This window comes from Bacillus benzoevorans (genome assembly GCF_014207535.1).
GTDB lineage: Bacteria > Bacillota > Bacilli > Bacillales > Cytobacillaceae > Bacillus_BD > Bacillus_BD benzoevorans.
The window spans coordinates 1-57,671 of the sequence record NZ_JACHGK010000002.1 but is presented as its reverse complement, the minus strand read 5'-3'; the positions used below and the strand labels follow the sequence as shown (position 1 = coordinate 57,671).

Genomic DNA, 57,671 nt, shown 5'->3' with positions numbered 1-57,671 from the left:
ATGTAACGATGAAGCTTCCTGAATTTGAGAAGGAAGAATTCATTCTCATGCTGCCCTATACACCAAAAAATCGACAGAATATGATTGGCTGGATTGGCGTGCGGAATGACGGCGAACATTATGGTGAAAAGCTTGTCTATCGTTTTCCAAAGCAGGAAAATGTCTATGGCCCGCAGCAAATCGAAAACCGAATCAATCAGGACAGTTACATTTCTCAGGAGTTAAATCTTTGGTCACAGGGTGGTTCACAAGTTATCCGTGGAAACCTGCTGTCCATCCCGCTTGAAGATACGATGCTTTATGTTGAGCCTATTTATATTGAATCTGCGAATGAAACATCGTTACCGGAAGTCAAGCAAGTAATTGTGGCTTATCAAGACCAAATCGTCATGGAGTCAACATTTGAAAAAGCGTTGGAACGGATACTCGAACTCACTGGCGGTAACATGGTTGAGCCTGAAAAGCCGCAAGAAGGGACAGAAGGAGAAACAGGTGGAGAAAATACACCGGCACCGGGAACCCCAATTGATTCAAACCAATTATTGAAGCAATTCTCTGAGCTATTTAGTTCTTATCAAGAAGCTCTTGCGAAGGGAAATTGGGAAGAAGCAGGAAAAATAATGGCTGAAATCGAAGCACAATTACAACAGGTAAATCAATAATGTTTTTTTACGAGACGAGCACTGGGTTTGATAGTGCTTGTCTTTTTTATGTCACTTGCTGGAAATCTAATCTGTCAATAAAAAAGCAGGAACGATAATGGGAGGGGTACGTGCCATCTTAAACATTGAGATGATTTGTATAATTGCGAATTATGAGACCTCACTAGAGCGCTTTTTTTCACCATGGTTGTTCTGATGCACTTTGTGATATAGTAAAAATAAGAATTTGAAAGGAGATGTTGTTATGCTAAACAATTTAAACTCTGAGATTGTAGCAAATGGGGAGGTATGTGCAAAATAAATCAGGCATAGGACCTCCCAAAGGATACAATCTAAACTTTCGGAGGAAACAAAATTGAACCAAATTAATATGAAGAATTTAGGACTTACTGATCCATTCATTCAGGAGTCTAAACAATATAAAGATCTTTTTATAGGACGGGTTTCATCACAGTCTAAAAACTTATATAAGGTTCTGACGAAAAATGGTGAGATACTTGCTGAGATATCTGGCAAATTTCACTATAGTGTAAGAGACACTTCTGGATTTCCAACTGTTGGTGACTTTGTGATGGTTGATCGAATGGATAATCTACATGGAAATGGGATTATTCATCAAGTATTAACACGAAAAAGTGTTTTTGCCCGAAAAGCAGCAGGTTCAAGGGAAGATTCACAAGTTGTTGCAGCAAATATTGACACTGTATTTATCTGTATGTCATTGAATAATGATTTTAATCTTCGCAGATTAGAACGTTATCTTTCTATCGCTTGGGATAGTGGTGCGACTCCGGTTATTGTTTTTACAGAACTTCCCGAACGAGAAAGCCCACTGCTTCAGCTGTGGGATGATAGTGAGGTCAAATCAGGCGTGTCTTCAGACACGTTAATGATTTGATTTTTTTTATTATTGAAAAAACGCCATTGTCATAGGAACATATATTCTGTTATAATCAAAATATAGTAAAAATACGAAAGGAGGTGCGAAATGTTTGTCACTCATTCTTTTCAAATCCCTTATGAGAAACATTTATACGACGGATTAAGGAACATGCAAAGAGAAGCTGCATCTGTTTGGAATGATATTGTTCGAGAGGCGAATTCCTTTTATTTCACCACTAAAAAGTGGCTCAGCAAAACAGAGATTCAGGCAGTCCGAAAACAAACATATAACCTCCATTCTCAAACCGTCCAAGCAATTGCGGATAAATATGCAGCCAATCGGGAGACCATCCGCAAACTACGTCTAACAGATAAAAAAGCTAAGTATCCGTGGAGAAGAAAGTACTATTATTGCATTCCATTGAAAAAAGCGTCTATGGAAATATCCGATGGAATCATCAAAGTCAAAAAGGCAGAGTACGGTTTTGCTTTGGTTAATTTATTGGCTAAAAAGAAAAAGAAGGGCTGGAATGAAAAGTTCCCCAAGAAAAATGATTATATCCCAGTCCCGAATTTTTCAACCGAGGATTTGACGAAATGCAACTATGCAGAAATCGTTTGGAGAAATGGTTCATATTGGTTCATATATTCTGTAGAAGTTCCTGAAAAAGATATATCTTCCTATGAATTTAAAGCAGCTGGTTGTGACCTAGGTGAAATCCATTCCGTTTCAGTCGCGACAGAAGACAAATCTCTATTAATCTCAGGACGTTCTATGAGAGGTATATCTCAATACCGAGCTAAAACATTAGCCGAATTGAGTAAATTGATGTCTCGTTGTAAAAAGGGTTCCCGTCAATGGAGAAAATATAATAAAGCTAGGGGACGTATTCGTCAAAAGAGCAAAAACCAACTCGAAGAGTTGGAACACAAAACAACAAAAGAGGCAGTCTTATTTTTAGAAGAAGAGAAAGTCACTCACTTTGTGATTGGCAATGTGTCAGGCATTGAAAAGAACACAAAGAAGGATGAGAAAAAGAAAAAGAAGAACAATAAAGTAAGAAGACAACAATTGTCACTTTGGAACCAGGGGAAAATTAAAGAAAAGTTAATTTATAAAGCTAAGTTGAGAGGAATTGAAGTAGAAGAAACAGAGGAAAGCTATACTTCTCAAGATTGTCCATTTTGCGGTGGGAGACACCAAGCTAATGGGCGAAATTTTGTATGTTCTGTTCACAAAACAGAAATCCATCGAGATGTAAATGGGGCTCAAAATATTGCTAGGAAACTCTATCCGATGGAAGTAAAACTGATGGAATCGATTGTTTATAAACAGCCTGTTTGGTATAAACATCATCTGACGGATGAGAGAAGACAAGAAACCAAGCATCCGAAGGATAAGTCTAAAAAGATAAAAAGTATCGCCGAAAGGACGGCGTAGTTGGCAGAGACCTTGCCCTCTTGAAAGACTGTTTTTCTCTCAAGAGTTGTTCGCCCAAGTCTCGCCTCTGCATCTTTCTCTTGAAAGTATGTAAGTGGGATGTTTGCGAAAAAGAACCCCACTGCTTCAGCTGTGGGAGTGGTCAGAAAATCAGATCTATGTTTTGAAATAGAGAACAGACTTAACGAAGTATCATCAATAGCTTTAGGTGTAGATGTGCACGTAACAACAAGTACTTTTGATGGCGGGCATCAATCATTAAAAAAATATCTAACAAACGGACAGACGGTTGCCTTTATCGGTTCATCTGGTGTTGGTAAATCAACCTTAATTAATCGTCTTCTTGGTGAAAATGTATTAGACACGAGTGAAATAAGAAACGACGATAAAGGAAGACATACCACAACAAGACGTGATTTAATCATGTTACCTGAATCTGGGGCTGTGATTGACACTCCAGGGATGCGTGAACTGGGTGTCATGAGTGCCGATTTTTCAAAATCCTTTGCAGATATTGAAGAACTAGCAACAGAATGTAAATTTAACGATTGCACTCACAGGAATGTGCCTAATTGTGCTGTGCAAAAGGCCGTTCAGGATGGAAACTTGACCGTTGAAAGATTAGCAAACTATCGAAAACTAATCAAAGAAACAAAGTATGAAGGTTTGAACTCTAAAATGATAGAAAAAGAAAAACTAAATGACATGTTTAGTGAACTGGGCGGCATGAAAAATGCTCGGAAGTTCTTAAAAGAACAACAGAAGAAAAAACGCAGATAAACTGTATAATAATTGGATAAAAGAGCAAAAAGACCATCATCCTCAAGGTTGATGGTCTTTTGTATAGAGGACAAACCTGTCCCCCTTCAATTATGCAATCATTGGGGTAGAACCTGATCATGAGGCAAATATTCGAAGAAGAAAAAATGATAATTGTGATATAAATAATTATTTAGGAAAAAAATAAAAATTGGACGTCTCCCACCACGCAAAGTATGGGCGTCGACCACCAAAGACAATAAAACAAAAGGGGAGATATAAATGCTCTATAAAACAGCACAAGTTGAAATGGGTAAGGAAGCAGAAGTTCAGAATTATTTAAACAGCCTCGGTCTAAAAAATGAACCATATACATTGTCTGACGGAACTACTTTTTTTGAAATTGAAGCTCCAACTGATTCCATAGTAGGGGAAATTGAAAAATTAGAAGGGGTAAAAGAAGTAAAGGATACTGGTTTCTATTCGGGAAGTTAAAAAAGAGAATAAAAACACTGCTGCCTCATATGACGCATATCTATAACGATATAAGAGATCCGATAATATTAGGTTCTCTTTAGCTGTTCCTTTCCATTTGAAGAACAAAGGGTCAATCCCCAACCGCTTTGACGCAGCCGGGGATTGAATTACCTTTTTAACTTTATTCAGCAGAAGTCCCCACTTCTATAAGTGGGGGGATAAATGCAATGACTTTACCGATTCAGTGGGGTTCAAACCCTGGCTGAATAAGAGTTAAGCCTCCGGCGTATGCGTCGATTTTTCAAAGAAAATTTTTCGAGCAGGCGCGCTAGTATAGGGCGCATATACGCCAAGGCGCATTTGATCAAATATGAATTGCCTTAAAAAGACCTTGATTTACCAAAATTTGAAACCAAAAAGTGCATCTAGTGATAGGGAACCGGGACCTGTTAGTACGATTCCCAATGCGATAACAATTAGGATAACATTATACTCGATTCCACCTGTATCTGAAAACATTCCATTTTTATGTGTTACTGTTTTAATGGCCACAATCATTGGGACAATGATTAATAAAGCAGCCAATGGAGTTAGTAATCCAAAAGCGAATAAAATGCCGCCAATACATTCACCTATCCCGGCAAATAGTGCCATCGTTTTACCAGGTTTGATGCCAATTTTTTCAAAAAAGTCGCCTGTTTTCTCAGGACCATTTCCTCCAAACCATCCAAATGCTTTACGTGCCCCGTGTGCAGAATAATAAAAACCGACTATAATTCGAATAATTAAAAGGCCGAGTGCTTCCATTTAGTAATACCCCCAAAATGTTTTCTCTTAGTTGCTATAGCAACTATAATATTAAAGAAAATTAGTTGTCTATGCAACTAATTTTTTCGATCAATTATTGCCCAACATTTTGGCGGATTTTCATTAAAACCTTTTCAGCTGTTTCTAATTCTTCCTGCGTAATTCCAGAACGCACAGTCCGATTAAACTCTTCGATAATGGGATATACCATTTTACTGAGTTGTTTTCCATTTTCCGTAAGAAATATATGAATAGATCGAGCATCAGTTTTACTGCATTGTCTCCTGATAAATCCTTTTTTTTCAAGACTATTTATCATACGGGCAATATTTGTCTTATCTTTATTCAATCCTTTTGCAATTTCATTTTGACTTAGCCCATCCTGTTCCCAAAGTAGCATCAAAATTAAATTTTGTTCGGGTGCCAAATTCAGAGGTGATAACTTAGTCTTGATGCCATTTGTAAGGGTTAGGTCCGTTTGATGAATCAAAATGCTAATATAATCTGAAAAAGAAAATTTCATTTGTACGCCCAATCCTCTTCCATAAACTAATTTCAGTAATTTGTTCCTATACAATTTTTGTAATTCAAAAGGGAACGTATTATTAAATAAGGCTTCTCTTTTCATAATCAGATGGATTTCCGTCAAAGTCCGGTTGTTGATCTCTTCCTACTTTCATTATATCATCTAAAAAATTGTTAAAATAGACTGTTTATAGTCATTTAATGCTGATAAAATCAAATAACCTTACAGGTTAGGAGAGTTGTGGATGAATTCTTTTGTTCTGAGTTTCAAGGAAATGGAAAAAATACAGTTATTGCAGGTCGGCGGAAAAGGCTTGAAGTTAGGCGAATTATCAAAAATTCAATGCCTACAGGTTCCCGAAGGATTTTGTGTGACCACAGTGGGATATCAAAAAGCCATTCCTCAAAACGAAACATTTCAGGCTTTATTGGAGCAGCTAGCAAAGCTGCAAGCGAAGGATCGAGAGCAAGTTGCAGAAATCAGCAGAAAGATTCGCCAAACCATCATGGGAACTGAAATTCCTTCCGAAGTTGTGAAAGCAGTAGCTCATCATCTCTCTCAGCTCGGCGATGAACATGCGTATGCCGTACGTTCAAGTGCGACAGCTGAAGATTTACCACATGCCTCTTTTGCCGGGCAGCATGATACCTATCTAAATATCATTGGAATAGAAGCCATCCAGCAGCATATCCGTAAATGCTGGGCATCCCTCTATACCGAACGTGCGGTTACTTATAGAATGCAAAACGGATTTGACCACAGTCAAGTCTACTTAGCCGTTATCGTTCAAAGAATGGTTTTCCCACAAGCTTCAGGCATTTTATTTACCGCTGATCCGATTACTTCTAATCGAAAGCTCCTATCCATCGATGCCAGTTTTGGACTTGGGGAAGCGCTCGTCTCCGGTTTGGTCTCGGCTGATTGCTATAAAGTTCGGGAAGAGCAAATCGTTGAGAAGGAGATAGCGGCAAAGAAATTGGCTATTTATGGACGAAAAGAAGGCGGGACAGAGACACAACCGATTGATTCAAAGCGGCAAAAGACACAAACTCTAACGGATGAACAGATCATACAGTTAGCAAGCATCGGTAGACAAATCGAAGCTTATTTTGGCTGCCCGCAAGATATCGAATGGTGTTTTGCTGCTAATACTTTTGATATCGTCCAAAGCCGCCCCATCACCACTTTATATCCTATTCCTAAAGAAAATGATCAAGAAAATCACGTCTATCTATCTGTCGGTCATCAACAAATGATGACCGATGTCATGAAACCACTTGGATTGTCTTTTTACCTCTTAACAACTCCAGCACCGATGCGCACAGCTGGTGGAAGGCTGTTTGTTGATGTTACCCATCATCTAGCTTCGCCTGTTGGAAGAGAAGTTTTATTAAAATTAGGAGAATCGGATCCGCTCATAAAAGACGCATTGACGACCATCATGGAGAGAGAGGATTTTATAAAAACAATACCAATGGATCAAAATGCACAAAGTCACAGAAGAAACTATTTGGATGTGCCGGAAATCGAAAATGACCCAACAATTGTTTCTGATTTGATGAAGCGCACTCAAACCTCAATAGAAGAGTTAAAACAAAATATCAAAACGAAATCAGGTCCTGAGCTATTTGATTTTATTCTTGAGGATCTGCAGCAATTAAAGAAAATATTATTTGATCCGCAAAGTTCGAAGGTGATTATGGCCGCCTTGAATGCTCCTAAATGGATCAATGAAAAAATGTTTGAGTGGTTAGGTGAAAAAAACGCAGCGGATACGCTTTCTCAATCTGTACCAAACAATATTACTTCAGAAATGGGCCTCGCCCTGTTGGATGTCGCCGATGTGATTCGCCATTACCCGGAAGTCATTGCCTGCTTAGAGCGCGCAAAGGATAATCACTTTATGGAGAAAATGATTCAGTTTGCAGGCGGGCGGGAAACTAGAGAAGCGATTACTGATTTTCTTACCAAATACGGAATGCGGTGCAGCGGAGAAATCGATCTGACTAGAACGCGTTGGAGTGAAAATCCACTCACACTTGTTCCAATGATTCTTAGTAATATCCATCACTTCGAGCCGAATGAAAGTGAACGGATATTTGAACAAGGGAAGAAAGCTGCTTTGAAAAAAGAACAGGAATTATTAGAACGATTGGAGAAATTTCCAGGTGGGGAACAAAAAGCAAAGGAAACAAAACGAATGATCGACCTCATCCGGAATTTCAGCGGTTACCGTGAGTATCCAAAATACGGCATGATAAATCGCTACTTCATTTATAAGCAAGCCTTACTGAGAGAAGCAGACCAACTAGTGCAAGAAGGCGTCATCCACGAAAAGGTAGATATCTATTATCTCTCCTTTGAAGAACTCCATGAAGTTGAAATCACAAAGAAACTGGATAATAAGATGATCAACAAACGTAAAGACGAGTACAAATTCTATGAAAAACTAACTCCGCCGCGTGTCATCACATCGGATGGTGAAATCATTTCAGGTCAGTACAATCGAGAAAATCTCCCAGCTGAAGCGATTGTAGGGCTGCCTGTTTCTTCTGGAACGATAGAGGGAAGAGCACGTGTCATCTTAAATATGGAAGAGGCTAACTTAGAAGATGGAGATATATTAGTTACCGCCTTTACCGATCCTAGCTGGACTCCATTATTTGTATCAATAAAAGGCCTCGTCACCGAAGTTGGCGGACTCATGACCCACGGTTCCGTCATTGCGCGTGAATATGGCTTACCTGCAGTGGTCGGAGTAGAAAATGCAACGAAATTGATAAAAGATGGGCAGCGAATTCGGGTGAATGGGACGCAAGGATGTATTGAAATATTGTAATCACTCGATAAGTCAGATGGATTTAAACTTTATTATGTTAATAGGGCATTATCAGCATGTGAAAAATTAAGATTTTGCCGGATCAGGAATGGGGAAGGTACCTAAATACACATAAGCCTTAAGACCTAATTCTATAAATCATCAAGTAACTTGCATTTTTCCTAACGACTTATAGCACGCTAAACAATAATTCTTCAACCTTGTAGTTTCGTCTTCTTCATCTTAAAAATGGAAGAAGCTGGCCTAGAAGAAGAAGAGGGGTTAAACATTATTTAATAAGGATGGTTGATAAAATGAAAACAGTTCAAGACATTATGACCAAAAATGTAAAAGTGTGCGCACCCCATGATTCAGTCGCTGCAGCGGCAAAAATTATGCGTGACATTAATTGCGGTACCGTTCCCGTTTGTGAGGGAAAGAAAGTCGTTGGTATGATTACCGATCGTGATATCGTATTAAATGTTGTTGCAGATGGCAAGGATAGCAATAGTGTCCATTGTCATGATTGTATGACGAAGGATGTAATCACCTGTTCTCCAAATACAGATATACATGAGTGTTCCAGGATGATGTCTGATCACCAAATCCGACGCATTCCTGTTGTGGAAAATGGAGAAATAGTGGGGATTTGTGCGATAGGGGATCTTGCAAAGGTGAATATTTTTATCAATGAAGCAGGTGACGCTTTAAGTCAAATTTCCGAACCTACTCATTTACAGCATTAATGATCTGATTTGGTCATTCGATTAAAATGATTCATAAAAAGCCAGGGAACTTTCCCCGGCTTTTTGTTTTGGCTTGTTAGAACAGATTTATCAAATTCTAGCAGCCCATATTTCAACTTATTTGTAATGTCACAAATATACGATAAAATTAACATAGAAATTCAATTGATTGATCAACGGGACATGCTGGAATGGACGCTTTATTATTGGTCGAAATGGTTTTCCGTTTCGTGAGGAGCGGACAGGATTATTCTGAACAATAAATTACAATCTATTTGGAAATTTAAAGAATGATAATAATGGGTAAACCCATTATTTTGAACAAAAAATGGAAAAATAATTGAAGAATGGATACCGATAACCATTATATTTAAAGGTAAAATAGTTTAAGATGAATGATGGTGAACCGGATCACAGCAAATGAGGTCTTTCATAAGAATTGCTAGTTGATCTACTTTTGTAGTAGAATATTTTTTTAAAAGAAAAGAGGGAACGTATGAATAAAAAATCCATTTATGGTTTGACATTTAATCAATTAATGGAGTGGCTTATAGAACATGGTCAAAAGAAGTCTAGGGCATCACGGGTCTGGGAGTGGCTTTACAGGAAGCGTGTAACAGATTTCTCTTCCATGATAGATGTGAATCAAGAATGTTTGAAATTACTTGCAGACAATTTTGTCATTCAAACCTTAAACCAGCATGTTAAGCAGGAATCCGAAGATGGAACGATTAAGTTCTTGTTCAAATTACAGGATGGAAATTTGATTGAAACGGTTATGATGCGGCATAAATATGGCATATCAGTTTGTGTCACAACACAAGTCGGCTGTAACATCGGCTGCAGTTTTTGTGCGAGTGGATTATTAGCAAAAACCCGGGATTTATCTAGTGGGGAAATTGTAGAACAGATCATGAATGTGCAACTGCACCTGGATAAAATGGGGCAGGGAGATATGGTGAGCCATGTGGTTGTGATGGGGATTGGCGAGCCATTCGATAATTTTGATAATCTGCTAGACTTCTTAACAGTAATTATGGAGCATAAAGGTCTTGCCATAGCAGGCAGACGAATCACAGTATCGACCAGCGGGCTTGCTCATAAGATTTATGAGTTTACTGATACTCAAATCCCTGTTAACCTTGCTATTTCTTTGCATGCACCAAATGATGAGCTGCGAACTCGTATTATGAAAATAAACAGAGTCATTCCAATTGAAAAATTAATGGAGTCGCTGAGGTATTATCTAGCTAAAACAAACCGCAGGCTGACGATCGAATATATTTTGTTAAAAGATGTAAATGATCATAAGGAACACGCAGAACAACTTGCGGAGCTGTTAAATGATATAAAAGATCGATTATACGTCAATGTAATTCCGTATAATCCTGTTGATGAACATAGTCAATATCAAAGAAGTGAGATGGAATCAGTTCTATCATTTTATGATACGTTAAAAAAGAAAGGCGTAAACTGTAAAATTCGCCAAGAGCATGGGACAGATATTGATGCGGCTTGTGGACAATTAAGAAGTAAACAAATGAAAAAATCTGAAGTTTAACTCCAGGCGTTTTGTTCATATGAACAATTTAGCTGAACGTGTCTTCGCATAAGTGGATGGTGCCTGGTACTTTTTACTTTTTCAAATGACTGCCACAATGACAGTTTACGGCTGTCAAAATTCAATCGTTACTAGATCGTTCTTTTTTATTTACCAAGAATTTCTTTTGCTAACACCTAATTATTCGGGTGCGTTAATAGGAAGCCTTTGCAAAATACTTGAAAAGAAAAGGTATGAGAAAGATTAACTTCAATCTGCTATGGAATCTTTAAATGTTCATTTAGTTCTCCATATGGTAATATATCGGAAATATCCTTTTTATGGAGGTAATATATGAACGTTGAGGAGATTTTGGAGAGACTTTCAGAGCTTGGGTCAGCGCAAACGAAGAGAATATTTATGAATCATGGGGCGAGTGGGAATCTTTTTGGTGTTAAAGTTGGGGATTTAAAAAAGCTCGTTAAATATGTTAAAAAGGACCAGGAGTTGGCCTTGGCATTATATGATACTGGAAATTCTGATGCGATGTATTTAGCAGGTTTGTCTGTTAATCCGAAATTGATGGAAAAGGAAACCCTTCAGAAATGGGTAAAAAAGGCAAATTGGTATATACTTGCAGAATATACGGTTGCAGGTGTGGCGGCAGAAAGTCCATATGCGTTGGAACTTGCATGTGAATGGATGGAGTCAGATGAAGAAATGACAGCAGTTGCTGGCTGGAGCACCTATGCCAATTATCTATCTATTACTCCTGATGAAAAGTTGGACTTAGAGGAAATTAGGGACCTGCTGCATAGGGCTGAAAAAACAATTCATCAAGAAAAAAACCGCGTTCGTTACTCGATGAACGGCTTCGTGATCAGTGTTGGAGCCTATGTAAAGGCCTTACACGATGAAGCGATTATAGTTGCCGGGACAATCGGTAAGGTTCAGGTCAATATGGGCAATACCGCATGTAAAGTTCCCCATGCTGTTTCTTATATAAAAAAAGTAGAAGAGCGGAATAAAATTGGTGTGAAACGAAAGACTTGTATTTGTTAATTAATGGATGGAGGGACAGTCCATTGTCTTGCCAAAGGAAAATATTTTGACATGTTACAGATATGGAGTCTAAGATTTCATCTAATTTTTTATGATTACATGATATAATGGGAATAAATGGGATAGATTTGAAAGGATGTAGGAACGATGATTATTATCCATGCCACATTTCATGTAAACCCTGCAAAGCAGGACGTGTTTTTGCAAGAAATTCAGCCGTTAATTGCTGCTTCAAGGGAAGAAGATGGTAATATTTCTTACTGTCTGCAAAAAGATTTAGAAAATGAAAATGTTTATACAATGGTGGAGATTTGGCAGGATATGCAAGCAGTAACCTATCATAATTCAACCGAGCATTTTAACCAGTTTGTAGGCAAAGTAAATGACTTATTGACTGAACCGTTAGATATTAAAGCTTACGAGGGACAACAGCTAGATTTATAGTGGGAGAGGCATGACGCCAGGTCCGCTATATTAGGTTCGCCATCAATAGAACTTATATTTTAGATTTTTTTCGAGGGACTCCAGTTAATGGGGTTTCTTTTGCTTTTTCTCCATTTTAGAAACGTATTGTACTGACAAAGTATTTCGTCCAGAAATTGACGGTTAGTTGTCCAGGGGGTCACATCAGTCCCTTGACCCATTTAAGAGCTAAAAGGTTGCTTGGGACAAGGGACCTGTCCCTCATTATGATTCCTATTATGAATTACCCGCTATTCCCACATGAAAGCGACAGCTTACACAATGTTTTTCATCTAACAGAAGACAAAGAACATTTCATCTGGAGTCCTCATCTAGAAATCCACGCCTTTGATTTATCCCGCCTGAACGGGCATTAAGACTCCCATCTTGAGATTTCGAGCAAACAAGGAAGATAGGTGGGAGATCAACTGCCCGTAAAGGTCCGATTGGTTCAACTAACCATCAGTGGGGGATGAAGGAACCCCCCGCTGACGGAAGGTTCACCTTATCCCAATGCATAGTAAAATGGAAGAAGTATCGTAGGGAAATGAAGAATAATCCGTCTCCAGAACTACCATGGCTAATGATGTTATCAGCTGCCGACCAGATGTTGCCTATAAATATGGCTATCAATCGATTGAAGGATTTTCAAGAGCTTTTCGTGAATGGAGCGGTTTTTTACCTTCAGAAGTAGCGAAAAACAAATTTCAAAAATCATTTCCCAAATTTGCATTTTACATCGATATACGGGGAGGAAAATCAATGGAGTTCAAAATTGAGAAAAAGGAAAAGTTTTATATAGTAGGTGTATCGAAAAGGGTACCGATTCAATTCAAAGGTGAAAATAATGCGATCATCGAACTAGCACAGTCTATTTCCGAACAACAAAGAACGAAAATGCATCAATTAGCTGATTTATATCCACATCAAGTCTTGAACGTGTCCTATGATTTTGATGAAGGCTACTTAGAAGAGAAAGGTTCCTTAACCCATATGATCGGTTTTGCCACGACACAAGAAAATGCATTCGCTGATTTAGAGCAAATCTCGATTGAAGAAAGCTTATGGGCGATTTTTCCTAATCAAGGTCCATTCCCTGAAACACTGCAAGAAACCACTGCCAATATATATGCGGAATGGCTGCCTTCTTCAGAATATGAAGCAATCGATCTGCCTGGCATTTCTTTTACAAAATACAACGGTACATCGGAAAATGTATACAGTGAAGTCTGGCTGTCAGTAAAGAAAAAAGAAAGCAATAAACGAGGCTGATGATTGCATTTAATCCTCAATACACTACTTGAAGCCAGTCAGGAGATTCTGACTGGTTCTTTTGGGATCCAATAAAGTCAATGTTGGTTTGAAATTGTGGCTTCAACATAGTGTTATAATTGACCGTGTTGAAGATGTTTTTAAAAGTAAGCAGCTTTGGAAATTTAATGATAAATAAAAAATACACCAATGGAACTTGAATTAGGAGTGAGGTAGATGAAACGTATATCGATATTAATTGCTGATGATGAGGAGGAAATTGCGGATTTAATTACTATCCATTTGGAAAAGGAAGGATACTATTGTGTTAAAGTAACGGATGGGCAAAAGGCTGTGAGTGTTGTCGAGACTCAGGTCATTGATTTGCTGATTTTGGATATTATGATGCCAAAAATGGATGGATTTGAAGTAATCCGCCGCATTCGTGAAAAACATAATATGCCCATCATATTTTTGAGTGCTAAAACATCTGATTTCGATAAAGTACAGGGACTGGTCATAGGAGCGGATGATTACATGACTAAACCATTTATACCCATTGAATTGGTAGCACGGGTAAATGCACAGCTGCGTCGCTTTATGAAGTTTAATCAACCTATGACCCAACAGAACTCAAACTTGGAATTTGGGGGATTAACGATTTCTCCTGAACAACGTACAGTAACGCTATATGGTAGGAATATTGAGTTAACACCGAAGGAATTTGAAATTTTATATTTATTAGCCAGTAATCCAAATAAAGTTTATAGTGCTGAAGATATTTTTCAAAAGGTATGGGGGGATGCATACTATGAAGGTGGGAATACCGTTATGGTTCATATTCGTACTTTGCGGAAAAAACTTGAAGAGGATAAACGGAAAAATAAATTGATAAAAACTGTATGGGGGGTAGGTTATAAACTCAATGGTTAAAATACTGCGGGGCTTTCGTTCAAAAATGATCATAATGTTGGGTTTAAGCATGTTGTTCTCCAGCATCATAACATACCTACTCTTTAAAGTACTTCAATTGTATTATTATACAAATGTTAGTCATGGAGATACACTAGCTTATGTTCGCAAAATCATAGGAAATTTTGGAGACATTAACTTCTTTTTACTGTTATTTATCTTGCTTTCGATATTATTATTCTTTTTCCTTACAAAACCCTATACTGCCTATTTAAATGAGATTTCAAAAGGAATTCATTATCTCGCTCAAGGGGACTTTAAGCATCGAGTGCAAATATTGTCAAATGATGAATTTAGCGATATTGCACAAAGTATCAATTTGGCAAGTGAAAAATTAGAAGAAGCGATTCTGCGAGGAGACTTTTCAGAAAGCAGTAAGGATCAATTGGTCGTCAATTTAGCTCATGATTTGCGGACTCCACTTACCTCTGTTTTAGGATATTTGGATTTAATCATGAAGGATGAAAGCTTGAATAAAGAACAAGTCCGGCATTATTTAACGATTGCCTTTACTAAATCTCAGCGTTTAGAAAGACTAATTGATGAATTATTCGAGATAACTAAGATGAATTATGGCATGTTACCAATTGAGAAGAAACCAATCGATTTAAGTGAGCTGCTTATTCAATTGAAAGAAGAGTTGTATCCTGTCTTTGAGCAAAACGATTTGATAGCAAGGATGAATATGACTTCCCCTTTATCTATTATGGGTGATGGAGAGTTATTGGCACGGGTGTTTGAAAATCTTCTCATTAATGCAAATCGCTATGGGTATGAGGGGCAGTATGTAGACATCAACGGTTTTATTGATGCAGAGGAAGTAGTTATTCAAGTTATCAATTACGGAGATATCATTCCTCCAGATGAACTGCCGCATATTTTTGATATGCTTTATACTGGTGACAAAGCACGAACTCATCAAGAAAATAGTACAGGCCTCGGTTTATTCATTGCGAAGAATATTGTAGAGCAGCACAATGGGACAATAACTGCCGAAAGTGACTTAATACGCATGATATTTGCAGTCCGATTACCAATGGAGGATTCCCAAGAAGTAAAAAATTTAAGGGAAATTTAATATTTACCCCACTTTTTATTTTAGAAGTTTTTCCTATGCTATTAACAAGTTCCATCAAGGAGGAGACTAAAATGAAAAAGTGGGGATTTTTATTATTATTGTGCTTGTGTTTAACCTTCATATATAATGAGCCGTTTTTTGAATCAAAAGAAGAAATACAAAGTGTTGAACAATATGAAAATGGTAAAGCAGCGGATAGGAGAATTTCTGAAATTCTCCAAAAGAAAGAGATTACAAAAGAACAAATTTATCAAGGAAATCTGCTTTTGGTCAACAGTGAATATCCGGTTCACCCAAAAAGTATTAAATCGGATGTCATCCATCTATCACAGCACAATGAAGTGACAAAGGGGTATGGATTGTTAAATAGTGAAATTTATTTGTCAGAGGATATAGCACGTAGATTTTCAGAGATGATTACTGCCGCCGAAAAAGAAGGAGTTCGTCATTTCTCCATTACCAGCGGCTATCGAGATTTTGATGAGCAAAATGTACTTTATCAGGAAATGGGTTCTGACTATGCGCTGCCAGCCGGCTATAGCGAACATAATTTGGGATTATCGCTTGATGTAGGATCTACGCAAATGAAGATGGCTAATGCATCAGAAGGAAAGTGGATAGAAGAAAACGCTTGGAGATACGGGTTCATTTTACGTTATCCAAAGGACAAAACGGCCATCACAGGCATTCAGTATGAACCTTGGCATATTCGCTATGTTGGAATTCCGCACAGTGTGATTATGGAGGAAAACAATTTTTCTTTAGAGGAATATTTGGCTTTCTTAAAAGAACAAAAGTCCATTTCAACTACTATACATGGTGAAAAATATGAAATCACATATTACCCTGTAACCCAAGATACCATTATTCATGTGCCTTTTAATCATCGTTGGGAGATATCAGGCAACAATACGGACGGTGTAATTGTGACAGTGTTTCCAATATCATTACATACTAATCTCAAGGAGGGGGGGATGACAGAATGAAAAAAGTAAAATTAGTGAACAGAATGATTGTACTAGCACTATTTGGCTTTTATATGTATGCATTACTTAGAGTCATTTTATTTAAGTTTCGCTGGAGAGATATGACCTTTCTTATGTATCAACTTCAGAGGAATCTTGAGAACCAGGATCATCTCATGTACCAATTGCAAACAGGTAATTTTATCCCGTTTCAAACAATATTCATTAATATTCAGAGTCTATCGGGCTGGCATGATTTCAGTAATTTGGTTGGGAATATTGCAGCGTTTATCCCATTTGGAATGTTTCTTGTATTATTATCTAAAAATAAAGGGAAGACATTCATAGGCGTATTAACTCTATCTTTGAGTTTAAGTTTATGCTTGGAATGCCTACAGGTTCTTTCTTCTCTCGGAATTTTTGATGTGGATGATTTAATACTAAACACTTCCGGGGGATTGCTGGGCTATGGTGCTATCAAGCTTTATGACAAGGTTTATCGTAAATTCATCAAACGTTGTCCAAGATAGAGATTTTTGAAAAATAAAAATTTTTATCTCTTCCTGCCCAAGGATTTCAAATCCTTTGTATTGCGGGCGGTGTCTCGCTGTTGAATGGGGGATTATACTTTTCTACCTTTTTGTTTTGGACCTTTTTAGCCATCCTTCTTCATGTGTTATTCGATATCTGTAATATTTATGGAACACAAGCGTTACGACCATGGAACCAGAAATGGATTGCGTTAAATATCCTGCCCATTTTTGATCCGTTTATCATGTCCCTGCTTGTACTTGGTACGGTTCTTTGGATTTTAGGATTTTCACCGGGAATGGTCTTTTCTTTTGTCTATATTCTTATCTTGCTCTATATTTTGCTCCGCTATGTCATACAGCAAAAGATCAAAAGGCAGCTGCTTTCCGAAAGTTATTCTGAAGGACCTATACACTAATCCCCATGATGTGCATCAATCAATGGGGGGGATTGCCAGTTATCAAGATCAATATAAGCTGGGAAAATATGAAAATTTCCGGGTCCTTTGATCAAAAGTCATAATGAAGGCAGACAAAAAAAACAAGATCATCCTTGCCTCGAAGCAACATACCTTTGTTCACTTTTTAAAAAAATATTCCAATTGTTTACATGCTAAAGTCTTCGAAAAAATGGATGGTTTCGAGGTACATTGGTATGATCTGCGGTATCAATCGAAAATCAAATTGAAACCGTTGGCCAACTGCCAAAGGAGCTTGTCATTTTGGCAAAGTATGACCAGGTGGGAATTGGAACTGTGGAGAAGTTGTTTAATCAATTGAAAGAGAAACAGCAAGAACGCTTTACTAAAGAATAAGTTAACATATAATAGTGCCTTTTGTGAACGATTATTCTCGCTTTGAGCAGCTGTTGAGAATTATTATGGAAGAAATGCGACCAAGGATAGACATTCCTTATCATACTTAATCTAAATAGATGAGAGTGATTAAATGGCCACTTACAAAGAAATACAAGCGTTTGTAAAAGAGAATTTTGGTTACACACCTAAGACATGTTGGATAGCTCACACAAAAGAAATATGTGGTCTGTCTCCGAAAGTTGCTCATAATAGAAACAAAGTTAATGAGAGAGTGTTTCCTAGTCCGGAAGAAAAACAAGAGGATATTAAAAGTGCATTTCGATACTTTGGAATGATTTAGCATACTATCAATTGCATGGAGAAATGATTAAAGTATTCGAGTAAATAATTTAAATCCCTTTCTGAAGGAAAGAAATTCAAGAAAAAGCCACCGCACATGCAATTAGAACACAAGGAATTTCCAGTGTTTTTGTTTTATCGCGGGAATATGTTCGGTAAAACCTTGTTTCCCAAGAGCGTTTTCACGTGGGAGCTTGGGAATAGTCTTTTGGTATTTGAAGACCTGCATTAAGAAAACAGGAGAGTTAATCAGTTGAGTGAATGATCGGTTCTCCTGTTTGGATTTTTATAGGTTTTTCAAAATAATTGGCTGTAATGAATGCCGGTAATATATACAAGTTATATAATCTTTTGGTCTTCATTCTTTTTTTCACGAATAACAATCTGTTTATCTCGTGACCAATCTAGAAAAAGATCATATGCTTCTTTTGATTTAAATTCAACAATTGTTGAAAGGAATGATTGTTGTACTACATTTCCTTGCTCTAGATCGATAGTGAACTGGCGATTCGCTACTTTGTCCAGGTGCCACCACCATTCTTCAAATGGTTTATCAATTTGAAAGTCATAAATTTGTTTCAAGTGTTCATATATACTTTCAGCCATTTCTAAAAGGAATTGATCCTTTTCCTTCAGTAATGTCTTTTCTTCAGGTGTTAACTCATGATAATGCTGGTGCAAGACAGTTCTCTTATGGAATGCTTCAATCGTCTCAAAGGGACTCATTTCAAAATCTTGAAGGTCTTCACCATAGAATTCAATTTCTTGTTTAAAGCCCATCACTGCGCACCTCCTGAACAGTTCCTAAAAAAATATAGCCCTCATCTTTAGATAAATACTTTGAATAGTTATTCGGGGGAAATGCTGTTTCCATGATTCCGTCTTCTCCAATTATGTCAATCCAATATTTGTCACCAATTACGTAATAACGCTGCTTAAATATTTCTTTAAAATAAAGATTGGTTTCACTATCTAATTCTTTTACTATGTTGACGATGAGTTGGTTGTAGTCTTCTAAACTCCAGTCTAATGGTAAATGACCGCGCCTTTTTCTCTTGTTAAAATGGTGGATATCCATGCCATGTTTCCACTGCGGTCCATCTTCAATCAAATTATCAAGTATTTTTATTACCAGTTTACGGATTTCTGTATTTAACATGATTTCCATCCACATTTAAACTATATACTTAAATTTTAACATACTAATGTAAAATTAGAAATTTCAAAAGAGCTTGATTTTGGTGCAGTTAGGGACTTGCGGGAAAGTTTCATTATCCCAGTTCTCTTCTTAATTGTTATTTGATGGAAAAGAAGTGGTCTTATCAAGTGACCGGGCGGATATCTTACGGCATATGCTTCTGATGTGTTCGAAAGATTCCCCCGGAACGAGAGTGACCTTTCGAAATTATTTTGGCAGTTATGGCAAGGACGGAGAAGTAACCAACGAAAATTTTAGACAAAGAATTTCACGGTTAAGATCGAAGATGGATCAAATCGGACTAAAAGATCATATCATTCAAACAAGACATTTAGATGAAACAGCTTATTACTTTGATGAAAACCTCTCCTATATGGTTTTATACAGAGTGGATGATGTCGTAGCGAACGAATACATCTCCCTTCATTCCAGTAATTGAAAGGGATAAAACTCCAGAAAATGTAATCCTGTGACAGGGGTGTCATAGCCTTTTTGTGATAATAAAGCTACATTCACGAAAGGGAGAGGATTAGATGAAAAACTGGAATGCATTATTTGTTCGCCACGGGTGGTTATTAAAGAAGGAAAAAGAAAATGTATTTGATTGCCGTCATGAAACAGAAATGAACAAACAATTTCTACTACAAAGCTTAGACCAAGCAAATCTATCCTATGATTATGATGGAGAAACGCTTGTGATGCATAGTGGACCAATACAAGAAGAAGAATGGATTTCCATCCTTGATTTTCAGGACCGTGGACATGGAGGATTTCTTTGGTTCAGACCGGGGCTGGAAGAGCCAAAGATACAGGAGCTTGATACGTATATATGCGGGATTGTTCGTCAACTGAATCGGCTTGGATTTTATACAAATGGATCTTGTGATGGTCATGGCCGGAATTCTGCCTCAGTCTCGATTGTCAAAAATGACAAGGACATTGAGCAGCTGGAACAATTGCTTTTAGCGCTAGGGATGAGACGAGTCAACTACCGCGAGAATGCGCGTAGCTTTGTTATTTACTTCTCATTAAGAAGTACGGAACTTCTCCATGTAGCGGAAAAGTTAAGTATGGTGGAAGAAGAGTGGCTAGAAAACGGAATTGACTATATCAAGGAACAGCTCTTTTATGTTCAACTGGAAGAACTCCTTTCTATCCCGGGGGAAAGCTGCAGTGAGGCGCTAATCAGAGAGGTAGTAAAAGAAAAATTAACTCCATTCGTCGACTATATGACGGTCGATCGCTATGGTAATTTACTCGCAGAGAAAACATATAAATCTGACCACGGTCCAACGATTTTACTAAGTGCTCATTTGGATATGTTTGAAGAAATTACAGCGAATCGAAGTATTGTGAAGGAGAACGGGATTTGGTCGAGCAGTGAAGGCATTTTAGGGGCAGATGACCGTGCGGGAGTTGCGGTATTATTGAATATTGCTGAAGCCCTGTATATATCGCCTAGTTTTTCTGGAAAAATAAAATTTATTTTTACCGTAGAGGAAGAAGTTGGCCTTGTCGGGGCAAGAAACGTAGATGAGTACTTTTTATGGGGAACAGATGCTGCGATTGTGGTGGACCGCCGTGGAACCGGGGATATTGTTACATCATGTGGAGGGTATATCCCATTTTGCGAGGAAGCATATGGCAGATTTATTGAACAAGCTGCAACAGAAGCGGGATTAAGTGGTTGGAAATGCATCCAAGGCGGCAGCAGCGATACAAGAATTTGGGCTGGGCATGGAATTCAAAGTGTCAACCTTTCAGTTGGATACAACTATGAACATACGGATGCGGAATATTTGGATATACAAGCTTGTTACGGAACGGTGCAATTAATTCAGTCTTTTCTAGGAAAAGGTCAGGAACTGCGACGGGTGTTGCATGACATAAAAAGAAAAAAGAAAAGTTCATATGAATTAATACTTTATGGTTCTCCTGTTTGCTTTAGTTAAAGCAATGGGAGAACCTATTACTTTTTCATCTAACCTAAGACAAAGAACATTTCATCTGGAGTCCTCATCTAGAAATCCACGCATTTGATTTATTCCAATTCATTCATGGTAAAATGGAAGAAGTATTGAAGAGAATTGAAAAATACTCATACTTCAGAACTTCCATGGCTAATGATGCTGTCAGAAGCTGATATTAAAAAGATAACTGTTGATACCGAAATATTTCGTGAATGTGAGTGAATAGTGTATATACTCGAAGTAACATAGACAGAAAGGAGATGGAATTATGACTCAATCATTGGAACTGGCGACTTTTGCTGGGGGATGTTTTTGGTGTATGGTATCACCTTTTGATGAGTTGCCAGGAGTGAAACAAGTGGTTTCTGGATATACAGGCGGCCATACATCCAATCCAACCTATGAGGTAGTATGTACAGATACAACGGGGCACTATGAAGCAGTTCAAATTACATTTGATTCTACTATTATGTCTTATCAAAAGTTACTGGAACTTTTCTGGCAGCAAATTGATCCGACAGATAACGAAGGCCAGTTTAACGATCGCGGTTTATCCTATCGGACAGTCATTTTCTATCATAGTGAGGAACAAAGAAAAATAGCAGAGGCCTCCAAGAGCAAACTTGCTGAGAGCGGGAAATTCAAGAAACCAATTGTTACAGCGATTTTGCCGGCTGGACCTTTTTATAATGCAGAAGAAAAACATCAGGATTACTATAAAAAGATCCCGTTTCACTATAATCTATATATAGAAAGCTCTGGCCGCGCGAAATATATTCGCGAGCATTGGAAAAAACGAAAAAGCGATGAGGAATTAAGGAAAGACCTTACCTCTATTCAATATGAGGTAACAAGAAATAATGCAACCGAGCCTCCTTTTCAAAATGAGTATTGGGATCATGAAGAAGAAGGGATCTATGTGGATGTTATCTCAGGCGAGCCATTATTTAGTTCAGCTGATAAGTATGATGCGGGCTGTGGCTGGCCGAGCTTTACAAAACCATTACGACGTTCAGAGCTAGAAGAGAAATTTGATACCTCTCATGGATTGAGAAGGATTGAAGTTCGGACAAAAACATCTGATGCCCATCTTGGTCATGTTTTCGATGATGGTCCTGGTCCTGATCGGGCACGCTACTGCATAAATTCCGCAGCTCTTCGGTTTGTTCCCAAAAATAAATTAAAGGAAGAGGGATATGAAGAGTTTCTGAGTCTTTTTAAAAATTAATATAATCAATCCGGGAATATAAAAAACATTTCCGGTTACTTTTTTAATGAACATTCCCTTATGAATTTATCAATGAATTTATTCCAATTCATTGGAGAATGGAAGAAATATCGCAGGGACATGAAGGATAATTCTTCATCAGAACTACCATGGCTAATGATGTTCACTGCGGCAGATAGTAAAACAACAAGTAACTAATTGGAGCAGAGTAGGGAAGTAAGAAGCAGGAGAATCTCGCATAGAGACTCCTGCTTTTATATGCATCTGATTTATTTAAGAAAACATGAGGGGATTTCCTCCAGGTGTAATGATAAAAGTCGAGTTTATCGAAATATCTCGATTATCTATATATAATGATTTGTATGGGTAATTTTCATATGAAAAATAGATTGGTGGGGATGAGATTGAAAAAGATTGAAAAGGTATCAATGATTGGTCTTGGTGCCGTTGGGGCAGCATATGGAAGTAAATTGCATGATTTATTGGGAGATTCATTCCAAGTGGTGGCCAATGAAGGGCGGATTCAAAAATTTGAACAGGACGGAGTAAAGGTGAATGGGCGTAAGTATCATTTCAATTACATTACGCCGGAAACAGAAACCACTCCGGCCGACTTGGTCATTTTTGCCGTAAAAAATGCTGATTTAGCCCAAGCGATGGAGGATATGAAACAACACATTGGACCGGATACGATTCTTCTATCGTTATTAAATGGCATTTCGAGTGAAGATGAAATCAGAGCGGTCTATCCAAAGCAGCACATTCTTTACAGTGTCTGTATTCAAATTGATGCGGTTCGCAACGGCAATGAAACGAATTTCAGCTCGCTTGGCTGGATTGAATATGGTGAAAAGAATAATGCTATAACCGATGAAGTGCGCGCCGTTCAAGAACTGTTGGAGAAAGCGGGAATTAGTTACAAAATCTCGGAAAACATTTTACATACGATGTGGTGGAAATTTATGGTGAATGTCGGTATTAATCAGACATCATCTGTACTGAGAGCTCCATATGGTGTTTTTCAATCGGTTCCAAGTGCGAATGAATGGTCTGAGGCAACGATGCGTGAAGTCGTGCTTCTGTCACAAAAAGCTGGTGCCAATTTAACGGAGGACGATGTGATAAGTTTTCGCCCTGTATTACATAGCATGTCTCCGAATGGAAAAACCTCGATGCTGCAAGATATGGAGGCAGGAAGAAAAACAGAAGTCGAATATTTAGCAGGAAAAGTATGTGAGTTAGGGGAAAAATACGGGGTACCCACACCTATTAATGATCAGCTGTTTAAAATCATTCGTATAATGGAAGAAATGTAAACTTGAGAATGAGGTACAGTTGATTAATTATACAGAAGCTAACGCCTATATTATTACCGCAAAATAAAATTATGAAGTAAAATCTAGAGCCCTCCGACAGTGGAGGGCTCTGGGTTTTGCGCAAATATATTTATCTGCTAGGCTATTCTTTCAATTTAATCGTTATTTCAAATTCCTCCAGATAATTTGGTGCATCCATCGATACTGTTGTAATATATAAATCATCAGCAGGAGGTGTTTTTGAAAAGGATTTCTGGTATTGATTCACCGTACCATCAACCCGTAATGCTGGCCCATCAGATTCATAACGCGTACCGGCTGCATCTTCGAGCCAAAAGGCAATTGCTTGACGATACAAATCTTCGCCTTCTACTTTATAGGTAAATGTGGTTACGCCATTTTCCTTTGTTTTTGATAAAACAGTTAAGTTACCGATGGCTCCTTGAGAAAAGAGAATTTCCTTTCCTTCCCATTTTTCTTTTTCTAATGCAGGTGGATTTTCATTGATCCCGTATGAAATTGGTTTAATGGTGATGGACTCTGGAATGGTTTGCAATGGTTCGAAATAGTACTTATAACTGCCAAAAACTGTCCCATTTTCAGGTCCGCCCCCGCCGCCTCCACCACTTAATGGCTGTAAGAAACGCCCTTTGTCATCGATTACTCGATAGTCAATAAATTCATATTTGTTAGAATGAAAGACCTTCTCATCCATTATTAGACGAAGTGATATCTCTGTTGATGTAGGAAAGAAAGTAATTTTATCATAGTGAATGGTAAGATCCTCTTGCTTCTTTACCTGATTGATCCAAAAGGCTTGATAATTTCCTTTCTTTGTCACTGGTAAGTCCACTGACCATGCATTTCCTTCACGCGGGCGAATGCCAAGGATGAATGAATCAGGAAGTTCTTCACGAACACGGATACTCATCGTTCCGGCATATAATCCGTTTTCAACTTCTGATTCGCCCGTACCCATTCCATGACTGCCCATTGGTTTGCCGTCAATTAAGAACTCAATGCTGGACGTAAATTGACTTTCCGGTTTCTTTTCATTAACTTGAATGGTATTGCCAATATGAATCATGATAGAAATTATTTTATAGACCAAAGAGAATCTGAACGAGAAAGAAGATGTGTTCTTCAATCAGGGGTTATTCTTATTAGTTTAGAGGGACCGAAATAAATAGGAAATATAAGAATCAGCTCTGTGTATTTCAGGCAATAATCCCTTTATCGATATAAAATCCGGCTAGGTTTTCGTAGTAATCATTGTATGGTTGTGCTTCGCAATAAACTTCGAATTCACCGCTCATCTCATATCTTTCTTGATACAGGTGATCATGCAGCTTTTGTGTGATGATTCCGTAATAATAGGCAATGGGCTTTTGGATTTTCTTTGTTTTGATATTTCTTACTAGCTGCTTAAAGGAATCGATGGCTGTTGTAAGAACGAATTCCGTTTCATTTTTAGAGTTATAATTGTAGGCAGCGATTCTAGTCATCCTCCAATATTCTTCAATGGTCTTTGCATTGTTGAAATAGTATTTAACGAGCTGAACAAACGGTTTTGCAACATAGTCACTTGTAAAGCTGTGATCAAGCTGAACTAGTTCATTCTTTGGTTCTTCTTTACGTTTATTTAGATCTTTTATTTTTGTTGTTTCAGAAGGATTGCTAGTTTCATTAGGGTGGTTCAATTTTTCCTCTTTGGGCAGTTCATTTGTTGGAAAAGGAGAGAAAACATAAAGGTTGCTCGATTGAGAGCCATTTTTACGCTCCGTTTCATAAATGGTCATCATGCCCAGTTTCTTTGCTTTACCTAGCATTCTTTTAAAAGTTGAGCGAGAAATCCCATTCTCATTAAAGTCCTCGTGAATCGCCTTTAGAATAGTACCGATTTTGGCATGACAAACCCCTGGGATTTTGGCCGCAAAACGAATTAGCCGTTTTAATCCCAGTAGCTCCCCTTTGGAAAAATCCTTCTTATGCTCCGCCATCCATTGCTCCATATGACGATTGAACTCTGTCAAAGATGAAAATTGCGAATACGCTCTATATTGTTCCATTGCAACTGATTTAATGTTCATTTCTTTACACCTCGCTGCAGGAACACGGGGTTTTTGGTCCCGATTCCCATTCCAATTATTATTTTCGTTTAGCTAGTTCCGACTAAGAGAAAAAAACTTTCCCCTTAACTTCTTCACTATAATGAAAGTTAAAATTGGAGTCGAATCGCCTAACCCTATTTCCCAGACCCGAACCATCATTTCCCGACCGCCAACCTCTATTTCCCGTTATTTCCCGAGCAGTTCAAGGCAATGAACCGAGATTTTAGCACTATTTTTTATAAAAAAGTTTGTTTGGAGGAACATGCTAGTATTTTAAAAAAGAGCATATGACGAAGCTGATTAGAGGATGTGTATCAGACCGGAATATATTAGTTTCTACATCCAGGAATGAAAGAACTAAGGTAGAAATCCAATTAATCAATCAGTATGACATGCTACCTGAACGGACGCTTTATTATTGGTCCAAGTTGTTTTCCGCTTCATTGGGAGCGGGGCAGGATTATTCCGAACTTGCTCCAACGACAACCAATATGATTCCTATTATGAACTACCCGCCTCACATTCCTTTTGCAAACGAAATGATGCATAAGTTAGAAAAGCTAGGGCTGCTTTACCATACTGAACCTTAAGATAAGGCAATATTAAGCAAAGTCTTAAATTAATAATTATGAATGAAATGATGGACATAAATGGTGGAAAATGGAGGTTGGGGAGAAGCAGGAAAAATTATGGCTGGAATTGAAAAACATTACAACAGGCAAATAAAAAAAGGCACCATCCAGAAACTAGATGGTGCCTAGTTTATTCTGCCAAGATCGTAGTGACAATTTTTTCGACATGGATTTCAGTTGTATTGAATACAGGCATGGCCAAATCTTCTTTTTGCAGGAGCATAGGGAGCTCTGTGCAGCCTAAAATGATTCCATGCACACCATCTCGCTTCACCATTTGTTCGATGATTTCTAAAAACTGTTCTTTTGTTTCTTTATTCACAAGTCCATTTTCCAATTCCTCGACAATCTTCTTATGAATAAATTTTTGTTCTGCTTCATTTGGGACGATGATTTTCCGATTTTCAGCCGCGAAGGGAATTTTGAAAAAATCATTTTCCATTGTGAATTTTGTTCCAATCAGCCCAATCTTTTGCAGCCCACCCATTTTCACGTTTAGCAAGGTTTCCTCAACGATACTGATCATGGGAATTTGAACTTTTTGCTGCACCTCACCAAAGACAATGTGCGGAGTATTGCCGGACATCACAACAAAGTCCGCCCCTGCATTCTTTAGTTCTTGCACAGCGTCTGCCAAATAATCAATTAGCTCTTTTATTTGTCCGTTTGTTAGAAGCTGAAACAGCTTATACATATTAATACTGTTGATAAATAGTTCGGGCAGTACTTCTTTCGAGCCTACTCTTTCTTGAACCTTTGCAATAATAGATTGATAATAGTCAACCGTTGATTCCGGTCCAATCCCACCGATAATGCCAACCTTTTTCATACGCTTTTCCCTCACAATCCTTTAAAATAACTCTGTTAAAGTAGGGACGCGGGGACAGGTTCCGCGTCCTGCGTTTTTGGGGGAACTGGGATAACAAACCTGTCCCTCTGTCCTTGCCACGTTTCGCCCCGTATTATTTGTGTTAGTATATAAATATGATTTTATCCAAAAGAAAGAGGAATGCAAATGAGTGTTGGCAGAAATGATCCCTGTCCTTGTGGGAGTGGGAAGAAGTATAAAAAATGTTGTATGCAAAAGAACAATGTTCTTCAGTTGCAAAAGTTTAAAATAGAACGTTTTTATCAACAAAAAAATAGTCTTGTGAATCAACTCCAAGATTTTATTTCTGAGAGGCTTTCATCAAGTCACTATCAGCAAATTAAATTCGAGTTTAAAAATAGAGCAAAATTAAAGTCCGCTGAAGAACTGAGTCTTCTTTTTGACTTTTGGCTATATTTTTTCTACCGCTATGAAAATGGCCTGCGCGGCATTGAATGGTTCCTGGCAGAAAAGGGACAACGGCTCTCGGATGAGGAGCTTGTCATGGTCAAAAGATGGATAGGGCTTAAACCAAAGCTCGTTCAAGCCATCGACAAGACAGACTCAGAAATTCTGTTCCTTGACTTTTTTACAAAAGAAAAAATACCCGTATCCAATTATCAGGAAAATATCCCCTTTTTCACTCCTTGGGATAGCACGTTAGCTCTGCTCGAACCATTTGATCACATTTATTATTTTAATGGTGTGAGGAGGATGGCGAGTCCAAAGGGATATCATCATGCAACCATGTTGGCGCAAAGACTGATGAGGGAAACAGGGCTTACCCATGAAGAAGTTCTAGTCGAGTATTATCCTGAATTGCTTCACGCCTTACAGGATGATAACGAAAAAGAGGATGTAGGGGAAAAGGAATTCATTCAATACAATTATAAATTTCGACTGCTGGACAAGCGCATTGGAGAGAATTTTTTATACAATGAAGAATACTTGACGATCGAGGCATGGGAGGATGCTTGTAAAAAATTCGTTTGGCTCGATGATCTGCATATATATAAGGATAGTGAACTCGATGGCGATATTCAATTTGGGGAAGTATTGGCCAGCCTAGAACTGCGTGATCAAACATTAACTTTTATTTCCACCTGATTAGAAACCGTGAATTTATTCTTAAAAAAATTGCAAAGGGCAGAAGGGGTTTTTCAGTTACAAGAATCGCAGGAAGAAAAGCTCACCTTGCCGATACAGGCTGAAGTGAAACAAATATTCATCATGGTTAAAAAAGATGTCCCAGAATACTTTACACTATTTGCGCAGCAACTTTGGACTTTTGAACAAAATGAACCAATCCCGATGTATGACAATCTTTCATTAAGAGAATTGGTCGAAAAAGGAAAAGGGGACAAGGCTGAGCTATGGTTGAAACAATCGGAGTATCAGTTGTATCTGATGCTTTACAAACAATATGGAAAAGTAGAGGTAACAGCAGATTTTAATACGGTAAGAAAACAATTGGACTTGGAGTTATCCCCTTTTGTGACAGGCGGAAAGCAGCGCCACACGGAACTTTTACCGGTACATAACAAAAAACAGCGGGTAACGGTTGTGTTGAAAGAGGACATTCCACTTTATGATAATTTGGGATTCTTACCGGAAAATGTTGATAATTTCTATGCAAAAGATCTCATTGCTTTCTATAAAGAAAAAACGTACGGGGCATCGGTCAGCACGATTAGAAAATATGAAAATAGTCTTTATGATATAAGAGAATATTTAGAAAGCAGTGCTGTGAACAATTGGAACGAATGCGACTCTGTCTTTTGGCAAGATTTCCTTGAAAAAGGTATCTACCAAATCAATGAAACCGTCAGCAAAACCAAACTTAAGGATAGAATCTCGACTGTAAAAGCATTAACTAAATGGCTGGAAAAAGAAGTTCAACATGTTTAACAAATTGCCAGAATAAAGCTTGTGTTGTAAGAATGATAGAAGTATGAATTCTGGTACCTATCCTCTATTGAGGTAAAACATGACCGCATTGGACATGATGAAGAAAGTCGAGTATGTTTAATTAGACGTTGACTAAAGCTACAGATAATTTTTTTAAAAGGAGCTGATTCCCTTGTTTAAAAGTTTGCAGGATGTAACTACTTTACATAATGAAGTGAAAATGCCTTGGTTTGGTCTTGGGGTGTATTTGTCTGAAGAAGGACAAGAGACGATAAATGCTGTGAAAGAGGCGATTAAGGCTGGATATCGCAGCATCGATACCGCTGCATTCTACAAAAATGAAGAAAGTGTTGGACAAGCCATTAAAGAGGCTGGAGTTCCACGCGAAGAATTATTTATCACGACAAAGGTTTGGAACACCGATCAAGGTTATGAATCTACACTAGTTGCCTTTAATGAAAGCTTGAAAAAGCTAGATTTAGAATATATTGATTTGTACCTTATTCATTGGCCTGTGAAAGAAAAATATAAAGAAACATGGAAGGCGTTGGAAACCTTATACAAGGAAGGAAAAGTTCGTGCAATTGGGGTTTGCAACTTCCAAATTCATCATTTAGAGGATTTACTTGCTGCTGCAGAAATTGCACCAATGGTGAATCAGGTGGAATGCCATCCTCGATTGACCCAAAAAGAATTACTTCGCTACTGCCAAGAACATCATATTCAATTAGAAGCATGGTCACCACTTGGCCGCGGGAGAATGTTAGGTGAACCAACACTAAAAGAGCTTGCAGCAAAATATAAAAAATCAGTGGCACAAATCATCTTACGCTGGGATTTGCAATGTGGCATGGTGACAATTCCTAAATCCGTTAAAAAACAACGCATTATTGAAAATGCCGATATCTTTGATTTTGAACTATCTGAGGAAGATATAAACGCGATTGATTCCATGAATCGTAATCATAGAAACGGTCCAGATCCGGATAATTTCAATTTTTAATGGATGAGTGGGAAAAAGTCTTCTTTAATGGGTAGCAAATGCGGAAAATCATTATGAATATTAGCTTGAATTCTAGTTTTCTGTTAAGGCGCGAATTCCTGGCACAAGGATTGCGCCCTGGACAGGGGTGACAGGTTTGACGTCCAACTTTTAGAAACAGGGACTATAATCTGTCCCTCTGTCCCCATAAAGAAAACAGAGTGTTTTAAGAAGCCAGAAGTACATTGGTGGTTGCTGTTGGTACAAGAAGCAAACCCCATTCCTTTATTCACTAAGGTATTATTTGAGTTTTCTGTTTCCTTTGTTTCTAAAAATTAATAGAACAAGTAATAACCCACACACCGCTCCGAGAAGTCCGCCAATGATAGCTCCGATTTGCCCAGCTGCTTCGTATCCACGCCCTCCATTGAATACAAAGTCTCCGTAATAGTTACCGCCCAAATCCATTCCGATAAAGGATCCGATGATCATACCGGTAACAAAGGATAGTGAAATAATGGTTAAAATAAGTAGCCCTCTTCGATTCCCTTTTCTTTTTAAGTAAGAATAAAGCGAATAACCGATTAGTGCGGGAATTAACAAGAGTACTAAAAAATCCATCTGTCTTCCCCCTCAAAAGGATCTTTTATTACTCATTATTCGACAAAATTCTTCTTATTACCTCGTAGTTTAAAAAATTTAACAGCCTCTGCTGCCAATTTAGCTCCGAATGGGGATCCAATTTTAATCGACCAGCATCGTTAATGGAAAGCTTTCATAAATAATAAGAATGATAAAAAAGAAAAAGGCAAGTTTATCGCGCCTTTTCCCTAATAAGGTGAATTCTATTTTGCATTTACATCAGGTTGATGAATGCCGAAGATATTTCCTTCCGTATCCTTATAGTATCCCTGCCACGCCATGCCAGGCAGTGCGTGCTTTGCAAGTGCGACAACACCGCCATTATTAAGAATTTTTGCTTCGATTGCATCGTAATCCTCTATTTGCATTGTACACACATAGCCATTTAATGGCTGATTTTGTTCTGGAGAAGGACTTTGCCGTTGCATGAGTGCTCCGTTTATTCCAGGCTCATTTTCTCCACCAGTTACTGCGCCAAAATACGGCATTCCTGCATATTCGCTCCAATCTTCAAATGTCCATCCAAATACTTCTCCATAAAACTTCTTAGCGCGGACCATGTCATCGACATGAATTTCAAAATGTACTAATCTGCTCATAATAACCTCCTGATTTTTTTCGAAGATTTTTGTAAAGTCTCATTATGTTTTCTAATAATCTGCTTGAAACTCCTTCTTCATTATGGAAGGAAATGGATAAATATAAACAAATATGCAAAGTACTAAGAAGTTACTCTCTTGGTAAATGTTAGAGGACAAACTGATAATTGGACACAGGACAGGTCCTGTATCCCGACTTATCCCTTATTATTATTATTATTGGGACAAGTTCAAACATGTCCCTTGTTTTTTCAAGGGATGTATTTTAAAAGAAGCATGCAAATCGTGCGGTTTTCGCTCATTTTTGGTAGACTAGGGGAGACAGATACTAAGACTGTTGCTGAGCATGCTGTAAGACCACAGGTATTCACGTCTCCTATCAAAAGGTGGTGCGCTTTTGCTGCTCAATAAGTTGAAATGGGGACCATGGGAAAATAAAAACTTCGGAAATTCTAGGAGATTAAATGATACATACTTTTTCTGGCGAGACAATCAGATTTGATTTAATTTATAAAAAGCGTACAACGATGGGCATTAATATAGATCTTTATGGAAATGTTGAAGTGCAAGCACCAAAAGGGACTTCTAAAGAATGCATACTTCAATTACTAGAGGAACACTGGGATTTTATCCAACAAAGGACAAAAGAAATGAAGGATAGAGCTGTTGGACACAAGGAGAACGTCTATGATGAGGATGGAAGTTTTCTTTATTTAGGAAACGCTTTTCCCATTTTGATCTTTCAGGATTCAGACATCGAGAAAGACAATGTTGTGTTTGAAGGGGATAAGCTGCATATATATGTGAAACATCATGAAGAGGATAGAATAAAGCAAGCCTTGAAACGGTTTTATTATCAGCAGTGTAAAGCGTTAGTGGAGAAGCGTATTCAATTCTATCAAAGCTACTTTAAAATAAAACCGCGTTCTGTACGTATAGCTGATAATAAGAAAACTTGGGGTACCTGTGATTCAATGCGACAGTTAACATTTAATTGGAGGCTGTCTATGGCACCGTTAGCGGTAATCGATTACGTTGTCGTTCATGAAATGTGCCATATGGTACACATGAATCACGATCGATCCTTTTGGCGTCTAGTTGGTAAAATACTACCCGATTATGAGCAACGGCAAAACTGGCTGGCTTTTTCCAGCTGGAAAATGATTGTTTAATCGATATAGCTGCAATTGTAATCCATTCAATCGCAATACATTTGTGTTGTGCAAATAATTGGATATAATGATGCAATGAAAACACTGAAATTTTAACGGATTTGGAGAACACCGCTGTCTGTTTTATCGAAAAATAAAGTTTAGTTGTAAATTATGGTATCATTAAGTCAAATGGATGATAAAAGGAGTTTTATTAATTGAAAAAAACAGAAGAAATAAGTGCACTACCTGAAAATTATGCGGAATTAAAAAAGCAGGCCAATCGAACATCAAGTTGGAGAGACCGTTTAGATGCGGTGGACGAGTTAGGGCATTGGAAGAATAAACAAACAATCGATATTCTTATGCGATTAATGAATAATGATGCTGTGTATAAGGTGCAAGAAGCTGCATTCCGTACTTTGAAAAAATTAGGTGAAGATGTTGAATTACCGTCTAGGAAAAAAGGTGATTTGGTTAAAGATACTACTAAAATCTTGTTAAGAATCAAAAAGAGTCTGCCAGCAGGTCATAGCTATCAGGAGTTCAAAGTAAAGGTACAGAAGATGAGACTGGATGTATATGATACGTATGAAGGTGACAAGGGGGCGGATTTTGATAAATGGCTTGAAAATATATGGGAGTCACTTCCAAATAAGTAGTGTAGATCCGAGTGCCTAGTCACTTATCGAAAGGTTGAATATTCTGATTCCATAGGCAGAAAGATATATTTGAAGAGCTGCAAAGATCTAAGGGATATAAAGACTATTAGAAAGTTTAAAGACAAGAAAAGTAGGTGAACAAAGTGGGAAAATATCAATTGGATTATAAAGGTCAGGCAGCTGTGACGAAGTTTCATGAAAAACAGACGCCTGCCAAATTTGATAAAAAGCAGCAACTTGAAAAAATGCGTACGGAGTATTTGAAAAAGAAGCAAAAACAAACAGATAAATAATGTGAATGAAAACATAGGAAGACTTAAATCTCCCTATGTTTTTCTTATTCAAAGTTCTTTTTTCAATTGCGATAGTTAATAGTGGCAGCCCTAAAGTGATCGTCAACGTTTATATGGGTGCCTTAACCGGGACTCTATGGGTGGGTGGATAGCTTTACAATTCAGTTTAAATTCTAAACGGATCAAAAAATTAGTATTACTTGCACCTGTTATGAGTTTTGCCCCTTTAAATTGGAAATCTCCATTTAAATTGTTTCCGGCATTGTGGTTTAGAAATTCTTTTTTTATAAGAAATTTATATAATTGGATGTTTGCTAAGCAAAATGTTCCTAATGAAACATTGTATAACCAATTTTTTATTGGCTATAAGTATGGAAAAATTAATCTTCGTGTTGCACCAAAGGTCTTTAAGCAAGAGGAACTTGAGAGATTACAGGCTGAAACACTAGTATTAATTAGTGAACAAGAGGTTGTTTATTCATCGACAAAAAAGGCATTAGATAATGCTGCTGCTATTCCAAAAATCACTGCAGTATTGATTCCGAATAGTTCTCATTGTTTACCCGCTGAACAAAATGAGATTGTTAATGATTTAGTAACCAAATATTTATTATAGGCTATGTTAAGAACAGTCCCCATGTTTCTAAAACATAGGATTTGCATTATCGTAGAAAAATAAGTAGACTATTATAATAGTATGAATAATAATGAAAATCGGGAGTCTGTGGAATCAGGCTGAGAGTACGACTAGGCCGTCGTAGACCGTTTGAACCTGATGGGTAATGCCAGCGCAGGGAGCATGAGAACAGTCATTTTATGCACTTTGCTTAGGCAGGGTGCATTTTATTTTGTGTTTGAAAGGATTGGATCAGATGAGTCAGCAGCAAGAGATCATAGAAGAACTTTCGCCATTTATCAAAAAGAATCAGCCCTCCGAAGAGGCGTTTAACAAATTAGCGTTACGTATTTTTTCTTATCAATATCAGCATAACCTTCCTTATCAAGTTTTTTGCCGCCAAAAAGGAAAAACACCGCGACTGGTAAAAGATTGGCGGGACATTCCGTTTGTGCCGATGAATGCGTTTAAAGAGGTTCCATTGACTTGTACAGACCCGGAAGCAGCAGTCGCGGTTTTTATGACAAGCGGTACGACAAAAGGGATTAAAGGTAGGCATTATCAATCAACGCTAGAAATAAGGGAACTTTCCATGATCGTAAACTTTAAAGAACGATTTATGAAAGAAACAGAGAAAATCCGTATGGGCGTGCTTTTTCCAACAATTAAGGAATTGCCGAATTCATCGTTAGCACATTATTTAGCCGTTGGGGTAAAGGAGTTTGGTACAGAAGGCAGCTGTTATTTATTAAATGAGAATGGGTTAGACATGGAACAAATACTGAGTGAATTAAAGCGTGCTGAAGAAACGGGAGAACCGTATGCTTTACTCGGAGCAAGCTATAGCTTTGTCCATCTGTTTGAGGAATTAAAACGATTAGGAAAGACGTTCAATTTACCAAAAGGAAGTAAGATCCTCGATACAGGAGGCTATAAGAATCAATCAAAAGAATTAGATTTGAATGAGTTTTATGGATTGCTGACAAAATATTTTGGTGTGGAAAGAAGCAATTGTATCAATATGTATGGAATAACGGAGCTAAGTACGCAATTTTATGACGATGGAAATGAAGTTGTTCCGTCTGTTAAATCAGGACCCAGCTGGATTAGAACGAGAGTGATCAATCCGTTAACAGGTGAAGAGGTGGCAAAGGGGGAACGCGGCGTACTTGTACATTGTGATTTAGCAAACTTCAATTCGGTGACGACGATTCTCACAGAGGATCTCGGAATTGAGGCTGAGAATGGATTTATCCTATTAGGAAGAGTGGAAGGTGCCGAAGCAAGAGGCTGCTCGCTTGCTGTTGAGGAGTTTATTCATTTAGCGAAGGGTTTTGCGAAATGAGGGAAGTAGCTGGTTATATTCCCGATATCGGGGAAGAGGAATTTGAGAGGAAAATCCTTAAATTCCACGATTTGGAAGTGGAACTGCCGCTCTTGTCGAATGAACAAATGAATAAAGTTATCGACACCGTTAAAAGGGGAAGTGCTGAAGGTTTAAAATCACTTACCGTATCTGAAGTGGTGGGGATCATTGATAAAGTAATGGACCGATTCTTAGACCGAAGCTCATCCTATCGCCAAAAGGCGGAAAAGCTGTTACCGATTGTCACAGGTTATGATGAAGAAACGATCCGTCTTGGGCTTACTTCTTATTTAAAATCATTTCGTAAACATGAGCTCCAGCGTTTTGTTGTGGAAGACTTAGGAAATCCATTATTGCTTGATGACTTTCAGCCGCGCGTAAAAGGCGGTTTTTCCAAAGCAATCGGACCCGGACTCATCACTCATGTGTGGGCAGGAAATGTTCCGGCATTGCCGCTATGGAGTTTCGTATCGGGTCTCATAGTGAAAGCAGGAAATATCGGAAAAGTATCGAGTTCTGAACCCCTTTTTGCCGGCTGGTTTGCGCAAGCTTTAGTAGAAGTGGAGCCAAGGTTAGCCAACTGCTTGGCAGTTGTGTGGTGGAAAGGCGGAGATGAAGAGCGAGAGAAAGCGGTATTTGACCAATCGAACCTCGTCATCGGATACGGCGGGAACCAGTCATTACAGTCCCTGCAAAGTCGCATTCCGATTACAACACGTTTTTTGCCATTTGGTCATAAAGTGAGTTTTGGCATGATTTCAAGTGCAGCCTTAGATGCGCAAAAAGCTTGGAGAACCGCTCATCAAGCCGCCCTTGATGTCGTTCGTTATGACCAGCAAGGCTGCTATTCACCCCATCTCTTTTATGTGCAAAAGGGCGGAAAAGTCACACCGCGGGAGTTTGCTCAGTATATGGCGACAGAGCTGGACAACCTTGGTACAAGATATCCGCGGCGCGCTCTTTCCATGGAAGAATCAGCGGCTCTTGCTTCATGGCGGCAAAAGGAGGAAATGAGCGTCTTTACAAATAGAGGAAAAGAAGTGCTTGGAAATGATGGGAATGATTGGACGGTCGTTTATGAAGAAAAGGCGATGGACTTTACTCCAAGTCCTTTGAACCGGGTGATTCGAGTCATCGCCTTTGAAAAAATAGAAGACATTCTTCCGTCGATGAAACCTTACCTCTCTTTTTTACAAACCGTCGGAATGGCTGCAAGTCCAAAGGAACTTTTTCAATGGTCGGAAAGTTTAGCCTCGATAGGAGTTACACGAATAACGGCTTTGGGGAGGATGACGGCACCAGAAGCTGGCTGGCATCATGACGGCCGCTTTAATTTATTGGATTTAATTAACATGGTGGATATCGAATCCTCGGCCGAAGGGGATAGTGAACGGTTTGCTCCTTATGTGGATTAGGAGGTATTTACGTGAGTTTTTTGACAATCGAAGATGTGACATATAGCTATCAGCAAGGGAAAGATCCCGTTCTGCGCCGAATCAACTGGGAAATTAAAGAAGGGGAGTTTCATTGTTTATTAGGAAAAAGCGGCTGCGGAAAAACAACACTATTAAAGCTGGCCGCCGGTTTGCTTTCGTCTGATCAAGGAAGGATTAGGCTGCAAGGAAAGGAAGTCGTGAAACCTTCGCCACAATGTGGATTTGTGTTCCAAACTCCGAATCTTTTGGAATGGAAAACGGTGATGGAGAATATGCTGCTTCCCATAAAGCTGAAACGGAAAGTCACAAAAGAGGATAAAAATCAGGCATTGGAGTTATTGGAACTCGTTGGATTGGAATCTTATCGTGAGCGCTACCCCCTGCAATTATCGGGCGGGCAACAGAGCCGCGTGGCACTTGCGAGAGCTCTGATTCAAAAGCCTTCCCTGTTATTTCTAGACGAACCTTTTGCCTCACTGGATGCCATTACAAGAGAAGAACTGCAAGACGATCTGCTACGGATGTGTCATATGCACAATATCACCGTTCTCTTTATTACGCATGATATTGCGGAAGCTGTTTATTTATCAGACGTAGCAGCTGTCATGGCACAAGGTGAAATTGTCTATCAAACACCTGTAAAGCTAGAAAGACCGCGCACGATGAGTATGAGATATGAACCCTATTTTAATGAAATATGTTTATCACTACGTCAAGCGATGAACGGTGAACAATCATGAAAAAAATGCCCATCTATTCGTTTTTATTGCTGCTTCTCTTACTCGCGGTATGGGAAGGTGCAGCTGCAACTTTGTCAGAACTTGTACTGCCGGCACCTTCCGTCATTTTGAAGACTCTTATTGAGGGGCTTTCGAGCGGTTATTTCACGCAGCATATTTATCGGACTGTTACAGAAGTTTCCCTTGGGTTGCTTTTTGGCGGTTTATTGGGATTTATTACTGGAATCCTCATGGGAGAGATCACTTTTTTACGGAAGCTTCTATTCCCTTATATTGTGGCCAGCCAGGCTGTGCCAAAGCTGGCTTTAGCTCCTTTATTTATCCTTTGGTTTGGTTTTGGGATGACGTCTAAAGTGGTGATCACGGCTTTAGTTTGTTTTTTCCCGTTACTCGAAAGTACAGTGACAGCGATTCAGTCAAGCGACAAGCAAAAACAGGAACTATTTAAAATGATGGGAGCGACACGCTTGCAAACATTAATTCATTTGAAAATTCCTGCAGGTATGCCGGGAATTTTGGCCGGGCTCCGCGTGTCTGTCGTCTTAGCAGTCGTTGGAGCCGTTGTCGGGGAATTTATCGGAGGCAGTGAAGGATTAGGAGCGCTTATTATCGCTACTCAAGCGATGATGGATACACCGCTTATGTTTGCCGCTTTATTACTATTAACGATTTTTGGCATGATTCTTTATCTCATCGTTTCTTGGTTTGAGAAAAAGTGGTCCAAAAGATATCAAAAGGAGATATAAAAAGATGAAACTCAAAAGTTTATGGATGGTCTTTATTTTATTGTTCCTCGCTGCATGCGGAGCAAAAGAGGAGACAGGTTCAACCAATGAAAAAGAAAAGATGCAGCCGATTACGGTAGCAAACTGGAGTCAGCCGATTACAGAGGCGACCAATCTATTAGTGGATGAAGAAAAGGGTTTTTTTAAAGAAAAGGGAATAGATTTAACGGTGATTCCTGGTGCCGGCGGCGGTGATGCTGTGAAAAATATCCTTTCGGGTCAAGCGGACGTGGCCTTTACCGACCCAGGTTCCCTTTACTTTGCCTTAGATAAGGGAGAAAAATTAAAGGTTATTTATAATATTTATCCTCAGAATGTGTTCAATGTCGTGTCTTTAAAACAAAGTAAGATTGAGAAACCAGAAGATTTAAAAGGAAAAACCATTGGTGTTTATAGTTTAACAAGCGGAACGCGGCAAAATTTATTAATTCTTTTACATCAGGCCGGGCTTACGGAAAAGGATGTCAATATTGTGGAAACAGGCATCTCAAACTTTGCCCCGCTCATGCAAGGACAGGTGGATGCGACAGCCGCCACTGATACTGGCCTTTTCCTTGCGAAACAAAAGGGATTAGGAGATGTAAATGTCATTGAGGTAAAAGATTACCTGAATATCCCAAGTGATGTTTTCGTTGTCACAGAGAAAACATACGAAGAGAAAAAGGACGAGTTGAAGAAATTTATTGCAGCGTATCGTGACAGTGCGGAGTGGATGGTGAAGCATCCAGAAGAAGCAGCAACACTAGCGAAAAAGGCTGCGATTGATGGAAAGGATGAAAAAGTGAATCTGGAGATTATTAAATTGAGGAACGCCTCTAGTATTTCTGCGGGAACAGAAGAAAATGGATTAGGAGCTATGGATGTGTCTGTTTTACAGCAAGGAGCTGATACGTACCAACGGTTAGGTCTGGTGAAGAATAAACTGGATATGTCGCAGGTAATTACAGAGGAGTTCTTGGAGGAAAAATAATGAATTTTCAAGGAAAAGTAGTCCTCGTGACAGGGGCAAGCCGTGGAATTGGAGCAGCGATTGCTCGTGCTTTTGCAAAGGAAGGGGCCTTTGTTATCGTCAATTATCTGCAAAATGAAGCAATGGCGGAAAGAGTGGCGTCCGAGTGTATCGAGCTTGGCGGAGACGGATGGGCGATTCAGGGGGATGTCACCTCTGAATCTGCCGTGAATCGAATGGTTGAACAAGTTGTCTTAGAAACAGGAAAAATCGATGTCATGGTCAATAATGCTTTTAAACCTTTCCAATTTGATCCGGAAAATCGTCAATTAGCTTGGCAGTTGCAATGGGAGGATTACCAGGCGCAAATCGATGGGGCAGTGCGCTCGACCCATTATATGTGTCAAGCCGTCGTTCCAATCATGAAGAAACAGAGTCAAGGCAGTATTATTAACATGATTTCCAACTTAGTCGAAAGACCGATCGTTCCGTATCATGAATACAATACAGCAAAGACCGCGCTATTGGGGTATAGCCGTAACTTGGCTGCCGAAGTAGGAGCGTTTGGCATCAGAGTAAATTGTGTGGCCCCTGGACTTGTTTATCCAACGGACGCCAGCAGAACGACAAAGGAAGAACTGAAGGAAATCATAATTGCGCAAACACCATTAAAAAGAATTGCTACGCCTGATGATATATCCGGACCCGTGATGTTCTTAGCCTCTGCCTGGAGCCGGTTTATGACTGGACAAACGCTATATGTTGATGGTGGATTCGTAATGTAGAGTGAGTGCTGGTGATGAATGGGAGGCATGCCACTCGTTGATCATAATCTAAATTCATAACCATTCGTTTTGTGGGACGCCTTCCAACATGTATAAAGCTGTTGGCACAGTTATACATGTTGGGAGGCGTTTTTTTCCTTTTTCGAGAATTGATCTGAGTGCACAGTCACCTGTCGAAAGACCTCTTTTCTTGCAACTTATAAGGGGTAGCGTCAGGAAAATGCGGATTTACAACGTTAAACTATTTTTTGGATACAAAAACCCTGCTTCTTCAACGCTAAGCAGAAGAAGCAGGGTGGGGGCAATAATTTCCCTTACCAGAATCACGAGGTGGATTCCCCATGTTCATGTAATTTATATCTTCCAGGGTAAACAATATTCACCTCAACATTTACATGACGCAGGGAATCTTGGTTTAAAACGAGTTGCTGTTTTCCTGTGGCAATGTGTTTCCATTGATGTGGATGTTTGCGATACAAAGATTCGCCCAAATTGTAAATATCTATACCCTCTTTAAAAGCTGTTTGATACGTTTTACGGATTTGCTCCTCTATTTTTTCCTGAGCCATTTGTGTGATTTCCTTTTCAGTAAGGTCAGTATGCAATTCATTGATTCCGGCTTTCACATTAACAGAAATGTCGAAAAATGCTTTGTCCAATTTTACAATCGGGGTCACGTCATACTCGGGTTTTTCTGCGACAAGAACAGCAGCAAGCTTCACTTCGGTAAACAAATCAAGAGGCACTCGGATCGTGTGAGTACTTAGCCAGGGCAATCCAGACAGATCCTTAAGATCCATTCGTGCATAATAATTGCCTAGTTCATATACTTGTATGCCTGAATACCTAAGAATCTCTTTTGGTTTATTACTTTCCTGCCATTGACCTTTGCGAAGCGATAATTCCGGTATATAACTGGTTCTAGCCTTTTCGTGTGAGTCCAGTACAAATTGTTGCAGGCGGACCGGAGCAAGGATAGAACGCTGTCTGAAATTTTGCTCGGGATTGAGAAGAATTGATGCCTTTGGCGATAATCTAAAATATGGTGTTGCCAGCAAGATTTCTTCAAGAGGCTCTCTCGTACTGAACAGCCAGGCCAAGTACCTTATTTCACGATAACGGTTGATCAATTCCAGCACTTCTCCGACTTTGTTTTCCTTCATCAATCTCTCGCTGAACAAGATGGCAGAGATTTGTCCCCAGTTTAAGCGCTGTTGTGATGTACTATACAAATCATTTACCGCTTCTGTAAACGAGGAACCTTCGCCTTTTCCCACCCAAACCGGGGGCTGCTCCGCTTTTTGCTGCCCCTCCAGCTTTGCCACTGTCGAGAAATCAAGCAATTGCACATATATGGTGTATTGGCCATCGACATAGTCAATTCCAACAGCCGTTGCATAGTTCATGTTTTGCACTTCATATCTGCTCCAGCACCCGGTAAGGGTGAGGAGGAGGAGAAGTGCAACCATACTTTTATATCTCCTCATTTTTGCCTGTCCCATTGCCTTGTAGAATCTCGTGTCTTCAACATGTCCGGTCGTGTGTTTCGCCATTGCCAAGGTAATCGGAACAAAGCGTTGGCAAAGTCTTTAAATGGAGGTGATATCGGGGCCAAGTAAGGCAAGCCGCATGAACGCAATGAGGCTAAATGGCTGAGCACAATAAATAATCCAAGAAAGAAGCCATAAATGCCAAGCATGGCAGATAGAATGAAAAGAAAGAAGCGTAAAATACTAATTGTTCCAGCTAATGAAAGGCTCGATAAAGTTGAACCAAAAATCTGTGTAATTGCTCCGATGACAACAATACCAGGGGATAAGAATCCTGCACGAATGGCCGCATCCCCCAGTATAAGTCCGCCTACAACCGTTACCGTGGATCCGACTGCAGAAGGGAGTCGGACACCTGCTTCCCGCAATATTTCTAAGAAGATAAGTACAATTAACATTTCAACTGTTACATCAAAAGGGATTCCCAACCGGTTAATCCCCAATGTTGCAAGTAGATAATAGGGCAGTTGATCTTGATGATAGGAAAGAATGGCAACCCAAAATGCAGGCAACAGCAGTGAAAAAAAAATCCCGAGTAAACGAAGCGTTTGACCAAATGTAGACGACAAAGCAGTAAAGTGGATATCTTCAGGTGTTTTCAGGAGCAGGAACAAATTGGCTGGCGCGATTAAGGCAGCCGGTGTACCATCCACAATCAACGCTACACGGCCATTTAGCATACAGCTAACGGTAAAGTCTGGTCTGCCTGTATACCCCATCAAAGGAAACAATGCTTTTGTCGGTTCCATTAATTCTTCTAGCTGAGTGGCGCTAAACGCTCCGTCAATGTGAAGATCATCTAATTTATTCTTTACATCTTGAACAATCTTAGGATCAACAATGTCACGCATGTATAGAATTGCAACGGTTGTTTTCGTGCGAACGCCTACTTTTTTCGTTTCATAAACCATGCTGGTTGATTTGATTCGTTTCCGAATTAACGCCACATTGACTCCCAGTTCTTCCACAAATCCATCTTTTGACCCCCGTACCGAGACCTCAATACTGGATTCTTCCGGATTTCGCGCCGGTTTTTTTGAGATATCCAGGGAGAACAAGGAACGTAGGGTCGGAATAAACAAAAGCAGTTTGCCTTCAAAAATATCCGTTTCGGCCGTTTGCTCCCACTCCTCAAGAGTAACGAACTCCAATTGTAGTTGGCTCGACTCGGCAATTTCCTCATGAAGATGAAAACCATTGTTTTCATAAAATCGGGTCAAATGAGGAAGCGCTGTCTCATGAATGAACGTTTGGTTGTCACTTAAACCCTCACAATAAATCAATAGGATTCTCGATTGTTCATCATTAGGGTTTAATTTGTAAACATGGTGCTTAACATCTTGACACATTTTAAAGTGTTGGATTAGTGATTGTTCATTAAGCGGTTGCAAGACTGTTGCCTCTGTATTAGGCGATGGCCTCTTGCTTTCTGCCCCCTGATTTCCAAATAATCTTATCATTCGTCGGAATAGTTTATTCATCCTAGCTAGTCACTCCTTTTGGCTAATTCTTGAGATGATAATTCGACCGACATACAGGATCAAGGTCCCTACTGTAAAGATACAAAATGAAGGAAAATAAAATCTTCCTAACAGGTCTAGAAAAGCCATGTCGCTAATCGGCAGCAAAATGGCAGCAAGCATGGCGAATGCGCCAAGTAACACGGGTAACCATCTACATTTTTGTAAATTCCATAATTCCCCAGGGAGATAGAGGGAAAGGGACACACGAATGAATGTACCGGATAGCCACTGGTAAATCGAAAAAAAATCGACATGCTCCACATATTCTCCCAGTCTAACGATTCTCCATTGAGCGTAAGCGGGGTATCTCTGGTTAGCCGCTTCATCAGGGCCGAATATCGCAATCGATCCCATCAATGGTCCTAACGTAAGGCCTGTAAGGATGAGGCACATCAACATTAAACTTTTAAATCCAGGTTTCTTTGTTAACTTATGCTGAAACATCAACATCAACAAAGACAACTCCAGCAATCCCCCGGCAACGTAAGGAACACCTTTCCATAATGGAGCTGTCCCGTTTTCTAACAAAGGAAAAAGCAGGGTATAATCTTTAAACTGAAAATTTGCAATCGCCACAAGATGACCCAGAATAACAACAAATGGCAACATTATCCCGCTCACAATCGCGATCGTACGGAGTCCTTGAAAGGCAGCAAAGTAACATGCAACAAGTGTTGTTCCCGCAAGAACTAGTATCGGTGTTTGAGGCAAGTATAACGCGATTGTCCATGTTAGAGTATCTTTTAAGGAAATAAAGCCCATGAGCCATAATAACAAACTATAAATAATAACTAAGATTGCAGATAAAAACTTTCCAAAGTGCTGATCTAGCCACTTCTTAACGTGTTGATTGTTCATGTTTTGAATGATGTAGTTCAAGCAACCAATCCAAACAGGTGAAGCGACAAAAACAAGAAGCACTACAAGCCAGGCATCTCGCTTTGATGCTCCTAGCAGTAACGGGCCAATAATAACGTGGTTCATTAATCCAACCGAAAGCATAATAATCATGTATGACTGAATAGGAGTAATCTTAGGCAAAAATTCACCTCAAATCCAACAATTGGGAATGGAAACATCATGAGCTATAATTCCCTCAACAACTACGTTCTATTCATCTGACATTAAAGCCGTAAGCTAGCACATTTTGAGTCCGGCTTATACCGGTCGGACCAACTTAGAGCAAGAAAAAAACGCTAAGCCGGTCATGATCAAAGGCTTAGCGTATATTTTGTTCATCCATCATGGCTATCCAGTTTGATAAAACTTTAACGTACTCGTAGTCAGGCACCTGTTTTCCAAACGAAACTACACATTTTCAATAATAATCCTTTGTGCAGTTCTCAGGTTGCGTTGTACAGTTCTCAACACATTTTCTTCTTCTGCGTAAGCCCCTACTTGTACACCGTCAACAATTACACGTTTAATAGCCATATCGCTTTTCAGATTAGACGATTTTCTCTTCAAATTAAACGCGCGCGCTAAACCATTAACATGACCTTGAGCGACCGCTTGCCGCCAATTCGGGTCCCTTAGTTTTTGGGCATCGCTTGCATGATCAATAAATCCGTTCTCCGTTAATAAAGCTGGCATTCTGGTTTCTCGCAGTACATGGAAATTGACCTTTTTTTTGCCGCGGTTATGTAAGTTATTTACCTTGAGAACCTCTTCATGCATAATGTCCCGAATTAATGCCGTTCTCGATGTATCAGGCAAACTGTTATGAATAAAGTCTTTAAACCCATGAGCTGAACCGTTATGTGCATTAACTTGGATGGATAGAAAATAATCTGCACCCCAAGCATTCGCATCATCTGTGCGTTCTTGTAAACTGCGTGTAATATCGGTTGTTCTACTCATTTTAATTTGCAGACCTTTATAATGGTTTTCCAAGAGATTTCGGATGCTAAGGGAAATACTTAAGGTAATTTCCTTTTCCTGCATCCCATTGCCAATAGCTCCTGGGTCCACTCCCCCGTGACCAGGATCTAAATATAGTTTAAACATTTTACACCACCTCGTACAAATAGAATATGATCCAAGAGTAAAGGAGGTATAGGAGTTCGTCTGAGATACATATAAAAATAGGTGATAATAGGCTTTACATTTCATTGAATCAGATGATTTATTTATTTTTAAGCAAAGAAATTTTCCAACTGCGAGACCATATGTATGAGAAATAGCAATTAATGCTCCATATTTTTCGTGAGTCATGCAAACTCTTATTCATCTAGACAGTAGGCTGATTGATTATCGATGCTTCTTTCTTAACAAAACACCCAAGTGATTCTCTGTGCATATACTGTATCGTTCCTACAGAATTATGATTAAATACAACTCAATCCATACTCACCACATTTTTCAAATCTATCTTTATTTTTTTAATTTTGTTGAAACACTTGTTTAAATCCTATATAAAATAATCAAGGAGAGGTTAATTTTGCAAATTGCACAGACAACCAAAGTTAGTATCCCTTTCCATCCGTATGGGGGATTGATGCTTCTATTGCGGGTAGATCCATTATTAGAGGTATACTTACCATTGATTCCATTGTAGACAACAAAGTAATGGGTACAGTTAATTTTCGTGGTATACCTTTTCCGATTAATGGGTATTAGAACGAAAGTGCCAAACAAATTAGTTTCGATTCACCATATGCCTCCTTTTTTGGTAACTTGACAATATTTGATGAGACCGCTATAAGCATTCGTCATTTCGTTTTAAATGGATTATTTTTTTCCTTCCGATAGCTTTCTATATAAAGAAGCTCTAGATACATTTGTAATTTCACAAATTTGATTTACAGTCATACCTCCTTCTTTATATAGCTTTACTGCATAATTCATACCTGCGTGATTTTTATGATATTTCTTTAATCGGCCTTTAAACTTTCCTTCTTTCTTGGCCAGCTCAATCCCTTCACGTTGACGCATACGTATAAGATCTCGCTCTAATTGGTTAACACCAGCCATTACTGTAATTAAGAATTGGCTGTATGGATTATCTTCTGATAAATCTAGCCATGTATCCTTGAGTGATTTTAAGCTTGCTTTTTTACTTCGTATTAAATCAATCAATTCAAATAAATTCTGCGTACTTCGAGTGATCCGAGTTAAGTCTGTAACATAAATAATATCACCCTCCTGTAAATCCTCTAACATTTTTTGAAGTTGCTCACGAACCTTTGTTGCTCCAGAAGCTTTTTCTTCAAAAATAATATCCATTCCTATTTCGTTGAGTTGCTGAAATTGCCTTGAAGGATTCTGGCTAGTCGAACTGACACGTATATAACCGATTTTTCGCAAAATATCACCTCAATTTTGAGACAAGCCTTATGAGACGCTCTTAACTATGATTTTATCAGTCTATTACACTTGTATCAATAGAGTACACTCTATTGATATATAATTGAGCTAATAAATTGAAAAATACAGAAATGGGATGATACTGAATGAAAATTGCGAGAGGTAGAGAATTGCTTACATCGGAACAGAGACAGGCTTTTATGCAAATCCCTGAAGATGAATGGATATTGGGGACCTACTTCACCTTTTCCAAACGTGATTTAGAAATAATTAATAAGCGAAGGAGGGAAGAAAACCGTTTAGGGTTTGCCGTTCAATTAGCTGTTCTTGGGTATCCCGGTTGGCCATACACTCATATTAAAAGCATCCCAGATTCGGTTATACAATATATATCGAAACAAATCAGTGCTAGTCCATCCTCGCTTAGCTATTATCCTCAAAGGGAAAATACACTTTGGGATCATTTGAAAGAAATTCGAAGTGAATACGACTTTGTAACTTTTACCCTGAGTGAATATCGAATGACATTTAAGCACCTTCATCAATTAGCTTTGGAAAATGGTGATGCCATTCATCTACTGCATGAATGCATAGATTTTCTAAGAAAAAACAAAATCATACTGCCTGCTATCACTACACTTGAAAGAATGGTGTGGGAGGCAAGAGCAATGGCTGAAAAGAAGCTATTTAATACGGTTAGTCAGTCTTTAACAAATGAGCAAAAAGAAAAACTTGAAGAGATCATAACTTCGCAACTTCCATCCGAATCCAATAAAACAATATTGGGTTGGTTAAAGGAACCACCGGGTCATCCTTCACCCGAAACATTTCTAAAAGTAATAGAACGGCTGGAATACATACGGGAAATAGATTTGGAGACGGTAAAAATTAGTCATTTGCATCGCAATCGCCTGTTACAGCTATCTCGTTTAGGTTCAAGATATGAGCCTTATGCATTCCGTGACTTTCAAGAAAATAAACGCTATTCAATATTAACCGTCTATTTATTAAATCTTACTCAGGAGTTAACGGATAAAGCTTTTGAAATTCATGACAGACAAATACTCAGTCTGTTATCAAAAGGCCGTAAGGCTCAAGAGGAAATTCAGAAACAAAACGGTAAAAAGCTAAATGAGAAAGTTATACACTATACGAACATCGGACAAGCTTTGATCAAAGCAAAACAGGAAAAATTAGACGTTTTTGAGGTTTTAGAATCTGTTATCGAATGGAATTCTTTTGTCTCTTCAGTCGAAGAAGCTCAGGAGCTTGCACGCCCTGCCGACTATGATTATTTAGACTTACTGCAAAAACGGTTTTATTCACTAAGAAAATATACGCCAACGCTATTAAGAGTATTGGAATTTCATTCCACAAAGGCAAATGAGCCACTTTTAAAGGCTGTTGAGATTATCCGAGGAATGAACGAATCCGGAAAACGAAAAGTTCCTAATGACTCACCTGTGGATTTTATTTCAAAACGATGGAAAAAGCATTTATACGAGGATGATGGTACAACAATAAATCGTCATTACTATGAAATGGCTGTTTTATCAGAACTTCGGGAGCATATTCGGGCAGGAGATGTTTCTATTGTTGGCAGCAGACAATATAGGGATTTTGAGGAATATTTGTTTTCGGAAGATATATGGAATCAATCGAAGGGGAATACGAGATTATCAGTTTGTTTATCATTCGAAGATTATATAACAGAGAGAACCAGTAGCCTTAATGAAAGGTTAAAGTGGTTAGCTGCCAATTCCAACAAGTTAGATGGGGTTTCTCTTGAAAAAGGAAAAATGTCACTTGCACGCTTAGAAAAAGATGTTCCAGAAGAAGCAAAAAAATTTAGCGCAAGCCTTTATCAGATGCTACCAAGAATAAAATTAACTGATTTACTTATGGATGTTGCTCATGTAACAGGATTTCATGAGCAATTCACTCATGCTTCCAATAATCGAAAACCAGATAAGGAGGAAACAATCATTATCATGGCTGCCCTTTTAGGAATGGGAATGAATATTGGCTTAAGCAAGATGGCCGAAGCCACACCCGGACTTACATATAAGCAACTAGCCATGTATCTCAATGGCGCCTGTATGAGGATGCAATGAATAAGGCCCAAGCCATATTAGTAAATTTCCATCATAAATTACAATTGTCCTCCTATTGGGGCGACGGTACAACATCCTCGTCAGATGGTATGAGAATGCAGATAGGTGTTTCATCACTGCATGCAGATGCAAACCCACATTACGGGACTGGAAAAGGAGCCACCATCTACCGTTTTACGAGTGATCAATTCTCTTCCTATTACACAAAGATTATTCATACAAATTCAAGGGATGCGATTCATGTTTTGGATGGATTGTTGCACCATGAGACGGATCTAAATATAGATGAGCATTATACAGACACAGCTGGTTACACAGACCAAATATTCGGGCTGACTCATTTATTAGGATTTAAATTTGCTCCAAGAATAAGAGATTTATCAGATTCAAAATTATTTACAATAGATAAAGCAAGTGAATATCCGAAATTAGAAACCATTTTACGTGGACAAATAAATACAAAGGTCGTTAAAGAAAATTATGAAGATGTTTTGCGATTAGCTCATTCTATAAGGGAAGGAACAGTTTCAGCATCTCTTTTTATGGGTAAACTAGGTTCCTATTCAAGACAAAACAGCTTAGCTACCGCCTTACGTGAGATGGGCCGAATAGAAAAAACGATCTTTATTTTGAATTATATATCGGATGAATCATTAAGAAGAAAAATACAACGAGGATTGAATAAAGGAGAAGCCATGAATGGATTGGCAAGGGCTATTTTCTTTGGAAAACAAGGTGAACTTAGGGAACGAACCATACAGCATCAATTGCAAAGGGCCAGTGCCTTAAATATAATCATTAATGCCATCAGTATCTGGAATACCTTACATCTAACAAAAGCAGTCGAATATCAAAAACAGTCTGGTAGTTTTAATGAAGAATTAGTACACCATATGTCGCCTCTAGGTTGGGAACATATTAATTTACTAGGAGAATATCATTTTAATCCGGAGAAGGTAATCTCTATAGGCTCTTTAAGACCACTAAAACTATCTTAACGTTGTTAAAAATGGGGGAATCGTCTCGAAAATGTGCTTAGCGTTGTAAATCCGCATTTTCCTGACGGAACCCCTATAAGAAATAATTCTAATATTAATAGGAAGATATGGAGGAATGAGAAATGGAAATTGTTGCTATTGTTGGAAGTATTCGTGAGGACTCTTATAATCTAAAGCTGGCTCAATATGTACAAAAGCGTTATCAAGAGCGTTTTGATCTTGAAATATTAAACATTCGTGAAATTCCATTTTATAACCAGGATATTGAAAATGATCCTCCGGAAGTGGTCACCGATTTAAAAAACAAAGTGAAAAATGCAGATGCTGTTTTATGGGTGACACCTGAATACAATGGTACCGTTCCTGGCGTTTTAGTCAATGTCATTGACTGGTTATCACGTGTCGATAAGGTCATGATTGGCAAGCCATCATGGATTATGGGGGCATCAATGGGAAATCTGGGAACAGTAAAGGCCCAATTGCATTTGCGTGATATTTTATTCTCACCAGGCATTAATTCTCCACTGCTGCCAAGTAATGAAGTATATGTTGGCGCCGTACATACGAAAATCAATGCGGACGGAGACATTACAGATCAATCAACAATTGAGTTTTTGGGTTCCGTTGTGAATAATTTTATAGCTTGGTTTAACCAGCAAAAGTAAATAATTCGGTATGAAAAAATACCAAATGGTGGTGTCAGCCCCTGCAGCGTTAACGCATTAATGTAGTGGGGGCTGACCCTTTCCCGAAAAGCTGCTCTGACTATTGAGCAGCTTTTTTTGCATATTTGGCATGAACGATTATGTAAGCATGACTTGATTACGGCTTTCATTTTACAAATTCTGTTGGAAGTGTATGGGTAAATAAACAAGCTAAAACAATGAACTTTAATATATATATTGAAGTTAAAGAATGGGAGGTGAGTTTATTGATCAGTAACCGTATTGTAAATGGTGGATTTGAGTCAGGTCAACTCCTGCCATTTTCTTTTACTGGAGGTGGTTCTAGCGGTGTTAGGATTGTAAGTGGAAATAGCCATTCTGGTCCTTTCAGTGCAAGAATTCTTGGCGGCTCAAGCACAATTACTCTTTCTCAAAGTGTTCCTATCACTCCAGGAGAAAATTTCGAATTCTGTGTTTCACTCGCAAAAATTGGAACCAATACTAGTCCGCCAATCTCTATCGTGATCACATACAGAGATAGTAGTTCTAATCCATTAGCAACCGCACTAATGACCAATTTTCAGAGTGGCAGACTTCCAAACAACGATGAAAGAGATTGGATGGAAATTTATAGGACGACTACTATTGCACCCGATGGAACGACAGATGCATTAGTACAGATTATCAAGAGTGGTCTTTCTAATAGTGCATCTATTGTTGTTGATGATGTGGCACTTTTAGCTGTTACTGGTACCGGCCCCCAAGGCCCCCCTGGACCTCAAGGACCTCAAGGACCTCCTGGGCCATCAGGGGGAGGACCAGCACTTTTTGTTTCCACCGGACCTGTAGACGAATTCATTCCTTCTAAACCGGATGATTTTTTTATTATGGATATTGTCGTAACCACCACTGAAGCTAATCAAAGGGTGTTATTAGATGGGTATATAGAAACAATCGCCAAAGCTTATGCTGATCCAGGCGGGTTTCCAACGTTTGATATTTCACTGTTATATTTTCTATTTCGAGGCACTGCGACTTCTCCTAGTTTTCTAAAAATTGCTACTGTAAGTGGAAGGCACCTTAGACCTGACTTTGAGCCTCCAGGCGGTCTTTTTTATACCTGGACCTCCATCTTAAAGGGTGTGGATATTCCAGGTCCAGCAGGAACCTATGAATATCAAGTAATCGTTCGGGGGGCTGGTGTTGCTCCATTTGATGAGCTTTCATGTATGGGTGGGCTTACTGCAACTGTGTACCCTCCGGCTGCACAATAAAATAATTGTTTCTAAAATATGCTTACATTGAATGTAAGGGATGCAGGGACAGATCCAAGTTTATCCCCTCATTGTGATGGGATGATGGACCTGTCCTTCTTATTATTTCTTTATATAGTATTCAAAGATATATATAGGATAATAAATGAAAATTACGACGATTATATACATAGGATTTTTATTACCTGCGTAGTGGGTGAAGAATCATTTCCAATTATAAGGGAAAAATATGTTATCATTTAAGCGAATTCGTTTATCAATAAGGGGCATTTTTTATGGTGCTACTAGTTATTTCCGTTATTATTTTTAACACTGTTGCTTATAAGATGAAAAACCAGCATCTTACTAAAAATCAAATCGTCCACATTTGGGCGTTTACAATCATCTTTATAACTTGGGCTGATCTGATTATTGATGAAAAGACGGGTGGTTACTGGTATTTTGATAAAGGAATTGAATGGCACAACTTTTTGGTCTATACAATCCTTGTACCACCAGTAAATATTATATTTTTGAACTGGTATCCTTATCATGTTTCTTGGTTAAAAAAGATTCGTTATTATATTTTTTGGATTACTTTTATAACCGTATATGAACTCATTGCATTACTGCCCGAACCTTGGGGCTTCTTTCATTATGGCTGGTGGAAAATGCAGTATTCCATAATGTTGGACCCTTTTTTACTATTAAGTTTACGGGCTTACTATAAATGGATATGTAAAATTGAAAAATGATCGGATTCAATCTTGATTAATTTGGGACTCCATTCCTTTTTTTTCCTAAATTTCCTGTATTTTATATTCTTACTTATTAACGGAACATGGGACAGGGGACTGACCTCTGTCCCTATGGGAAGTCTAATCTTTTCCATTCATATTTCATGTTTTTTGTGCAGATAATACGGTTTGTAACTTAATAAAAAATTGAAGGGATTAACTAAGATAAATAATTTGAGGGGGAATTTACAAACAATACTTACTAACAAAGAACTCGTTGAAAAACACTAAAAAGAAGGTGTATGAGTAATTGGAAAAGTAAAGAAATTATTTGCTGCACAAATAATGGTTCTTGTCGTTACCTTATTCTCGACTACGAACGTCCATGGGGAACATAATGATCATATATACATAAGGATAAATTTATGGACAAATGAACTCATTGTTTTAAAAAATGACGAAGTAATTAAGAAATTTTTTGTTGCGTCAGGTACTGAAAGTTCTCCTACTCCGATTGGGCTTTTCAAGGTGGAAGAAAAATCAAGATCATGGGGAGGCGGGTTTGGTACAAGGTGGTTAGGTTTAAACGTTCCTTGGGGACAATATGGGATACATGGAACAAATAAACCGAGTCTAATTGGTAAAAATGTAAGCGGTGGTTGTATTCGTATGCGGAATAGAGATGTAGAGTCATTATTTGAACTAATCCCCACAGGGACAATGGTCTATATAGAAGGACCTATTACTGGAAAAGGTAAAGGAGAGTTTAAAAACCTATCTTTTGGTTCGAAAGGAAATCTAGTACAACTTGTTCAACATAGATTAAAAAACATTGGGTTGTATGGTGGAATAGAAAATGGTATTTATGATGTAAGCACTGAAAGAGCAATCGAAAAGTTTCAGAAAATAAATAATTTACCAGCAACTGGCGCAGTAACGATTCAAGAGTATGTTCTATTAGGTTTATTAGAATAATTCAGTAATTTCAATTTAGTTTCTTGTTTCACGAAAGCTGCTTTAGTTAAATATTGTTAAATGACAAAGCGACACCATTTCAGGTGTCGCTTGTTTGTTTAGCTCCTGATCTTTAGCTTTTGCATTTCGTTGAGGATAAAATTCTAAAGTATGGGCTGACAGGCAAGGTACCAAAATTGGCTTCAGGTAATAAGTTACCAGTATAAGTTGAAGGGAGTGAGAAAGTGGGGAGAAGAATAAAACATACTTCACGTGACGTGGAGGAGCTATCAAGGCTCATGCTGGCAGAAGCGACCGGTGAAGGAGTCCAAGGGATGAATATGGTGGGAACGGTTGTGTCCAATCGGGTTGAAGCTGACTGTGCTCCTGACTTTAAAGGGTTGCGCAATATCAGACATGCGATCTATCAAACCATACCAGGTACTGGAATTCCTCATTTTGAGCCTGTCTTAAATGGAACATTGTATACACAACGTCCCAAAGAAGCTGACCTCCAAAGGGCTAGGAGGTTGTTGAATGGTCATAGGGAGCCTCGATCCAGAATGAGTTTATGGTTTTTTAACCCCAGTCCAGGGAAAAGGTTCCGAGCTCCTTGTACCCAAACAATGCCAAGATCACCCATGACGACGTTCGATTTCGCGCACAAGAACCATTGCTTTTATGTCGCGGTACCGGGCTACTGCCCAGAGTTTTATAGATAAATTAAAAAGGAGTTGATCTTCTCATGACTTATGGAGATTCTAGTTATTATTCAATGAATTATAATCCTGGTTTTTATCCAGATTCCATGATGCGGAGCATGGGCGCACAACAACCAAGCGGTTCCGTAGCGCCCATGCATTCTGGACCAGCGTATGCAGTCCCAGTGGTTCCGATGGGGGCTGGGCAGCAATTTCCGGGAGGCGCGATAGAAGAATCATTTATCGAAAATATCCTACGTTTCAACAAAGGTAAGATTGGTACATTCTACTTTACTTATCAAGGTAATAACAAATGGAATGCGATGGTTTACCGCGGGCGGGTAGAAACGGCTGGTCGTGACCACATCATCATCAGCGACCCTGCCAGCGGCAAACGCTATCTGTTGATGATGGCAAATCTCGATTGGGTAGAATTCGATGAACAAATTAACTATCCCTTCGCGAAAATTAATCCAGATGTTCAGGCTTCCTTGACGACAACTGAGTGAGTTTGAAAAGGACACGGTGACAGGTACTTTGTCCCGATCACGCAACATGGGACAGGGGACCTGTCCCCCTTAAACAAGCGCTCCCCCACAGCTAGAGCCTGCTCCAGCTGTGCAACCATAAAAATGATTTCCAAATACAATTTCTCTATCTAATGTTTCTTTTTCTAATAGTTCTTGTAGTGTTTTTGCACCTTTTGTCTGCATATTGATCATTTGATTAAAATCACAGTCATAAAGCAATCCATCATATCCCACAGAAATTTGGCTTCTGCACATGATATTCTTAGCAGCTTCATCATTATAGTTATCTTCTAACAATGTTTCATACTCTGCCAACGAATTATTCCTCTTCAAATTCTGGGCAAAGCGGCCAATCGGAAGATTTGTAATGGTAAAGAGATGATTGAACGATAAATTGTAATTTTCTCCTAGAATTCTTTTATAATCATTCTCTAAACCTTGTTGACTGCCTGGCAAAAAGGATCCCCCTGGATTGTACACAAGATTAAGTTCTAAGCCTTTCTCCCTTCCATATCCAGCTGCATTTAACTTCTTTAGTACTTCCATACAAGTTGAAAACGTTCCTTCTCCACGCATAGCATCTGTATTTTCCTTAGTTACTCCTTGGTCCTTAGAATGATCAAAGGACAGAGGGATAGGTACATTGTTCCGGGTTATTCCTGCTAATCTGAGTGCCCGTGTCACTTGGTGAAAACAGCTGTATCTTAAGGTTGAAGTGATCGAAGAATTTTGGCGTTTGCTAAAAAATTGCAGTTTCGTAGGATTGTGACGAAAATTCTCATAAAATTAGTAGATTTTTGCTGTTACAATTTGATAGTTTTTAATATAAAATTAGTAATGAAAGTGTTTACATTGTTTATTAGAGAATGGGAGTTTCGAATCTATTAAGATATGAGGGGGAAGTAAAATGACAATCATGCGTTTAGGCAGAGTACAATTAAGAGTACCTAATTGGGAAGAAAGTATTGAGTACTACAAAAATGTCATCGGTTTAATTGAAACTTATCGTGATGAGAATCATGTTTATCTTAAAGCATGGGATGAACACGATCATCATAGCGTTATCCTGGAAAAAGCCGATTCCGCCGGTTTAGATCATCTTGCTTTTAAAGTAAGATTCGATGAAGATTTAGATACGTATGAGAAAAAATTAAATGAATATGGTGTGGCGACAGAACGTATTCCGGCTGGAACAAGGGTTGCTGAAGGGGAAGCCGTTCGTTTCCAAGTTCCAACAGGACAATATATTGAATTATATTCTCAAATTGAAAAAGTGGGGAATGGACTTCCATTAGTCAATCCTGCTCCATGGCCTGATGGCTTAGTGGGTATGGCGCCTCCGCGTCTTGACCATCTTTTAATTGCAGGGGAAGATGTTGAAGGAACGACGAAATTATTACAAGAAGTTTTTGGCTTCAGTATGGCTGAAAGGGTTGTCCTTGAAGATGGTGAAACCCCGCTGGCTACATGGCTGTTTGTTTCAAATAAAGCGCATGATATCGCTGTTATCAAAGGGCCTAACGGCGGCTTACACCATATCGCTTTCTATTTGGAAGAGTGGAGTGATATCCGTAAAGCAGCTGATATTATCGGGAAAAATAATATCTCTCTTGATAAAGGACCGGTTCGCCACGGGATTACCCGCGGAACAACTATCTACTTCTTTGATCCATCTGGAAACCGTAATGAAGTATTCTGCGGCGGTTATATTGCTTACCATGATAATCCAACGATTACATGGACGATTGATAATGTGGGAGAAGGAATTTCATTTTTCGATAAAGATCCTGGCGAAAGATTTACAACCGTATTCTCCTAATCTGAGTGCCTGTGCCGCTTGTTGAAATTTGTCCAATAAATACTCCTGACAGTAAGGCGTATTTGAATTATATTAGTTTCGACTAATACTAGTTAGTTTATAACGAAAATGGTCCATCCAGCTGAAAATTGGATGGACCATTATTCGTTTTTTATCGGATTTCCGACAGAAGACTCCCACCTCAAGGAATACCAACCTTGATTGCGACAAATGTGCAGGAGTACAACACTCGGGCAATTCACCTGCTGGTACAAAAGATGGACAGTGAACATGATATTTTTTAGTGATCTCATTTTTATTATCATGTTCCACTTTGTGCTAAATACACATAAAAACCATCATTCCATCGCCCTTTTATTTTATAATTTATTTTATCCAGTTTAAATTAAGAATTATAAAATCGCTTTAAGCAGGTATATAAATTTCAAAAAGGGGACATTTTAATTAGAGTAGGGGGAACAAACAGATGATTAAATCATCAACCTTTGAAATGAGGTGTCTGTCAAGGACAAGTCATTCAGGTAACCCATATGCTTAGCAATGCTTCTATAAAGGGATGGTTGTCATGCACGACCATAATGATCTGATACACCAATCGTTTCAAACCCATTTGAAAATGAGGTGTTTATCAAAATAACATAACCCAATTTTCCTAAAGTTGTAAAAACTAAAAGAAATAGGGGATGGTTAGCTTGAACAAAGGATCTGTTTCTAAATAAACACGAACATTTTTTATAAAAATGAAAAATGAGGTGTTTACCGCAGAAAATAACCTGTAATAGAACGTAAGTATATAAAACATTCCCCTACAAAGGGCGGGATTCTATGCGAATCCCGTCTTTTTCATTTGCATTCTGTTACCTCTTCATGTTTTTCTTCCTCTATTTTAGTTGCTTTTTTATTTTATATATTGCAACGATTGGAAGAAGAATGAAAAGAGAGAAATAGTTAACTTGATTAGCAGGAAGCAAGTTTATATAATGATGCTGGAGTAAAAGTATGGAACTAAAATAGGAGCTAGATGTTATTACTTTTAGGAAAGAAGGCGGGTCAATGTAACTGCTAAACTAAATTGAACAGTTTTTGCTAGATAGAAATGAACACTTTTCCTCCGACTACTCATCCAGTTAAGCTATTATTATATTTTAA

At 38.6% G+C, this 57,671-nt stretch carries 57 protein-coding genes and 3 pseudogenes (1 of these 60 running past the window's edge); 45 read left to right on the top strand and 15 right to left on the bottom strand.

Annotated features, from left to right (window positions below):
* The 5 genes from HNR53_RS03565 to HNR53_RS03545 form a co-directional block, all read left to right on the top strand.
* Nucleotides 1-662 carry the end of a UPF0182 family membrane protein gene (locus HNR53_RS03565; protein ID WP_184522896.1) on the top strand. 2,104 nt of this gene lie to the left of the window's left edge, so the window shows 662 of its 2,766 coding nt (coding positions 2,105-2,766); its start codon lies off the left edge, out of view; its stop codon occupies nt 660-662.
* Nucleotides 663-1,017: 355 nt separating this feature from the next.
* Complete coding sequence (gene rsgA / locus HNR53_RS03560) at nt 1,018-1,560, top strand: GTPase RsgA (protein ID WP_184522894.1); 543 nt, start codon at nt 1,018-1,020, stop codon at nt 1,558-1,560.
* A gap of 90 nt (nt 1,561-1,650) precedes the next feature.
* Complete coding sequence (locus tag HNR53_RS03555) at nt 1,651-2,985, top strand: RNA-guided endonuclease InsQ/TnpB family protein (protein WP_184522892.1); 1,335 nt, start codon at nt 1,651-1,653, stop codon at nt 2,983-2,985.
* Between the two features lie 99 nt (nt 2,986-3,084).
* Nucleotides 3,085-3,765 carry a ribosome small subunit-dependent GTPase A gene (gene rsgA, locus HNR53_RS03550; RefSeq protein ID WP_184522890.1) on the top strand — a complete coding sequence of 227 codons (681 nt, stop codon included), beginning with the start codon at nt 3,085-3,087 and terminating at the stop codon, nt 3,763-3,765.
* A 261-nt stretch (nt 3,766-4,026) separates the two neighbouring features.
* Complete coding sequence (locus HNR53_RS03545) at nt 4,027-4,239, top strand: hypothetical protein (protein ID WP_184522888.1); 213 nt, start codon at nt 4,027-4,029, stop codon at nt 4,237-4,239.
* Nucleotides 4,240-4,617: 378 nt separating this feature from the next.
* On the opposite strand, the gene HNR53_RS03540 is transcribed toward HNR53_RS03545, so the two are convergent.
* Entirely contained in the window at nt 4,618-5,028 is a 411-nt protein-coding gene (locus HNR53_RS03540; RefSeq protein WP_184522887.1) for a DoxX family protein, read from the bottom strand.
* Nucleotides 5,029-5,122: 94 nt separating this feature from the next.
* On the bottom strand, nt 5,123-5,656 hold the full coding sequence (locus tag HNR53_RS03535) for a MarR family winged helix-turn-helix transcriptional regulator (RefSeq protein WP_343065260.1): 534 nt from the start codon (nt 5,654-5,656) through the stop codon (nt 5,123-5,125).
* A gap of 142 nt (nt 5,657-5,798) precedes the next feature.
* Between HNR53_RS03535 and ppsA the strand changes: the two genes are divergently transcribed.
* From ppsA to HNR53_RS03475, 14 genes and pseudogenes are all read left to right on the top strand, one after another.
* Nucleotides 5,799-8,393, top strand: a complete 2,595-nt coding sequence (gene ppsA / locus HNR53_RS03530; RefSeq protein WP_184522885.1) for a phosphoenolpyruvate synthase — start codon at nt 5,799-5,801, stop codon at nt 8,391-8,393.
* 293 nt (nt 8,394-8,686) lie between these two features.
* On the top strand, nt 8,687-9,118 hold the full coding sequence (locus tag HNR53_RS03525) for a CBS domain-containing protein (RefSeq protein ID WP_184522883.1): 432 nt from the start codon (nt 8,687-8,689) through the stop codon (nt 9,116-9,118).
* A gap of 496 nt (nt 9,119-9,614) precedes the next feature.
* Nucleotides 9,615-10,679 carry a dual-specificity RNA methyltransferase RlmN gene (gene rlmN, locus HNR53_RS03520; protein WP_184522881.1) on the top strand — a complete coding sequence of 355 codons (1,065 nt, stop codon included), beginning with the start codon at nt 9,615-9,617 and terminating at the stop codon, nt 10,677-10,679.
* A 333-nt stretch (nt 10,680-11,012) separates the two neighbouring features.
* Complete coding sequence (locus HNR53_RS03515; RefSeq protein ID WP_184522879.1) at nt 11,013-11,720, top strand: DNA alkylation repair protein; 708 nt, start codon at nt 11,013-11,015, stop codon at nt 11,718-11,720.
* A gap of 147 nt (nt 11,721-11,867) precedes the next feature.
* Nucleotides 11,868-12,164: a putative quinol monooxygenase gene (locus tag HNR53_RS03510; protein WP_184522877.1), complete on the top strand. Its 297-nt coding sequence runs from the start codon at nt 11,868-11,870 to the stop codon at nt 12,162-12,164.
* 242 nt (nt 12,165-12,406) lie between these two features.
* Nucleotides 12,407-12,535, top strand: a pseudogene (locus HNR53_RS23615) (Rpn family recombination-promoting nuclease/putative transposase); the annotation flags it as partial.
* A gap of 152 nt (nt 12,536-12,687) precedes the next feature.
* Nucleotides 12,688-12,786: pseudogene (locus HNR53_RS23765) on the top strand (Rpn family recombination-promoting nuclease/putative transposase); the annotation flags it as partial.
* Nucleotides 12,787-12,944: 158 nt separating this feature from the next.
* Nucleotides 12,945-13,454, top strand: a complete 510-nt coding sequence (locus HNR53_RS03505; protein WP_246439259.1) for a GyrI-like domain-containing protein — start codon at nt 12,945-12,947, stop codon at nt 13,452-13,454.
* Between the two features lie 216 nt (nt 13,455-13,670).
* Nucleotides 13,671-14,366, top strand: a complete 696-nt coding sequence (gene vanR, locus HNR53_RS03500) for a vancomycin resistance response regulator transcription factor, VanR-F/VanR-M family (protein ID WP_184522873.1) — start codon at nt 13,671-13,673, stop codon at nt 14,364-14,366.
* On the top strand, nt 14,359-15,483 hold the full coding sequence (locus tag HNR53_RS03495; RefSeq protein WP_184522871.1) for a HAMP domain-containing sensor histidine kinase: 1,125 nt from the start codon (nt 14,359-14,361) through the stop codon (nt 15,481-15,483). Before vanR ends, HNR53_RS03495 begins: the two co-directional genes overlap by 8 nt.
* 71 nt (nt 15,484-15,554) lie before the next feature.
* Nucleotides 15,555-16,469 carry a VanY-A/VanY-F/VanY-M family D-Ala-D-Ala carboxypeptidase gene (gene vanY / locus HNR53_RS03490; RefSeq protein ID WP_184522869.1) on the top strand — a complete coding sequence of 305 codons (915 nt, stop codon included), beginning with the start codon at nt 15,555-15,557 and terminating at the stop codon, nt 16,467-16,469.
* Entirely contained in the window at nt 16,466-16,978 is a 513-nt protein-coding gene (locus tag HNR53_RS03485; RefSeq protein ID WP_184522866.1) for a VanZ family protein, read from the top strand. Before vanY ends, HNR53_RS03485 begins: the two co-directional genes overlap by 4 nt.
* 80 nt (nt 16,979-17,058) lie before the next feature.
* A complete protein-coding gene (locus HNR53_RS03480; RefSeq protein WP_184522865.1) occupies nt 17,059-17,397 on the top strand; it encodes a metal-dependent hydrolase in 339 nt (112 codons plus the stop codon).
* 529 nt (nt 17,398-17,926) lie between these two features.
* Entirely contained in the window at nt 17,927-18,136 is a 210-nt protein-coding gene (locus HNR53_RS03475; protein WP_184522863.1) for a hypothetical protein, read from the top strand.
* A 338-nt stretch (nt 18,137-18,474) separates the two neighbouring features.
* Here HNR53_RS03475 and HNR53_RS03470 read toward each other — a convergent pair whose 3' ends face one another.
* A complete protein-coding gene (locus HNR53_RS03470; protein ID WP_184522861.1) occupies nt 18,475-18,915 on the bottom strand; it encodes a hypothetical protein in 441 nt (146 codons plus the stop codon).
* Nucleotides 18,905-19,294 (bottom strand): hypothetical protein, encoded by a 390-nt coding sequence (locus HNR53_RS03465; protein WP_184522859.1) that lies wholly within the window; start codon nt 19,292-19,294, stop codon nt 18,905-18,907. Before HNR53_RS03465 ends, HNR53_RS03470 begins: the two co-directional genes overlap by 11 nt.
* A gap of 154 nt (nt 19,295-19,448) precedes the next feature.
* Between HNR53_RS03465 and HNR53_RS03460 the strand changes: the two genes are divergently transcribed.
* From HNR53_RS03460 to HNR53_RS03445, 4 genes are all read left to right on the top strand, one after another.
* Complete coding sequence (locus HNR53_RS03460) at nt 19,449-19,772, top strand: hypothetical protein (RefSeq protein ID WP_184522857.1); 324 nt, start codon at nt 19,449-19,451, stop codon at nt 19,770-19,772.
* A gap of 94 nt (nt 19,773-19,866) precedes the next feature.
* Nucleotides 19,867-21,285: a M20/M25/M40 family metallo-hydrolase gene (locus HNR53_RS03455; protein ID WP_184522855.1), complete on the top strand. Its 1,419-nt coding sequence runs from the start codon at nt 19,867-19,869 to the stop codon at nt 21,283-21,285.
* 286 nt (nt 21,286-21,571) lie between these two features.
* Entirely contained in the window at nt 21,572-22,531 is a 960-nt protein-coding gene (gene msrA, locus HNR53_RS03450) for a peptide-methionine (S)-S-oxide reductase MsrA (protein ID WP_184522853.1), read from the top strand.
* 398 nt (nt 22,532-22,929) lie between these two features.
* Nucleotides 22,930-23,847, top strand: coding sequence for a ketopantoate reductase family protein (locus tag HNR53_RS03445; protein WP_343065279.1), 918 nt, complete (start codon nt 22,930-22,932; stop codon nt 23,845-23,847).
* Nucleotides 23,848-23,989: 142 nt separating this feature from the next.
* Here HNR53_RS03445 and HNR53_RS03440 read toward each other — a convergent pair whose 3' ends face one another.
* Nucleotides 23,990-24,958 carry a DUF5643 domain-containing protein gene (locus HNR53_RS03440; RefSeq protein WP_184522849.1) on the bottom strand — a complete coding sequence of 323 codons (969 nt, stop codon included), beginning with the start codon at nt 24,956-24,958 and terminating at the stop codon, nt 23,990-23,992.
* Nucleotides 24,959-25,064: 106 nt separating this feature from the next.
* The gene (locus tag HNR53_RS03435) at nt 25,065-25,937 is read right to left on the bottom strand and encodes a hypothetical protein (RefSeq protein ID WP_246439257.1); all 873 of its coding nucleotides are present in this window, start codon (nt 25,935-25,937) and stop codon (nt 25,065-25,067) included.
* A 308-nt stretch (nt 25,938-26,245) separates the two neighbouring features.
* On the opposite strand from HNR53_RS03435, the gene HNR53_RS03430 reads away from it, so the two are divergent.
* Entirely contained in the window at nt 26,246-26,548 is a 303-nt protein-coding gene (locus tag HNR53_RS03430) for a PD-(D/E)XK nuclease family transposase (protein ID WP_184522847.1), read from the top strand.
* Nucleotides 26,549-26,720: 172 nt separating this feature from the next.
* Here HNR53_RS03430 and HNR53_RS03425 read toward each other — a convergent pair whose 3' ends face one another.
* Nucleotides 26,721-27,419, bottom strand: coding sequence for an aspartate/glutamate racemase family protein (locus tag HNR53_RS03425; RefSeq protein ID WP_184522845.1), 699 nt, complete (start codon nt 27,417-27,419; stop codon nt 26,721-26,723).
* A 186-nt stretch (nt 27,420-27,605) separates the two neighbouring features.
* On the opposite strand from HNR53_RS03425, the gene HNR53_RS03420 reads away from it, so the two are divergent.
* The 3 genes from HNR53_RS03420 to HNR53_RS03410 all read left to right on the top strand — a co-directional run bounded on the left by HNR53_RS03420 (nt 27,606) and on the right by HNR53_RS03410 (nt 30,369).
* A complete protein-coding gene (locus tag HNR53_RS03420) occupies nt 27,606-28,565 on the top strand; it encodes an SEC-C metal-binding domain-containing protein (protein WP_184522842.1) in 960 nt (319 codons plus the stop codon).
* A gap of 87 nt (nt 28,566-28,652) precedes the next feature.
* On the top strand, nt 28,653-29,366 hold the full coding sequence (locus HNR53_RS03415) for a site-specific integrase (RefSeq protein WP_184522840.1): 714 nt from the start codon (nt 28,653-28,655) through the stop codon (nt 29,364-29,366).
* 220 nt (nt 29,367-29,586) lie between these two features.
* Nucleotides 29,587-30,369 carry an aldo/keto reductase gene (locus HNR53_RS03410; RefSeq protein ID WP_221452225.1) on the top strand — a complete coding sequence of 261 codons (783 nt, stop codon included), beginning with the start codon at nt 29,587-29,589 and terminating at the stop codon, nt 30,367-30,369.
* Between the two features lie 279 nt (nt 30,370-30,648).
* On the opposite strand, the gene HNR53_RS03405 is transcribed toward HNR53_RS03410, so the two are convergent.
* Nucleotides 30,649-30,969, bottom strand: coding sequence for a hypothetical protein (locus HNR53_RS03405; RefSeq protein ID WP_184522836.1), 321 nt, complete (start codon nt 30,967-30,969; stop codon nt 30,649-30,651).
* Nucleotides 30,970-31,193: 224 nt separating this feature from the next.
* On the bottom strand, nt 31,194-31,589 hold the full coding sequence (locus tag HNR53_RS03400; RefSeq protein WP_184522834.1) for a VOC family protein: 396 nt from the start codon (nt 31,587-31,589) through the stop codon (nt 31,194-31,196).
* Nucleotides 31,590-32,053: 464 nt separating this feature from the next.
* Here HNR53_RS03400 and HNR53_RS03395 point away from each other — a divergent pair, with 464 nt between their 5' ends.
* The 10 genes from HNR53_RS03395 (at nt 32,054) to HNR53_RS03350 (ending at nt 40,372) form a co-directional block, all read left to right on the top strand.
* Nucleotides 32,054-32,761, top strand: coding sequence for a M48 family metallopeptidase (locus HNR53_RS03395; RefSeq protein ID WP_184522832.1), 708 nt, complete (start codon nt 32,054-32,056; stop codon nt 32,759-32,761).
* A gap of 197 nt (nt 32,762-32,958) precedes the next feature.
* Entirely contained in the window at nt 32,959-33,402 is a 444-nt protein-coding gene (locus tag HNR53_RS03390) for a HEAT repeat domain-containing protein (protein WP_184522830.1), read from the top strand.
* A 143-nt stretch (nt 33,403-33,545) separates the two neighbouring features.
* On the top strand, nt 33,546-33,695 hold the full coding sequence (locus HNR53_RS03385) for a hypothetical protein (protein WP_184522827.1): 150 nt from the start codon (nt 33,546-33,548) through the stop codon (nt 33,693-33,695).
* A gap of 136 nt (nt 33,696-33,831) precedes the next feature.
* Nucleotides 33,832-34,311: an alpha/beta fold hydrolase gene (locus tag HNR53_RS03380; RefSeq protein ID WP_184522825.1), complete on the top strand. Its 480-nt coding sequence runs from the start codon at nt 33,832-33,834 to the stop codon at nt 34,309-34,311.
* Nucleotides 34,312-34,567: 256 nt separating this feature from the next.
* Nucleotides 34,568-35,656 (top strand): LuxE/PaaK family acyltransferase, encoded by a 1,089-nt coding sequence (locus HNR53_RS03375; protein ID WP_184522822.1) that lies wholly within the window; start codon nt 34,568-34,570, stop codon nt 35,654-35,656.
* Entirely contained in the window at nt 35,653-37,092 is a 1,440-nt protein-coding gene (locus HNR53_RS03370; protein ID WP_184522820.1) for an acyl-CoA reductase, read from the top strand. Before HNR53_RS03375 ends, HNR53_RS03370 begins: the two co-directional genes overlap by 4 nt.
* Nucleotides 37,093-37,103: 11 nt before the next feature.
* Nucleotides 37,104-37,853: an ATP-binding cassette domain-containing protein gene (locus tag HNR53_RS03365; protein ID WP_184522818.1), complete on the top strand. Its 750-nt coding sequence runs from the start codon at nt 37,104-37,106 to the stop codon at nt 37,851-37,853.
* Nucleotides 37,850-38,599, top strand: a complete 750-nt coding sequence (locus HNR53_RS03360; protein ID WP_184522816.1) for an ABC transporter permease — start codon at nt 37,850-37,852, stop codon at nt 38,597-38,599. The genes HNR53_RS03365 and HNR53_RS03360 overlap by 4 nt, the downstream gene beginning before the upstream one ends.
* Before the next feature lie 4 nt (nt 38,600-38,603).
* Nucleotides 38,604-39,608 (top strand): ABC transporter substrate-binding protein, encoded by a 1,005-nt coding sequence (locus tag HNR53_RS03355; RefSeq protein ID WP_184522814.1) that lies wholly within the window; start codon nt 38,604-38,606, stop codon nt 39,606-39,608.
* Nucleotides 39,608-40,372 (top strand): SDR family oxidoreductase, encoded by a 765-nt coding sequence (locus HNR53_RS03350; protein WP_184522812.1) that lies wholly within the window; start codon nt 39,608-39,610, stop codon nt 40,370-40,372. Before HNR53_RS03355 ends, HNR53_RS03350 begins: the two co-directional genes overlap by 1 nt.
* A gap of 323 nt (nt 40,373-40,695) precedes the next feature.
* Here the strand turns inward: HNR53_RS03350 and HNR53_RS03345 are convergent, their stop codons facing one another.
* The 5 genes from HNR53_RS03345 to HNR53_RS03325 all read right to left on the bottom strand — a co-directional run bounded on the left by HNR53_RS03345 (nt 40,696) and on the right by HNR53_RS03325 (nt 46,751).
* Nucleotides 40,696-41,841, bottom strand: coding sequence for a Ger(x)C family spore germination protein (locus HNR53_RS03345; protein WP_184522810.1), 1,146 nt, complete (start codon nt 41,839-41,841; stop codon nt 40,696-40,698).
* A gap of 14 nt (nt 41,842-41,855) precedes the next feature.
* Complete coding sequence (locus HNR53_RS03340) at nt 41,856-43,403, bottom strand: spore germination protein (protein ID WP_246439255.1); 1,548 nt, start codon at nt 43,401-43,403, stop codon at nt 41,856-41,858.
* 9 nt (nt 43,404-43,412) lie between these two features.
* A complete protein-coding gene (locus HNR53_RS03335) occupies nt 43,413-44,486 on the bottom strand; it encodes a GerAB/ArcD/ProY family transporter (RefSeq protein ID WP_184522808.1) in 1,074 nt (357 codons plus the stop codon).
* A 267-nt stretch (nt 44,487-44,753) separates the two neighbouring features.
* Nucleotides 44,754-45,452, bottom strand: coding sequence for an N-acetylmuramoyl-L-alanine amidase family protein (locus HNR53_RS03330; protein ID WP_184522806.1), 699 nt, complete (start codon nt 45,450-45,452; stop codon nt 44,754-44,756).
* Nucleotides 45,453-46,175: 723 nt separating this feature from the next.
* Complete coding sequence (locus tag HNR53_RS03325) at nt 46,176-46,751, bottom strand: recombinase family protein (RefSeq protein WP_184522804.1); 576 nt, start codon at nt 46,749-46,751, stop codon at nt 46,176-46,178.
* A gap of 146 nt (nt 46,752-46,897) precedes the next feature.
* Here HNR53_RS03325 and HNR53_RS03320 point away from each other — a divergent pair.
* From HNR53_RS03320 to gerQ, 7 genes and pseudogenes are all read left to right on the top strand, one after another.
* Nucleotides 46,898-49,863: pseudogene (locus HNR53_RS03320) on the top strand (Tn3 family transposase).
* Between the two features lie 122 nt (nt 49,864-49,985).
* Nucleotides 49,986-50,528, top strand: coding sequence for an NADPH-dependent FMN reductase (locus HNR53_RS03315; RefSeq protein ID WP_184522803.1), 543 nt, complete (start codon nt 49,986-49,988; stop codon nt 50,526-50,528).
* Nucleotides 50,529-50,794: 266 nt separating this feature from the next.
* The gene (locus HNR53_RS03310) at nt 50,795-51,802 is read left to right on the top strand and encodes an NTTRR-F1 domain (RefSeq protein WP_184522801.1); all 1,008 of its coding nucleotides are present in this window, start codon (nt 50,795-50,797) and stop codon (nt 51,800-51,802) included.
* Nucleotides 51,803-52,077: 275 nt separating this feature from the next.
* Nucleotides 52,078-52,536, top strand: coding sequence for a hypothetical protein (locus tag HNR53_RS03305; protein ID WP_184522799.1), 459 nt, complete (start codon nt 52,078-52,080; stop codon nt 52,534-52,536).
* 327 nt (nt 52,537-52,863) lie between these two features.
* A complete protein-coding gene (locus HNR53_RS03300) occupies nt 52,864-53,493 on the top strand; it encodes a L,D-transpeptidase family protein (protein ID WP_184522796.1) in 630 nt (209 codons plus the stop codon).
* Between the two features lie 278 nt (nt 53,494-53,771).
* Complete coding sequence (locus HNR53_RS03295) at nt 53,772-54,194, top strand: cell wall hydrolase (protein ID WP_221452210.1); 423 nt, start codon at nt 53,772-53,774, stop codon at nt 54,192-54,194.
* Between the two features lie 134 nt (nt 54,195-54,328).
* Nucleotides 54,329-54,682, top strand: a complete 354-nt coding sequence (gerQ, locus tag HNR53_RS03290) for a spore coat protein GerQ (RefSeq protein ID WP_377802029.1) — start codon at nt 54,329-54,331, stop codon at nt 54,680-54,682.
* Nucleotides 54,683-54,751: 69 nt separating this feature from the next.
* On the opposite strand, the gene HNR53_RS03285 is transcribed toward gerQ, so the two are convergent.
* Nucleotides 54,752-55,159 (bottom strand): DUF3641 domain-containing protein, encoded by a 408-nt coding sequence (locus HNR53_RS03285; RefSeq protein ID WP_221452209.1) that lies wholly within the window; start codon nt 55,157-55,159, stop codon nt 54,752-54,754.
* A 451-nt stretch (nt 55,160-55,610) separates the two neighbouring features.
* Between HNR53_RS03285 and HNR53_RS03280 the strand changes: the two genes are divergently transcribed.
* A complete protein-coding gene (locus HNR53_RS03280; RefSeq protein WP_184522788.1) occupies nt 55,611-56,522 on the top strand; it encodes a catechol 2,3-dioxygenase in 912 nt (303 codons plus the stop codon).
* Nucleotides 56,523-57,671 lie beyond the last annotated feature (1,149 nt).

Excerpts from the sequence above, each read along its gene's own strand:
- HNR53_RS03345 (WP_184522810.1), bottom strand. The coding sequence starts at position 41,841 with ATGGTTGCACTTCTCCTCCTCCTCACCCTTACCGGGTGCTGGAGCAGA.
- HNR53_RS03295 (WP_221452210.1), top strand. The coding sequence starts at position 53,772 with ATGCTGGCAGAAGCGACCGGTGAAGGAGTCCAAGGGATGAATATGGTG.
- HNR53_RS03475 (WP_184522863.1), top strand. The coding sequence starts at position 17,927 with ATGGCCACTTACAAAGAAATACAAGCGTTTGTAAAAGAGAATTTTGGT.
- vanR (WP_184522873.1), top strand. The coding sequence starts at position 13,671 with ATGAAACGTATATCGATATTAATTGCTGATGATGAGGAGGAAATTGCG.
- HNR53_RS03535 (WP_343065260.1), bottom strand. The coding sequence starts at position 5,656 with ATGAAAAGAGAAGCCTTATTTAATAATACGTTCCCTTTTGAATTACAA.
- HNR53_RS03410 (WP_221452225.1), top strand. The coding sequence starts at position 29,587 with ATGCCTTGGTTTGGTCTTGGGGTGTATTTGTCTGAAGAAGGACAAGAG.
- HNR53_RS03340 (WP_246439255.1), bottom strand. The coding sequence starts at position 43,403 with ATGAATAAACTATTCCGACGAATGATAAGATTATTTGGAAATCAGGGG.
- rlmN (WP_184522881.1), top strand. The coding sequence starts at position 9,615 with ATGAATAAAAAATCCATTTATGGTTTGACATTTAATCAATTAATGGAG.
- HNR53_RS03515 (WP_184522879.1), top strand. The coding sequence starts at position 11,013 with ATGAACGTTGAGGAGATTTTGGAGAGACTTTCAGAGCTTGGGTCAGCG.
- HNR53_RS03540 (WP_184522887.1), bottom strand. The coding sequence starts at position 5,028 with ATGGAAGCACTCGGCCTTTTAATTATTCGAATTATAGTCGGTTTTTAT.
- vanY (WP_184522869.1), top strand. The coding sequence starts at position 15,555 with ATGAAAAAGTGGGGATTTTTATTATTATTGTGCTTGTGTTTAACCTTC.
- HNR53_RS03510 (WP_184522877.1), top strand. The coding sequence starts at position 11,868 with ATGATTATTATCCATGCCACATTTCATGTAAACCCTGCAAAGCAGGAC.
- HNR53_RS03445 (WP_343065279.1), top strand. The coding sequence starts at position 22,930 with ATGAGATTGAAAAAGATTGAAAAGGTATCAATGATTGGTCTTGGTGCC.
- HNR53_RS03505 (WP_246439259.1), top strand. The coding sequence starts at position 12,945 with ATGGAGTTCAAAATTGAGAAAAAGGAAAAGTTTTATATAGTAGGTGTA.
- HNR53_RS03395 (WP_184522832.1), top strand. The coding sequence starts at position 32,054 with ATGATACATACTTTTTCTGGCGAGACAATCAGATTTGATTTAATTTAT.
- HNR53_RS03305 (WP_184522799.1), top strand. The coding sequence starts at position 52,078 with ATGGTGCTACTAGTTATTTCCGTTATTATTTTTAACACTGTTGCTTAT.
- HNR53_RS03455 (WP_184522855.1), top strand. The coding sequence starts at position 19,867 with ATGAAAAACTGGAATGCATTATTTGTTCGCCACGGGTGGTTATTAAAG.
- HNR53_RS03405 (WP_184522836.1), bottom strand. The coding sequence starts at position 30,969 with ATGGATTTTTTAGTACTCTTGTTAATTCCCGCACTAATCGGTTATTCG.
- HNR53_RS03465 (WP_184522859.1), bottom strand. The coding sequence starts at position 19,294 with ATGTTAAATACAGAAATCCGTAAACTGGTAATAAAAATACTTGATAAT.
- HNR53_RS03350 (WP_184522812.1), top strand. The coding sequence starts at position 39,608 with ATGAATTTTCAAGGAAAAGTAGTCCTCGTGACAGGGGCAAGCCGTGGA.
- HNR53_RS03330 (WP_184522806.1), bottom strand. The coding sequence starts at position 45,452 with ATGTTTAAACTATATTTAGATCCTGGTCACGGGGGAGTGGACCCAGGA.
- HNR53_RS03315 (WP_184522803.1), top strand. The coding sequence starts at position 49,986 with ATGGAAATTGTTGCTATTGTTGGAAGTATTCGTGAGGACTCTTATAAT.
- HNR53_RS03425 (WP_184522845.1), bottom strand. The coding sequence starts at position 27,419 with ATGAAAAAGGTTGGCATTATCGGTGGGATTGGACCGGAATCAACGGTT.
- HNR53_RS03420 (WP_184522842.1), top strand. The coding sequence starts at position 27,606 with ATGAGTGTTGGCAGAAATGATCCCTGTCCTTGTGGGAGTGGGAAGAAG.
- HNR53_RS03470 (WP_184522861.1), bottom strand. The coding sequence starts at position 18,915 with ATGGGCTTTAAACAAGAAATTGAATTCTATGGTGAAGACCTTCAAGAT.
- HNR53_RS03545 (WP_184522888.1), top strand. The coding sequence starts at position 4,027 with ATGCTCTATAAAACAGCACAAGTTGAAATGGGTAAGGAAGCAGAAGTT.
- HNR53_RS03375 (WP_184522822.1), top strand. The coding sequence starts at position 34,568 with ATGAGTCAGCAGCAAGAGATCATAGAAGAACTTTCGCCATTTATCAAA.
- rsgA (WP_184522890.1), top strand. The coding sequence starts at position 3,085 with ATGTTTGCGAAAAAGAACCCCACTGCTTCAGCTGTGGGAGTGGTCAGA.
- HNR53_RS03400 (WP_184522834.1), bottom strand. The coding sequence starts at position 31,589 with ATGAGCAGATTAGTACATTTTGAAATTCATGTCGATGACATGGTCCGC.
- HNR53_RS03435 (WP_246439257.1), bottom strand. The coding sequence starts at position 25,937 with ATGAACATTAAATCAGTTGCAATGGAACAATATAGAGCGTATTCGCAA.
- HNR53_RS03360 (WP_184522816.1), top strand. The coding sequence starts at position 37,850 with ATGAAAAAAATGCCCATCTATTCGTTTTTATTGCTGCTTCTCTTACTC.
- HNR53_RS03430 (WP_184522847.1), top strand. The coding sequence starts at position 26,246 with ATGACGAAGCTGATTAGAGGATGTGTATCAGACCGGAATATATTAGTT.
- HNR53_RS03525 (WP_184522883.1), top strand. The coding sequence starts at position 8,687 with ATGAAAACAGTTCAAGACATTATGACCAAAAATGTAAAAGTGTGCGCA.
- HNR53_RS03300 (WP_184522796.1), top strand. The coding sequence starts at position 52,864 with ATGGTTCTTGTCGTTACCTTATTCTCGACTACGAACGTCCATGGGGAA.
- HNR53_RS03555 (WP_184522892.1), top strand. The coding sequence starts at position 1,651 with ATGTTTGTCACTCATTCTTTTCAAATCCCTTATGAGAAACATTTATAC.
- HNR53_RS03495 (WP_184522871.1), top strand. The coding sequence starts at position 14,359 with ATGGTTAAAATACTGCGGGGCTTTCGTTCAAAAATGATCATAATGTTG.
- HNR53_RS03355 (WP_184522814.1), top strand. The coding sequence starts at position 38,604 with ATGAAACTCAAAAGTTTATGGATGGTCTTTATTTTATTGTTCCTCGCT.
- HNR53_RS03280 (WP_184522788.1), top strand. The coding sequence starts at position 55,611 with ATGACAATCATGCGTTTAGGCAGAGTACAATTAAGAGTACCTAATTGG.
- msrA (WP_184522853.1), top strand. The coding sequence starts at position 21,572 with ATGACTCAATCATTGGAACTGGCGACTTTTGCTGGGGGATGTTTTTGG.
- gerQ (WP_377802029.1), top strand. The coding sequence starts at position 54,329 with ATGCATTCTGGACCAGCGTATGCAGTCCCAGTGGTTCCGATGGGGGCT.
- HNR53_RS03370 (WP_184522820.1), top strand. The coding sequence starts at position 35,653 with ATGAGGGAAGTAGCTGGTTATATTCCCGATATCGGGGAAGAGGAATTT.
- HNR53_RS03485 (WP_184522866.1), top strand. The coding sequence starts at position 16,466 with ATGAAAAAAGTAAAATTAGTGAACAGAATGATTGTACTAGCACTATTT.
- HNR53_RS03380 (WP_184522825.1), top strand. The coding sequence starts at position 33,832 with ATGGGTGGGTGGATAGCTTTACAATTCAGTTTAAATTCTAAACGGATC.
- ppsA (WP_184522885.1), top strand. The coding sequence starts at position 5,799 with ATGAATTCTTTTGTTCTGAGTTTCAAGGAAATGGAAAAAATACAGTTA.